Source organism: Serratia sp. LSHTC3, from assembly GCF_057197125.1.
The window spans coordinates 1471697-1520124 of the sequence record NZ_JBXUNP010000001.1; the positions used below are offsets into that span (position 1 = coordinate 1471697).

53 protein-coding genes and 1 riboswitch (1 of these 54 cut by a window edge) are annotated in these 48428 nt (G+C 59.2%); of the genes, 29 read left to right on the forward strand and 24 right to left on the reverse strand.

Annotation, left to right across the window (positions count from 1 at the left end; all coding sequences use genetic code 11):
* The 3 genes from AC2CGI_RS06935 to AC2CGI_RS06945 form a co-directional block, all read left to right on the forward strand.
* Positions 1–1739, forward strand: partial view of an ABC transporter ATP-binding protein gene (locus AC2CGI_RS06935; RefSeq protein WP_076741242.1) — the 3' portion only. It extends 16 nt beyond the left edge of the window; the window shows 1739 of its 1755 coding nt (coding positions 17–1755); its start codon lies beyond the left edge, outside the window; its stop codon occupies positions 1737–1739.
* Between the two features lie 47 nt (positions 1740–1786).
* Positions 1787–2104: an NAD(P)H-dependent oxidoreductase gene (locus AC2CGI_RS06940; RefSeq protein WP_226882980.1), complete on the forward strand. Its 318-nt coding sequence runs from the start codon at positions 1787–1789 to the stop codon at positions 2102–2104.
* A gap of 91 nt (positions 2105–2195) precedes the next feature.
* The gene (locus AC2CGI_RS06945; RefSeq protein WP_075201139.1) at positions 2196–2846 is read left to right on the forward strand and encodes a LysE family translocator; all 651 of its coding nucleotides are present in this window, start codon (positions 2196–2198) and stop codon (positions 2844–2846) included.
* A gap of 15 nt (positions 2847–2861) precedes the next feature.
* Here AC2CGI_RS06945 and AC2CGI_RS06950 read toward each other — a convergent pair whose 3' ends face one another.
* Positions 2862–3638, reverse strand: coding sequence for an NAD(P)H-dependent oxidoreductase (locus tag AC2CGI_RS06950; protein WP_021503708.1), 777 nt, complete (start codon positions 3636–3638; stop codon positions 2862–2864).
* An 84-nt stretch (positions 3639–3722) separates the two neighbouring features.
* Here AC2CGI_RS06950 and AC2CGI_RS06955 point away from each other — a divergent pair, with 84 nt between their 5' ends.
* Positions 3723–4616 (forward strand): LysR family transcriptional regulator, encoded by an 894-nt coding sequence (locus AC2CGI_RS06955; RefSeq protein ID WP_076741243.1) that lies wholly within the window; start codon positions 3723–3725, stop codon positions 4614–4616.
* A gap of 13 nt (positions 4617–4629) precedes the next feature.
* On the opposite strand, the gene AC2CGI_RS06960 is transcribed toward AC2CGI_RS06955, so the two are convergent.
* The 4 genes from AC2CGI_RS06960 to AC2CGI_RS06975 form a co-directional block, all read right to left on the reverse strand.
* Complete coding sequence (locus AC2CGI_RS06960; protein WP_019455372.1) at positions 4630–5109, reverse strand: GNAT family N-acetyltransferase; 480 nt, start codon at positions 5107–5109, stop codon at positions 4630–4632.
* A 126-nt stretch (positions 5110–5235) separates the two neighbouring features.
* Positions 5236–5397, reverse strand: coding sequence for a hypothetical protein (locus tag AC2CGI_RS06965; RefSeq protein ID WP_019455371.1), 162 nt, complete (start codon positions 5395–5397; stop codon positions 5236–5238).
* Positions 5398–5538: 141 nt separating this feature from the next.
* Positions 5539–7605 carry a TonB-dependent copper receptor gene (locus tag AC2CGI_RS06970; protein WP_076741244.1) on the reverse strand — a complete coding sequence of 689 codons (2067 nt, stop codon included), beginning with the start codon at positions 7603–7605 and terminating at the stop codon, positions 5539–5541.
* Positions 7606–7829: 224 nt separating this feature from the next.
* Complete coding sequence (locus AC2CGI_RS06975; protein ID WP_075201890.1) at positions 7830–8231, reverse strand: DUF2946 domain-containing protein; 402 nt, start codon at positions 8229–8231, stop codon at positions 7830–7832.
* A gap of 228 nt (positions 8232–8459) precedes the next feature.
* Between AC2CGI_RS06975 and AC2CGI_RS06980 the strand changes: the two genes are divergently transcribed.
* Positions 8460–9068 carry a class I SAM-dependent DNA methyltransferase gene (locus tag AC2CGI_RS06980; protein ID WP_004937922.1) on the forward strand — a complete coding sequence of 203 codons (609 nt, stop codon included), beginning with the start codon at positions 8460–8462 and terminating at the stop codon, positions 9066–9068.
* A 40-nt stretch (positions 9069–9108) separates the two neighbouring features.
* On the opposite strand, the gene AC2CGI_RS06985 is transcribed toward AC2CGI_RS06980, so the two are convergent.
* Entirely contained in the window at positions 9109–10410 is a 1302-nt protein-coding gene (locus tag AC2CGI_RS06985; protein WP_075684930.1) for a PQQ-dependent sugar dehydrogenase, read from the reverse strand.
* 10 nt (positions 10411–10420) lie between these two features.
* Positions 10421–10846 carry a DUF2231 domain-containing protein gene (locus AC2CGI_RS06990; RefSeq protein WP_021503704.1) on the reverse strand — a complete coding sequence of 142 codons (426 nt, stop codon included), beginning with the start codon at positions 10844–10846 and terminating at the stop codon, positions 10421–10423.
* Between the two features lie 168 nt (positions 10847–11014).
* Between AC2CGI_RS06990 and AC2CGI_RS06995 the strand changes: the two genes are divergently transcribed.
* The gene (locus AC2CGI_RS06995) at positions 11015–11473 is read left to right on the forward strand and encodes a YbaK/EbsC family protein (RefSeq protein ID WP_076741245.1); all 459 of its coding nucleotides are present in this window, start codon (positions 11015–11017) and stop codon (positions 11471–11473) included.
* An 85-nt stretch (positions 11474–11558) separates the two neighbouring features.
* Here AC2CGI_RS06995 and AC2CGI_RS07000 read toward each other — a convergent pair whose 3' ends face one another.
* The 5 genes from AC2CGI_RS07000 to AC2CGI_RS07020 form a co-directional block, all read right to left on the reverse strand.
* Positions 11559–11936 carry a VOC family protein gene (locus AC2CGI_RS07000; RefSeq protein ID WP_015377890.1) on the reverse strand — a complete coding sequence of 126 codons (378 nt, stop codon included), beginning with the start codon at positions 11934–11936 and terminating at the stop codon, positions 11559–11561.
* A 187-nt stretch (positions 11937–12123) separates the two neighbouring features.
* Positions 12124–12456: a hypothetical protein gene (locus AC2CGI_RS07005; protein ID WP_181409092.1), complete on the reverse strand. Its 333-nt coding sequence runs from the start codon at positions 12454–12456 to the stop codon at positions 12124–12126.
* Between the two features lie 325 nt (positions 12457–12781).
* A complete protein-coding gene (locus tag AC2CGI_RS07010; RefSeq protein WP_076741246.1) occupies positions 12782–13162 on the reverse strand; it encodes a nuclear transport factor 2 family protein in 381 nt (126 codons plus the stop codon).
* 92 nt (positions 13163–13254) lie between these two features.
* The gene (locus AC2CGI_RS07015) at positions 13255–13767 is read right to left on the reverse strand and encodes a hypothetical protein (RefSeq protein ID WP_015377889.1); all 513 of its coding nucleotides are present in this window, start codon (positions 13765–13767) and stop codon (positions 13255–13257) included.
* Positions 13768–13806: 39 nt separating this feature from the next.
* Positions 13807–14817 carry a LacI family DNA-binding transcriptional regulator gene (locus AC2CGI_RS07020; protein ID WP_076741247.1) on the reverse strand — a complete coding sequence of 337 codons (1011 nt, stop codon included), beginning with the start codon at positions 14815–14817 and terminating at the stop codon, positions 13807–13809.
* A gap of 317 nt (positions 14818–15134) precedes the next feature.
* Here AC2CGI_RS07020 and AC2CGI_RS07025 point away from each other — a divergent pair, with 317 nt between their 5' ends.
* The 3 genes from AC2CGI_RS07025 to AC2CGI_RS07035 all read left to right on the forward strand — a co-directional run bounded on the left by AC2CGI_RS07025 (position 15135) and on the right by AC2CGI_RS07035 (position 18252).
* The gene (locus tag AC2CGI_RS07025; protein ID WP_076741248.1) at positions 15135–16058 is read left to right on the forward strand and encodes a substrate-binding domain-containing protein; all 924 of its coding nucleotides are present in this window, start codon (positions 15135–15137) and stop codon (positions 16056–16058) included.
* 66 nt (positions 16059–16124) lie between these two features.
* Positions 16125–17300, forward strand: a complete 1176-nt coding sequence (locus AC2CGI_RS07030; protein WP_049241000.1) for a Gfo/Idh/MocA family protein — start codon at positions 16125–16127, stop codon at positions 17298–17300.
* A gap of 10 nt (positions 17301–17310) precedes the next feature.
* Positions 17311–18252, forward strand: coding sequence for a sugar phosphate isomerase/epimerase family protein (locus AC2CGI_RS07035; protein ID WP_076741249.1), 942 nt, complete (start codon positions 17311–17313; stop codon positions 18250–18252).
* A gap of 36 nt (positions 18253–18288) precedes the next feature.
* Here the strand turns inward: AC2CGI_RS07035 and AC2CGI_RS07040 are convergent, their stop codons facing one another.
* Positions 18289–18567: a helix-turn-helix transcriptional regulator gene (locus tag AC2CGI_RS07040; RefSeq protein ID WP_076741250.1), complete on the reverse strand. Its 279-nt coding sequence runs from the start codon at positions 18565–18567 to the stop codon at positions 18289–18291.
* Between the two features lie 269 nt (positions 18568–18836).
* Between AC2CGI_RS07040 and AC2CGI_RS07045 the strand changes: the two genes are divergently transcribed.
* The 4 genes from AC2CGI_RS07045 to AC2CGI_RS07060 are packed head-to-tail and all read left to right on the forward strand — an operon-like array spanning position 18837 to position 22335.
* Positions 18837–19301 (forward strand): MarR family winged helix-turn-helix transcriptional regulator, encoded by a 465-nt coding sequence (locus AC2CGI_RS07045; RefSeq protein WP_015377885.1) that lies wholly within the window; start codon positions 18837–18839, stop codon positions 19299–19301.
* Positions 19298–21235, forward strand: coding sequence for an FUSC family protein (locus tag AC2CGI_RS07050; RefSeq protein ID WP_076741251.1), 1938 nt, complete (start codon positions 19298–19300; stop codon positions 21233–21235). Before AC2CGI_RS07045 ends, AC2CGI_RS07050 begins: the two co-directional genes overlap by 4 nt.
* Before the next feature lies 1 nt (position 21236).
* Entirely contained in the window at positions 21237–21449 is a 213-nt protein-coding gene (locus AC2CGI_RS07055; RefSeq protein ID WP_015377883.1) for a DUF1656 domain-containing protein, read from the forward strand.
* Between the two features lie 7 nt (positions 21450–21456).
* Positions 21457–22335 carry an efflux RND transporter periplasmic adaptor subunit gene (locus AC2CGI_RS07060; RefSeq protein WP_021503694.1) on the forward strand — a complete coding sequence of 293 codons (879 nt, stop codon included), beginning with the start codon at positions 21457–21459 and terminating at the stop codon, positions 22333–22335.
* Between the two features lie 26 nt (positions 22336–22361).
* Here AC2CGI_RS07060 and AC2CGI_RS07065 read toward each other — a convergent pair whose 3' ends face one another.
* Positions 22362–23447, reverse strand: coding sequence for an NAD(P)-dependent alcohol dehydrogenase (locus tag AC2CGI_RS07065; RefSeq protein ID WP_015377881.1), 1086 nt, complete (start codon positions 23445–23447; stop codon positions 22362–22364).
* A gap of 315 nt (positions 23448–23762) precedes the next feature.
* Between AC2CGI_RS07065 and AC2CGI_RS07070 the strand changes: the two genes are divergently transcribed.
* The gene (locus AC2CGI_RS07070) at positions 23763–24176 is read left to right on the forward strand and encodes an energy transducer TonB (protein ID WP_076741252.1); all 414 of its coding nucleotides are present in this window, start codon (positions 23763–23765) and stop codon (positions 24174–24176) included.
* Positions 24177–24236: 60 nt separating this feature from the next.
* On the opposite strand, the gene AC2CGI_RS07075 is transcribed toward AC2CGI_RS07070, so the two are convergent.
* The 5 genes from AC2CGI_RS07075 to AC2CGI_RS07095 form a co-directional block, all read right to left on the reverse strand.
* Positions 24237–25772: a phospholipase D family protein gene (locus AC2CGI_RS07075; RefSeq protein WP_076741253.1), complete on the reverse strand. Its 1536-nt coding sequence runs from the start codon at positions 25770–25772 to the stop codon at positions 24237–24239.
* 86 nt (positions 25773–25858) lie between these two features.
* Positions 25859–26650: an AraC family transcriptional regulator gene (locus AC2CGI_RS07080; RefSeq protein ID WP_004937878.1), complete on the reverse strand. Its 792-nt coding sequence runs from the start codon at positions 26648–26650 to the stop codon at positions 25859–25861.
* Between the two features lie 356 nt (positions 26651–27006).
* A complete protein-coding gene (locus AC2CGI_RS07085; RefSeq protein ID WP_015377878.1) occupies positions 27007–27324 on the reverse strand; it encodes a cupin domain-containing protein in 318 nt (105 codons plus the stop codon).
* Between the two features lie 261 nt (positions 27325–27585).
* Positions 27586–28638 carry an NAD(P)/FAD-dependent oxidoreductase gene (locus tag AC2CGI_RS07090; protein WP_076741254.1) on the reverse strand — a complete coding sequence of 351 codons (1053 nt, stop codon included), beginning with the start codon at positions 28636–28638 and terminating at the stop codon, positions 27586–27588.
* 17 nt (positions 28639–28655) lie between these two features.
* Positions 28656–29828 carry an MFS transporter gene (locus tag AC2CGI_RS07095; protein WP_242517183.1) on the reverse strand — a complete coding sequence of 391 codons (1173 nt, stop codon included), beginning with the start codon at positions 29826–29828 and terminating at the stop codon, positions 28656–28658.
* Positions 29829–30008: 180 nt separating this feature from the next.
* Between AC2CGI_RS07095 and AC2CGI_RS07100 the strand changes: the two genes are divergently transcribed.
* Complete coding sequence (locus AC2CGI_RS07100; protein WP_049241006.1) at positions 30009–30878, forward strand: LysR substrate-binding domain-containing protein; 870 nt, start codon at positions 30009–30011, stop codon at positions 30876–30878.
* A 36-nt stretch (positions 30879–30914) separates the two neighbouring features.
* Here AC2CGI_RS07100 and AC2CGI_RS07105 read toward each other — a convergent pair whose 3' ends face one another.
* The 3 genes from AC2CGI_RS07105 to AC2CGI_RS07115 all read right to left on the reverse strand — a co-directional run bounded on the left by AC2CGI_RS07105 (position 30915) and on the right by AC2CGI_RS07115 (position 34176).
* Positions 30915–31322: a DUF2000 domain-containing protein gene (locus AC2CGI_RS07105; RefSeq protein WP_049241007.1), complete on the reverse strand. Its 408-nt coding sequence runs from the start codon at positions 31320–31322 to the stop codon at positions 30915–30917.
* A 53-nt stretch (positions 31323–31375) separates the two neighbouring features.
* Entirely contained in the window at positions 31376–32224 is an 849-nt protein-coding gene (locus AC2CGI_RS07110; protein WP_015377873.1) for an AraC family transcriptional regulator, read from the reverse strand.
* A 71-nt stretch (positions 32225–32295) separates the two neighbouring features.
* Positions 32296–34176 (reverse strand): diguanylate cyclase domain-containing protein, encoded by a 1881-nt coding sequence (locus AC2CGI_RS07115; protein ID WP_015377872.1) that lies wholly within the window; start codon positions 34174–34176, stop codon positions 32296–32298.
* A 176-nt stretch (positions 34177–34352) separates the two neighbouring features.
* A riboswitch (Fluoride riboswitch) is annotated at positions 34353–34428 on the forward strand.
* Between the two features lie 40 nt (positions 34429–34468).
* On the opposite strand from AC2CGI_RS07115, the gene AC2CGI_RS07120 reads away from it, so the two are divergent.
* The 3 genes from AC2CGI_RS07120 to eno are packed head-to-tail and all read left to right on the forward strand — an operon-like array spanning position 34469 to position 37166.
* Positions 34469–35434: a DHHA2 domain-containing protein gene (locus tag AC2CGI_RS07120; RefSeq protein WP_080497855.1), complete on the forward strand. Its 966-nt coding sequence runs from the start codon at positions 34469–34471 to the stop codon at positions 35432–35434.
* A gap of 3 nt (positions 35435–35437) precedes the next feature.
* Positions 35438–35866 (forward strand): adenine nucleotide alpha hydrolase family protein, encoded by a 429-nt coding sequence (locus AC2CGI_RS07125; RefSeq protein ID WP_004937850.1) that lies wholly within the window; start codon positions 35438–35440, stop codon positions 35864–35866.
* Positions 35867–35882: 16 nt separating this feature from the next.
* Positions 35883–37166: a phosphopyruvate hydratase gene (gene eno / locus AC2CGI_RS07130; RefSeq protein ID WP_076741256.1), complete on the forward strand. Its 1284-nt coding sequence runs from the start codon at positions 35883–35885 to the stop codon at positions 37164–37166.
* Here the strand turns inward: eno and AC2CGI_RS07135 are convergent.
* Entirely contained in the window at positions 37163–37570 is a 408-nt protein-coding gene (locus tag AC2CGI_RS07135) for a MerR family transcriptional regulator (protein WP_004937845.1), read from the reverse strand. The two genes, eno and AC2CGI_RS07135, sit on opposite strands and share 4 nt — an antisense overlap.
* Before the next feature lie 72 nt (positions 37571–37642).
* Between AC2CGI_RS07135 and AC2CGI_RS07140 the strand changes: the two genes are divergently transcribed.
* The 4 genes from AC2CGI_RS07140 (at position 37643) to AC2CGI_RS07155 (ending at position 43283) form a co-directional block, all read left to right on the forward strand.
* Positions 37643–38863, forward strand: a complete 1221-nt coding sequence (locus AC2CGI_RS07140) for an NADH:flavin oxidoreductase/NADH oxidase family protein (protein WP_015377869.1) — start codon at positions 37643–37645, stop codon at positions 38861–38863.
* A 505-nt stretch (positions 38864–39368) separates the two neighbouring features.
* Entirely contained in the window at positions 39369–40751 is a 1383-nt protein-coding gene (locus AC2CGI_RS07145) for a diaminobutyrate--2-oxoglutarate transaminase (RefSeq protein WP_004937838.1), read from the forward strand.
* An 18-nt stretch (positions 40752–40769) separates the two neighbouring features.
* Entirely contained in the window at positions 40770–42239 is a 1470-nt protein-coding gene (locus AC2CGI_RS07150) for a pyridoxal phosphate-dependent decarboxylase family protein (RefSeq protein ID WP_015377868.1), read from the forward strand.
* Between the two features lie 138 nt (positions 42240–42377).
* Positions 42378–43283, forward strand: coding sequence for a LysR family transcriptional regulator (locus tag AC2CGI_RS07155; RefSeq protein WP_076741257.1), 906 nt, complete (start codon positions 42378–42380; stop codon positions 43281–43283).
* Positions 43284–43323: 40 nt separating this feature from the next.
* Here AC2CGI_RS07155 and AC2CGI_RS07160 read toward each other — a convergent pair whose 3' ends face one another.
* A complete protein-coding gene (locus AC2CGI_RS07160) occupies positions 43324–43965 on the reverse strand; it encodes a TetR/AcrR family transcriptional regulator (RefSeq protein WP_076741258.1) in 642 nt (213 codons plus the stop codon).
* Positions 43966–44059: 94 nt separating this feature from the next.
* Between AC2CGI_RS07160 and AC2CGI_RS07165 the strand changes: the two genes are divergently transcribed.
* The 7 genes from AC2CGI_RS07165 to AC2CGI_RS07195 form a co-directional block, all read left to right on the forward strand.
* The gene (locus AC2CGI_RS07165) at positions 44060–44722 is read left to right on the forward strand and encodes an O-methyltransferase (RefSeq protein WP_076741259.1); all 663 of its coding nucleotides are present in this window, start codon (positions 44060–44062) and stop codon (positions 44720–44722) included.
* A gap of 81 nt (positions 44723–44803) precedes the next feature.
* Positions 44804–45853 (forward strand): dipeptidase, encoded by a 1050-nt coding sequence (locus AC2CGI_RS07170; protein WP_015377866.1) that lies wholly within the window; start codon positions 44804–44806, stop codon positions 45851–45853.
* A 117-nt stretch (positions 45854–45970) separates the two neighbouring features.
* Entirely contained in the window at positions 45971–46048 is a 78-nt protein-coding gene (gene pqqA, locus AC2CGI_RS07175; protein ID WP_004937827.1) for a pyrroloquinoline quinone precursor peptide PqqA, read from the forward strand.
* A 58-nt stretch (positions 46049–46106) separates the two neighbouring features.
* Positions 46107–47018 (forward strand): pyrroloquinoline quinone biosynthesis protein PqqB, encoded by a 912-nt coding sequence (pqqB, locus tag AC2CGI_RS07180; RefSeq protein WP_076741260.1) that lies wholly within the window; start codon positions 46107–46109, stop codon positions 47016–47018.
* A gap of 9 nt (positions 47019–47027) precedes the next feature.
* The gene (gene pqqC / locus AC2CGI_RS07185; protein ID WP_076741261.1) at positions 47028–47783 is read left to right on the forward strand and encodes a pyrroloquinoline-quinone synthase PqqC; all 756 of its coding nucleotides are present in this window, start codon (positions 47028–47030) and stop codon (positions 47781–47783) included.
* Positions 47783–48061 (forward strand): pyrroloquinoline quinone biosynthesis peptide chaperone PqqD, encoded by a 279-nt coding sequence (gene pqqD, locus AC2CGI_RS07190; protein WP_004929309.1) that lies wholly within the window; start codon positions 47783–47785, stop codon positions 48059–48061. The genes pqqC and pqqD overlap by 1 nt, the downstream gene beginning before the upstream one ends.
* Positions 48054–48428, forward strand: a 375-nt coding sequence (locus AC2CGI_RS07195) for a radical SAM protein (RefSeq protein ID WP_411295805.1), incomplete at its 3' end; no start/stop codon positions are given. The genes pqqD and AC2CGI_RS07195, both read left to right, overlap by 8 nt.

Below are 48428 nucleotides of genomic sequence, written 5' to 3' on the forward strand. Positions count from 1 at the left end.
TTTTGTTTAGGTACTTCAAAGCTTCATCAAGCCAAACGGTAAAATGGCAGTTTGTCTATGTTGTATTAATATCCGTTATCACCACGCTGATGTTCTCAGTGCAACCCGTAATTATGTCATATCTGGTCAATGCCATCGAAGTAAAAGCGTACAGTTTATCCGTTGCGGTGATTGGTCTTGCCATTAGCTATATTGCACTGATGAGCATAAAAAAGCTATCCTCGGCAGTTAACTTTATTTTGATAACGTCGTTGCGTAACAATGTTGTCATTAGTCTGACAGATAGTTATTTCAAAAGTTTGTTTACTTCAAATAAAATGACGACAAATGAGAATACCGGTGATGTCACACAGCGGTTGAATCAAGCAGTGGACGAACTGACAACGTTGCTGAGAAATATCTCGCATAATTTGTTACCTCCGCTCCTGCAGTTGTTTTTTAGTATTTCAATAATATTGATTTCTGGTGATGTGGTTGTCGCATTACTCTTCGTACTTTACTTTGTTATCTATCTGTGGACGAAGAGGAAATTTAACCCGAAAATTGTTACTTTGTATTCCGATTTTTATTCATCCTCGGTAAAAAAATACAGCATAATTACAGACAGTGTTAAGAATATAGATGCTGTTAGAGTTTGTGACTCTTATGATTTTTTGTTTTCTAGATATAAAAACTTACTCAACTCAATAGAAGAGAAACATGAGGCCTTGCTTAAGGCTGACTTCCGGTTCCTGCTGATTGAGTCTATTTTAAGCATTCTATTTTTTGGTGCCACTTTCTTACTCTCCTTTTATCGCGTCATGAGTCAAGATATCACGCTCGGTCACTTTGTTATGATATCTTCCTACATTATGCTATTGGCTTCCCCCCTTGAGAATATCGGCTCCATGTATACCGCAATGCAAAAATCCACGGTATCACTGTATAAGTTTATTACTGATATGGGCACCCCTCCCCGAAATGATCATCCGGTGATGAACAATGTCCAAGGTGAAAGTGTCTCTGTGACGCTCTCAAAGGTCCTGTTTTCGTATGAAAAAAATGGAACGAATGCAATCCATAACATGGACTTAACGTTATCATCCCCAGGTTTCTATACCTTGACCGGTCCAAGCGGGGCTGGGAAAAGCACCCTGGCTAAACTGATTGCTGGGGAGCTCATGCCTGACTCAGGCGAGATATATGTTAATCAAATGCCAACAAATGGCATGTCTGACAAAGCACGAGCTAAGTTAATGTTCCATGTATCGCAAAATGACTATATTTTCATGGATACTCTTCGCTTTAATTTACAAATTTCGTGCCCACATGCATCGGATGAAAAACTACTCAAGGCGTTGCAGTTAGCTCAATTTAATGATATTCCGTATAACGATCCTGCCGAATTGTTAGATTTGCCGATAGGAGATAATGGTATGACCTTGTCAGGGGGGCAGCGACAACGCCTGTCATTGGCCAGGTTGTTTCTCAGGCAGCCACAGATCATTATTCTCGACGAAGTCACCTCGTCACTGGATATTGTAAATGAAAGAGAAGTGCTGAAAAACATAAAATCAGCCTATCCTTTCGCTATCGTCATCAATATCAGTCACCGGCGTTCAACATTTGATTACTCAGATGAGATCATAGTATTGGATCAGGATGGCATTGTTGACCGAGGTAATTTGCCCTCGCTTGCCTGCAAAAATACGTATATTCAATCCATCCTGAAAAAGGGCGACTTTGACATTGCGGGTTAACATTGGTGTTATTGTTTCGGTAACACGCCCATTTTAGGGAGGAATGGCTGGACGACGTGCTCACCTACGGCTGGGCCTACGGTTCCCGCAGCGGCTATAAGATGCAGAACAAGAAACTGGCGCTGGCGGTCACGGCGGGCGTGCGCGCAGAAGATTACGCGCGTGAAGGGCGTTATCGCTACTCGCTGGAGGAAATCTTCCGGCCGTTTGAAGTCACCGCCGGTTACGTGCGGGCCGACTATGCTTCGTTCTTTGCCTTTTACGGCAAGGAAGCCGCTTCGGACGGGGCGGCAGAGCAGGTTCAGCAGCACGAGCTGGACAGCAGCGCGCAGGGCTATCGGGCATTTCTCGCCGCCCTGAATTAACGATACGCCCCGGATGCGCCTGATAGTGCTGTTGCGAATGTCCGGGGAGGAATATGATTACCGTCTCCTATGATTAGCCGGTGATAACCCCATGCCTTCGGCCGAAACGTTTATTGCTTTTCTTGTTGCACTCACCCTCCTGGAACTGTCTCCCGGACCGGACATGATGCTCACGCTGGCCCGGGGTATCGGCCAAGGCCGCCGTATCGCGCTGCTCAATGTTTTCGGCATGGTTTTTGTCGCCGGCATGGTGCAGGTTTCCATGCTGGTGCTCGGTCTCGCCACCTTGCTGCATACTTATCCGCTGGCGTTGGACGTATTGCGTTGGGTTGGGGCCGCCTATCTGGTCTGGCTGGGGATAAAAATGCTGAAGGTAAGCCGGCAGCGTTCCGATGCCGTGCTGAAACCCCGGATGATGACCGGGTGGCAGGCGGTGAAAGAAGGGGCGATTAACAGCCTGACCAATCCTAAGTCGCTGCTGTTCATGTTTGCTTTTCTGCCGCAGTTTGTTAACCCAGAAAACGGGCCGGTTTGGTTGCAATTGCTCGTTTTAGGTTCCATTCAGAAGCTGGCCGGGATCCTTTCACTGGGCTCTGTCGCGATGGCCTCCGGCACCGTGGGGCAATGGCTCGCCCGCAATCCCCGTTTGTTGGTCTGGCAGCAGAGATTTACGGGCGTGGTCATGATGGGATTGGGCGCCAAACTCCTCCTTGGGGGCGGCGCTGTGTCAGCGCCGCGATAAGGGGAGCGGCTCGCGCTATTTCAGGTGAATGCTAAAGCCGTCTTGCCCCGGCGCCAGATGGGCTTTCAGCGTCAACTGCGGGATCAGGTAGTCACCGGCGTTTTGCCGCCGAAACGGAATCGGCTCGGTGCGCCACAGGTTATCGAGCCGCTGTCCGAGCTGCTCGCACAGTTCGGCAAAGCGCGTCTCGTCGGTCTTACCGGCGCGGTAGGTGACGAAAGGCGGCAGCACCTCGAAGCCTGGGTAATGCAGCATGCCGTGCTGGATAGGGAACAGAATATCGTCGATCGGCCCGTTGATGCCGCGCGGGGCGTAATGGGATCCCCACCCGCCGGCGCTGACGATCAGCATCGCCCGTTTGCCCGCCAACATACCCTCGCCGTAACGGTCGCCCCAATGGGTATCGGAATGTTCACCGACGCCGTAGGCAAAACCATAGGCATAGACGCGATCGACCCAGCCTTTCAGGATCGCCGGCATCGAGAACCACCACAGCGGGAACTGCAGCAGCACCGCGTCCGCCCAACGCAGCTTTTGCTGCTCCCGTTCAATATCGGCGCTTTGCACGCCGTTGGCGAATGCGCGCCGGGAATCCAGCGAAGGATCGAAACGGGGCCCTGATGCGCCTTCCAGGCTGTCGTCGGCGTCGATCGCCGCTTTCCACTTCATGGCGTACAGGTCTGACACCTGGACCTGATGGCCGGCCTGCGTCAGGCGCTCAACGGCGAAGTTTTTCAGTGAACCGGTCAGCGACAGTGGCTCTGGGTGGGCGTAAACAATCAATACATTCATAACAACACTCCTTGGGGTGAGAGCTGCAGGTTAGGGCGTCACAAGGTATATTAGAAATGAATTACTGTTACCCCAGGTATAACCATGAATAATTTAAGGCGGCTGGATCTCAATCTGCTGGTGACGCTCGACGCGCTGCTGGCGGAGAACAACGTCACGCGCGCGGCGCAGCGGCTCAATTTCTCTCAGCCGGCGGTCAGCGTGCATCTCGCCAAACTGCGGGCGATCTTTGACGATCCGCTGCTGCTGCCCGGCCCGCGCGGCATGCGTCCCACCGCCAGAGCGGAACAGCTGCGGGAACCGCTGAGTCAGGCGCTGGCGGCGCTTGAGTTGGCGGTGACGCCGGCCACGCCTTTCGATCCTGCCGTGGCGACCGATACCTGGCGCGTTGCCGCCTTCGACTATGGCGAATCCACCATCGTGCTGCCGGCGCTACAGGGTTTGCGAACCGCGGCGCCCGGCACCCGACTGGCGGTGCTGGAAATCGCGCCGGCACGTCTCGCCAAACTGGCGGAACAGGGAGAGATCGATCTGGCGTTTCACACCCGCGAAGGCGCGCCGCCCGGTCTGCGTCAGCGCACGCTGTTCAGTGAACGCTATGTGCTGGTGGGCAGAGTCGGCCACCCCAAGCTGCATGAAAACCTGACGCTGGCGCAATTTTGCGAACTGGAGCAGGTGATGGTCTCGCCGGACGGCGGCGGCTTCTACGGCATGACCGATCGGGCGCTGGCGGACGTGGGGCTGACGCGGCGCGTGGTGCTTTCGGTGCCGCATTTTCTGTTCGTCATCTCCGTGCTGACGCAATCCGATTTGGTGGCGATGTTGCCGGAGCGGCTGGTGCGCAACCAGCCTCTATTGCAGCAGATCACGCCGCCGCTGGCGGTGCCGGGCTTTGAAATGACCATGCTGTGGCACGAACGATCGCATAGAGATCCCGCTCACCGGTGGCTGCGGGATCATATCCTGCGTTCCGTGTGAGCGGCTTGACAGATTAAACGGAAAAGCGCTTTTTGATTCTGTCGACCGGCGTGCCATCGCTGAGCGGCACCTGCAGCAAACGATCGTAATCGCGAAAGCCCATTTTTTGATAATAGGCGAGGCCGCCGACGTTATCCGCCCGAATGGTGGCGTTGATGTGCTTGAAACCGTGCGACTTCGCCGCCGCTAACGTTGCGGGAAACAGCGCGCTGCCGACGCCACGAACCTTCGGCGACAGGCGAGAGAAGGTGGCAATATCTGCGGTATCGGACGGCAGGGCATCGTCAACGCTCAGCGACTGGAAGCCCACCAACAGTCCATCCACCTCCGCGACCTGGCAACTCAACGCATTGTCGCCGCTGATGAACCATTCGCTGAATTCGGCTGGGGTGAGGGGCGTTTCTATCGCGGTCGTGCCGCCGGCGCTGATCACCTCATTCAATAACTGCGTCAGCGCTTCAGCGTCTTGCGGGGTTATCGTTCTGATCTTCATTGCGTTGCTATCTCCTCCACAGGGGGTTCAGGCGTAATGAATCTGCTGGAACCATCGACAGAAGATAGACGCAGGCGTCCGGCAATGAAATACCGGAACGTGCGGGACAAAAAACAGCGCGGGAAATTACATGAACAGAAAGCGGTCGGCCAACGGAACGCCGCGCTCGAGGCGTGGTGGCAGCGCGTCGTCGCGATCGTCAGGCTGGGCAGCCTGTGGCGCGACATCTTCGGCTTTTTCAATCATCAGCTCGCCGAGCAGGGCCAGAAAACGAGTGAGCTTTTGCATATTCCCTCCGGATCGGTGATTAGGCTAAGCGTGATAGTAATCGCCGCTAAACCGGATGGGAAAAACTTAAAACTCATATCCTAAGAACCGGATCGCATATCGCGTGACCGGGCGACGGTTGCCCATCGCCCGGTGAATAGCTTAGAAGGTGACGTTAACCTTGGCCCACAGGGTGCGGCCCGGTTCATTCACCGCGCTGTTGGCCGAATAGCCGAAGGCGCTGTTGCCCGCCAGGTTGAGGTGCTCGCTGTAGGTCTTGTTCAGGATGTTATCCAGACCGGCGCTCAGCTTGACGTTTTTATTCACCTTGTAGGCGGCGTTGGCGGAGAGCACGCCGAAGCCGGCGCTTTCGGCAAAGTCTTTGCCCACCACGTTGCCTTCGTTGATCGCCACGCGGTTTTGGCTGCTGACCAGACGCCACAGGCCGGTGCCGCTCCAGTCGCCGTACTCGTAGGTCAGCCCCAGGCGCGCTTCCAGCGGCGGGATCTGCGGCAGCGGGCGGCCGTCGCGGGTGTTTTTACCCCAGGAGTAGGCCAGGCTGGCGTCGGTTTTCCAGTGTTCGCTCAGCTGGTAGCCCATGCCCATTTCGCCGCCCATGATGTTGGCGTTGACGTTGTCGGCCTGGCTGAGGCGCGCGTTGTGCGGATCGTATTTGAACAGGATGAAATCATCGACGCGGCCCAGGTAAGCGGAGACCCAACCGTTGAAACGCTTACCGTTATACTGCGCGCCGATATCAAGCTGCGTGGTTTTCTCGCTCTTGACGCTGGCGAACGGATCCTTGCTGCCGTTCGGGCCGAGCTTCGGCGAGAACAGCTCCCAGTAATCCGGGAAGCGCTCGGTATAACCGACGCCGGCATACAGCATCAGCGGCAGCTCGGCCAGCGTGTGCTCAAGGCGCATAAAGCCGCTCGGAAGGGTGTCGGAACGCTCCGCATCGCCGCCGTTGCGGAAGTTTTCCACCAGGGTGCGATCGAGACGCGCACCGCCGATCAGCTTATCCTGCTCGCTGGTGGACCACGTCAGCTCGCCGAAGGCGCCGTAGCTGTTGAACTGGGCGTCTTTTTCCCAGCTGCCGCGGCTCATGCTGCGGTGGGTGTTGGTTTGGGTGTCCAGGCCGCTTTCCAGCTTCACGTCCTGCCATTGCCAGGTGCCCATCACGCGGCCGCCGACGGTGCGGCGATCGAGCTGCATCGTCATGCCGGAGGACATCATATGCCCGCCATGGCCGCCCATGCTCATGCCGCCATGGCCGCCGTGCCCACCCATGCCGCCGCCGCCCGGCGAACGCAGGGTGACGTTGTCCATCACGTGGTTGGCGTAGTTGTAGTAGACCTGCGCTTCCAGCTTATCCAGCACCTCACCGATGTTGGATTTTTCCACCCGCATGCCCAGGCTTTCGCGCTTGAACTGCGAACCGTCCATGCTGCGGCCGGCATAGCGCGCTTCGCCGTTGCCGCGGCCCATGGTCACTTCCAGCAGCGTATCGTTGTCCGGCGTCCAACCGAGCGCCAGATCGCCGTTCCATTTGTCCCAGCGCGACGGCACGCGCGTATGGGTGCCGTCCTGATAGTCGTTGGAGCGGGATTTGTTGGCCATCACCCGCAGATAACCTTGTTCGGCGCCGAGGCTGGCGTCGATATTCTCGTCCCAGCGGCCGTTGGAACCGGTCAGCACGCTGGCGTTGCCTTTGACGCCCGGCTTGTCGAAGCGCGGGCGTTCACGTTCGAAACGCACGGTGCCCGCCGACGATCCCGGCCCCCACAGCACCGTCTGCGGCCCTTTGGTGATGGTCAGCAGATCGAAACTTTCCGGCGAGATGTAAGAGGTGGGCGCATCCATTCTCGATGGGCAGGCGCCCAGCATTTCCGAACCGTCGGTGAGGATCTTCAACCGCGAACCGAACATGCCGCGGAACACCGGATCGCCGTTGGTGCCGCCGTTGCGGATCTGAGAAAAGCCGGGAATGGTTTTCAGATAGTCCGAACCGTCACTGGCGGGCACCGGCTGGCGCGGAGTTTTCGGTGACGTCACGATGGTCAGCGGAGAGTAGAGTGGTGCGGTGACGGTGATCACGTCGCCATCATTAACCTGTGTGTCGGTAGGGTGCTGATGCGCCTGCGCCGCGTGGCCGGCCAGCAGGAACAGCGGCATGGCGGTGGTAATGGCGCGGGTGGCGGCGTTCTTTTTATAAACGGGTTTAAACATCATCTTTCCTTAAGCTAACTTTTTCCGTTCTTGGCCGAGGGATTATTCAGGCGTGGGGAGGCCTGGCGAAAATCACCATCGGTAAATACGGGGGTTAATTCCCTGAACGTGGAAATAACCGGGCTAATAATGTCGTCTCGATGATTAACCATTGGGCGAATTAATTCCGCCGGGTTGAAGCGATCAACGGCAATACAGAGAACGGCAATGGGCTTATTGTTAAATCAGAGGAAAGAGACGGGCGGTGCGCGCGGCTGTAATTCGGTGTGAACGACGTGGGCAAACAGGGGAACGAGATAGTGGATCGGCGGCGGGCGTGAAGCCAGCGGCAGGGACCAGAACAGCGGGGCGTGGCTCACGTCCAGCAGCGGCGCATGCAACAACAGCACGCAGTAGCCGCAGGCGCTGTCGTCCATCATCATCGCCATGTTGTGGTGGCCGCCCCCGTGCTGCATCAGCGGCTGCGCGGCTTTTTCAGGTTCAGGCGACGGCGAGTGCATCTCGTGATGTATCGGCATATCCATGCCGCAATCCGCCATGACGGTCGTTCCAGCACTTCCGGCGCGTACATGCTCCAGGGATCGCGAGATCACCGGCGCAATGAACAACATCAGAATGGCAAACATCCCTAACCAGGCGGCGGCCCGATTTCGCGATGCATGGGGCTGAATTAACGACACAATCAACCTAAAAAAGGGTTAACACAGGGTAGGGAATTGTACTGGTTTATGTCGAAATGTTAAAACCTTTTATTTCTGGTCAACGGCCTGTTGATGAATATATTATCGGACAAGCGCGTTAATTCTGACCAAAGGCTATTTTTTTGCGCTAATAACGTGACGGGGATAATATTAATGACGGAAAAACTGGCGAGCACGATTATTCCGCTTTATGACGAACATGCCGCCGCCTGGGAACGCCTCAGGCCCATCACGCTGTTTGAGCGGCCGTGGCTCGACCGCTTTTTACAGCTTACCCCGGCCAATGCGCGGCTGCTCGATCTCGGCTGCGGCAATGGCGCGCCGATCGCCGCCTATTTTATCGAACAAGGGTATCGAGTCACCGGCATCGACGGTGCGCAGGCGATGATCGCGCGCTGCCGGCAACGTTTTCCACAGCAGGAGTGGCGGCAGATGGATATGCGCCAGCTGAATCTGGCGACAAGATTCGACGGCCTGCTGGCCTGGGACAGCTTCTTCCATTTGGCGCGCGACGATCAGCGCCGCATGTTTCTACTGTTCAGACGGCACGCCAAGCCGAATGCCGCATTGATGTTCACCAGCGGCCCTGCAGACGGCGTGGCGATCGGCAATTTCGAAGGCCAGCCGCTGTTTCACGCCAGCCTGGCGCCGGAGGAGTATACGCGCTTGCTGCAGGAGAACGGCTTCCGCGTGGTCGATCATGTGGTGGAAGATCCCGCCTGCGGGGGAAGAACGGTCTGGTTGGCGCAAAGCATTGAATGACAATGTCACGTGCAGGTTCTTCGGAACCTGCACGTTAACGTTATTTAGCGCTGACGCGCCAAACGGTGTTGCCCACATCATCCGCAATCAGCAGGGCGCCAGCCTTATCGACCGCTAATCCAACCGGTGCGCCATAGAGTTCCTTCTCGTCGTCGGAGACAAAGCCAGTGACCACCGCTTTGAGTTTACCGACCGGCTTGCCTTGCTCAAACGCCACGTAGCTGACCCGGTAGCCGTTCAGCGGCGAGCGATCCCAGCTGCCGTGCTCGCTGACAAAAGCGCCGCCGCGATAGTCGGCCGGCAGAGCGCTCGCGGTGTAGAACAGCAGCCCCAGCGGCGCGACGTGCGAGCTGAGGGCGTAGTCCGGCTTGATAGCTTTCGCCACCAGATCCGGCCGCGCCGGCTGTACCCGACGATCGACGTGCTGGCCGAAATAGCTGTAAGGCCAGCCGTAGAAGCCGCCGTCCTGCACCGAGGTCAGGTAGTCCGGCACCAGATCGGCGCCGATCTCGTCACGCTCGTTGACGATGGCCCACAGCTTGCCGCTGTGCGGTTCCCACTGCAGCCCGGTCGGATTGCGCAGGCCGCTGGCGAAGATGCGGCTGGCGCCGGAGGCGGTGTCCACTTCCAACACGGCGGCGCGCCGGTACTCTACGGCCAGGCCGTTTTCGGTGATGTTGCTGTTGGAGCCGACGCCGACATACAGCTTTTTACCGTCCGGGCTGGCCAGCAGGGCCTTGGTCCAATGATGATTGATGGTGTCCGGCAGATCGGCCAGCTCTTTACCCGGATCGCTGATGCGCGTTTCGCCCGGCTGATAGGCGTACTGCATGATATTGCCGGTGTTGGCCACATACAGGGTGTTGCCAATCAGCTGAACGCCGAACGGAGAATCGAGCCCCTCGAGGAAGACATGCTTTTCCCAATTGCCGCCGGCGGTTGGGCGCAGCAGGGTGATGCGGTTACCGCCTTTTCCCCCTTTACCTGACTTGCCCTTAACCAACCCGGCGATCAGCTGCTTGGGCGTGCTGACCGCTTCCGTGCCCGGCCCGTTGGCCTCCACCACCAAAACATCGCCGTTGGGCAGGGTAAGCAACTGACGCGGGTGCAGCAAACCGTCTGCCACCTTGTCAATTTTCAAGCCTTCGGCGACTTTTGGCATCTGGTTTTGCTGCCAGCCCACGCCCTTTGGCACCTGCATCGGCGGCATCAGGAAGTCTTGCGCCGCCGGCAACGCCGGATCCGGCCCCATTTGTTGTTCCGGCGAAATGACGGCGCTGTTATCGCAGCCGGCCAGCGCCAACACGGCCGAAAGCGCAATCGCAATGGATGATAGCTTCATGAAAACCTCCTTATTTTGCGCGGGCGCTCACGGCCAGCAGAATGTTGGCGAAGCTCAGCAGCGCGACCACGATCGCAGACAGCACCAGGCCTTGCGGCACCACGGCATACGCATCCCGGCTATGCACGAAAGCGTTGATAATGGCAAGAACGATGGCCAACAGATTCAGCCAGAAATGGAGCTTGACCGATGAGCCCTGTAGCCGGCCGCTGCCGAACCACACCTGCACCAGGTTAATCAGCCGGGGAATAATGGCAAAAATCAGGCCGATGGCGATCAGCCAACTGGCACCATTGACCCATTGAATATTCGCCGTGCAGGCATAGATGATGTCGAAAATGAGCGCCGCGGTAAAAAATCCGTAGGGTATCGGATTGAGCCATTCATAGACGGCCACCGCGGCCGCTGAAGGCCTTGCTGTCGTTTGCGTGGTCATACGGTTATCTCCATGAAAAATGATAGATAAAAAAGGCGTTGGCCCCTTAAAGCTTTGTTCAGATTCACCGATTTGAACAATTTTGATTCTCATTTTTAGCATGCGATGTTAAAACCGAAACCGTCACTACGGCATTATCAATGGCTTAGCCACATCTGGAGGAAGGGCATGAGTGTAGAGCGCGTTCAGCGATTTCTGGCCGAGCACGCACCGGAGACGACGGTGACGGTGCTGGCAAAGAACACCGCAACGGTGGCGCTGGCGGCGGAAGCCTTTGGCGTGGAGGGCGGGCAGATCGCCAAGACGCTTTCGTTTCGTGTAAACGACGGCGTGGTGCTGCTGGTGATGGCGGGAACCGCCAGAATCGACAACAAGAAGTACAAGCAATTCTTTGGCGTAAAGGCACGCATGCTGCCGACGGAGGAGGTGGAGGCGCTGACCGGCTATCCGCCCGGCGGCGTTTGCCCCTTTGCCGCACCGGCAACGGTGAGAGTTTACTGCGATCGCAGCCTGTGCAGCTACAGTGAAGTGCTTCCGGCAGGCGGCAGCGATAACTCAGGCGTGAGAATTGCGCCGCAGCGGCTGGCCAGCATCACCGGAGCAGAATGGATTGACGTGACGGGGTAACTTTAAGTGACGATGTCACAATTGCGTTATGTTAAATCCAATGCATTACCTCGTGATTAATATGCTGTTTTAACTGGAAAAATCACTAGTCCATCGAATTGTGGCAAACTGCCTCGATATTATGGCCATCCGGGGCGATCACAAATGCCGCATAGTAGTGGGCATGGTAATTGGGCCGTAAACCGGGCGCGCCATTGTCTTTGCCGCCGGCTTTTAGCGCGGCGTGGTAGAACGCATCGACCTGCTCACGGCTGCTTGCGACAAATGCCAGGTGTAGGTGCGCCGGCTTTTCGTCGGTTTGAAACAGGCACAATGACACATTACCCCGATCGGGACAAAGTTCGACGCCATAGCCGGGCTCGCCTTCAGCAACGATTTTTACGCCCAGCGGCGCCAGCGCATTGAGGAAAAACGCTTTGCTTAGGGCAAAGTCGCTGACGCCAAATTTCACATGATCAAACATGGAGAGGCTCCTGGAGCGAGGAAGAATGTTTCCATTCAGTATAGCCAACGCCGTGGTGGGCGCCGAAAGCAATGAAACGCGCGCCAATGCGCATTTGGCGTGCAAATACTGCCCGCTTAAATGACGCGTTTGGGAGAAATCTGCAGTATCGTAGCCGCCACGTTTTATCAGATTTCACGTAGCGCGATCAAAAAAGCAGGGGGTTTTTTGGCCAATACCGGCAGGTATGCGCCATTGGAAACCATGCCCGGTCATCATTATTGGAGTGGAAAATATCAGCGCGCATCATCACGATCCCAACGATTGATATATTGCTGGAGGTTGAAAGTCTGCCGGCGTTGGATAGCTTGAATGACAGGATGCGTGACATGGGATATACGCCGCGAGCGAGAACGGCATTGCCTGCAGGCGTTACGACATCAAGGGAAACGGCAAACGCACGCATCACGTGCATGCATTTATTGCTGGAAGTGAACAGGCGATCTGACATTTGGCGTTCAGAGATTATCTGCGCAAGCATTATGCTGTTCTCAGCAATACAGGGCAATCAAATACCAGGCAGCAGAAGACTGCCGGCAAAATCCAGTGGCTTATGGCCGGTTGAAAAACGAATTGATTCAACGGCACGAGCAGTTGGCGCTGGCCTGGTTGGCTACAGGAGAAACCCCATGAATCAGGCCTGGACGGTATAATCCACATACCTGCATATAGGTACGCATAATGTATATTATGTTAAATTGAATTACTGGATACGCACCGGGGTTATCCTGCCCGTCCTTTCTCACCTCACCTTCAAGGCTTTATCAGGCGGATATCCTTTTTTATGTTTAAGCCCCCATCTCAGTTTAACCCTTAGTCGGCGTACCTTGATGAAACCGCATCTGCCAACCTGCCTTGGCTGTCAGAAGCCAAATCGATGAACGTTCGGTGCAACGAACGGCGTGGCCCTGCGCATCACGCTGAAAACTTTTATACGTCAGCAACACGACGCCTTCGCTGATTTGCGCCAGCTTAAAACCTTCGGCAAAAATCTGCGGATGTTCAGTTTCCATTTCCAGCGCCGCAACGGTTTGGCGTTTGTCATAACGCAGCCCTGAACGACCAATCTCTTCAAAGTTTTCATGCAGCAATGCCGCGACGCGCCGCGGATCGCGCCGCACCGGCGGCTGATGCAGTTCAACCTCAAGCGCCTGGATTTGGCTGTGCCACTCTGCAAAATGGGTCAAAATACCCTCCTTTTTGATCGCGCTACGTGAAATCTGGCAAACTCCGGCAGTCAATCTGCACCAGAATGACACTCGTGAGACGTGAGACCTGATTATTCCCAGGACTCCTTCTCATAAGGCTTTTGCCAGTTCTTTTCCGTGACGGGCACGAGTTCCCCGTTGAACGTGTAGGTGCAACAACGGCATCTCACCGGCACATCTTCTGCGGTAAATGCCGGGTTCACTTTCTGCAGTATCCCGCGTTCATCGACACACAGTCCGCTGTAATAGCTAGATTCACCACAGCAGACATAGCTCCGCCAGTTTTTACGGTGCAGCGCCACCAGGTAAAAAATGGGTGCTGGTTTGTCCAATCGACTAACCGCTTCGCTATGTACTTCATTCCAGGGTTGGCCCACTTTACTGAGCAGAAATTGAAATAGCGGCGTGTAATCCATGCCATGTTGTATCCGCCCATGCATGCTTTCACGCAACGGCAACTGCTCATCGTCCGCCTGTTTGCCATGGCGTCCCCAACGGTATTCACCACCGCTGGCGATGGACCCTTTGGATGTAACACTTTCTCTTCTATAGAGTTTTTTCTTTGTATCGCGATGAGCTCTCATCAAGTCTCCAAAGTGACGCTGTCACCAAAAGAAAAAGCCTCACGCCTGTTTATCTCCCAAATGCGACCGCCGAACCCGCAATTCCCCGTGCCGCCAGGCGCCGTCTGCCGTGGCGCGATTGTCGATCAGGCGATTCAAGGCTTCTTCAACCAGCCGGTCGATGCGTTGGCTATAGCTGGTCAGCGCCCAATTGGCTGAGCCGGCCTCATCGATATCGTCGAAGCCCACCACGGCCATCGCGGACGACGGCGCCGTTTGCCTGAGCGCTTCGAGTGCCCCCAGCGCCAGCACGTCATTCTCGCAGAACAGCGCCTCAACCCGCTCGCTTTCCTGCGTTGCCTGCAGGTATTCGCTCATCAGCTGGAAACCGCGTTGGCGATCGTAGTGGCCGGCGGTGAGCACCCGATCCAGCCGAAAGCCGGCGGCCATCAGTCTGTCGCGGTAGCCTTCCATGCGCAGTAAATGGCTGCTTTGCGTGTCCGGCCCCTTCATGTAACCAAAGCGCCGATGCCCTTGTTCTATCAGCAGCGCAGCGATCTCTTCGCCGGCGCGGTAGCCGTCGATATTGACCACATCAATGTGTTCGCTTTCCGTATTGCGACATACCTGCACCAGCGGGATCTGATGCAGATCTTGCGCGATCGCCGCCCACTCTTTGGTTAACACCGTCGCCAGGAACAGAATGCCGTCGACCTGCAGCTGATCGGCCATCGCCATCACCGCCCGGTAGTTTTCCCCCGCGGTGATGTTCAGCAGCAGCGCCATATAACCGCGAGTTTGCAGCTGTTTGGTGACCATATCGAGCATCATCATCGAATGCGGGTTCTTCATCTCGTCGATGGCCACGCCAATGATGTGCGTGCGTTTTTGCGACAGGCTGCGCGCCAGCAGGTTTGGCCGATAGCCCAGCTCGGCCGCCGCCGCCAACACGCTATCACGCGCGCTGTCCGAGATCGACGCGCCGGGCGTAAAGGCGCGCGATACCGTCCATTTAGAGACGCCAGCCTTTTCGGCGACGTCGCTGGCGGTGGCTTTGTGGTGTTTTTTCATGGTTGCGTCGATCCCTGCTTCGGTGAAGTTAAACTATACCCTGCTCGCTCAGATCCCCTAAGCGCCTGCCGGCATATCTGCTGCAATTATGTATCGTTTTTGCACCCGATTGCAATTTGCTGTGCAACCGGGTGCAAAACGTAAAGAGTTTGTGATCGTCCGCGCTATTTTTACCTTCCCCCTGTTGACCAAATTTTATCCATGGCCGACATTCACGGTGGCATTCAGAGACTCATCGCCGTTTTTTCTTCTGATTTGCACCCGGTTGCAAAAACGCTGTTTTTACATAACACCTCTCTTCTCAACAGGATACCGTAATGAAAAAAACCAGACTGCTGTTGATGTTAGCCTGCTCGCTGTTTGTCGTGACCGCTCAGGCCAAGAGCTATCAGGTCGGCGTGGCGCTGGCCAATTTCGATCTCAACTTCGTCTCCATCCTGCGCAGCCAAATGGCGCGAGAACTGGCTGCGCAACAGCTGCAAGGCCAGTTCGTCGATGCCAAAGGCGATGTCGCCCTGCAGGTGCAGCAGGTAGACGATCTGATTAATCAGGGCGTGGACGCCATTATCCTCAACCCGGTTGATACGCAAGGCGTCCAGCCGATGATAGCAGCCGCCAAACGCGCCGCTATCCCCCTTATCTTCGTCAACCGTAAACCCGAAGTGCCGCTGAGCGGCGCGACGGCCTACGTCGGCTCCGATTCGGTGCTCAGCGGCCGCCTGCAGATGGAGGCCCTGGCGAAAAAAATGAATTACCGCGGCAACGTGGCGATCCTGATGGGCGCCCTCTCCAACGAAGAAACCCGTGAACGCACCCGCGCGGTGGAAGCGGTGATCGCCAAACACAAAGACCTGAAGGTGGTAGAGAAACAGACCGCCAAATGGCAGCGCAATGAAGCGGTCGACGTGGTCTCCGGCTGGTTGCTGAACGGCGTCCCGATCGATGCGATCGCCGCCAACAACGATGAGATGGCCATCGGCGCGATCATGGCGCTGAAGCAGGCCAAAAAGAACGGCGTACTGGTTGCCGGTATCGACGGCACGCCCGACGGCCTGCAATTTATCAAAAATGGCGACCTGGCGGTGACCATTTTCCAGGATGCCAAAGCCCAGGCGATCGGCGCGGTGCAAGTGACCCGAGCGATGTTGGATCGCGCCAAAACCGAGTCTTACAACTGGGTGCCTTATGCCACCGTGACGCGAGAAAACTACCCGCAATTTGCACAGATGAACCAGAAATAAACCGTTGCCACTCTCTTTTAAACCCGTTTTGCACCCGAGTGCAATACCACAATATCAGGAGTCAGCATGTTAAATGGTGAAAGAAGCATCCCTCGCCCGCTGCGTTGGGCGATGATCGGCGGCGGCCGCCTCAGCCAGGTGGGCTACAAGCATCGTTCCGGCGCACTGCGCGACAATACCGCCTATCGGCTGGTTGCCGGCGCTTTTGATATCGACGCGGCGCGCGGACGTGAGTTTGGCGTCAATCTCGGTGTGCCCGCCGAACGCTGCTATGACGACTATCAACAGCTGCTGAAACAAGAGGCCAACCGCGAAGATGGCGTTGAGGTGGTGACCATCGCCACCCCTAACGGCACCCACTATGAAATTACGCGCGCCGCGCTGAATGCCGGCCTGCATGTCATCTGCGAAAAGCCGCTGTTCTTTACCACGGCGGAGGCAAGAGAAATCAAGGCGCTGGCGGCGGAGAAAGGCCTGATCGTCGGGGTGACCTACGGCTTCTCCGGGCATCCGCTGCTGATGCAGATGCGCGCCATGATCGCGAACGGCGACATCGGCGAAATACGCATGGTCGAATTGCAGTACACCCATGGCTTCAACGCCAATGAAAGCGCGGACACGTTCGAGGCGCAAAAGTGGCGCGTCGATCCGAAAATCGCCGGCCCCTCCTTTGTGCTGGGCGACATCTCTACCCACACCTTCTACATCTCACAGCTGGTCATGCCCAACATGAAAATTGCCTCCCTGCTGTGCGATCGTCAGAGCTTTATCCCTTCCCGCGCCCCGCTGGAAGACAATGCCATGGTGCTGATGCACTACGAAAACGGCGCCGTCGGGCGCATGTGGGCCTCCGCCATCAACGCGGGCGCAATGGACAGCCAAAGCATCCGCGTGGTGGGCTCACGCGCCAGCCTCCAATGGAGTGATTCCACACCCGGCGAATTACGCTATGAGATCCAGGGGCGGCCCAGCCAGACGCTGCACCACGGCATGCCCTATCTGGACGACAGCGCCCTGGCGGAAGAGCGGCTCGGCGCATTGCATACCGAAGGGCTGGCCGAATCCTGGGCCAATATTTACCTCAAGTTCGCCATCGCCATCAGCGCCAGTCAGCGCGGCGATCGGCAGACGCTGGCCGCGCTGATCTATCCGGATATCGATGCCGGATTGGAAGGCGTGCGCTGGATTGAGAACTGTGTTCGTTCCGCCGACAACGGCGCCACCTGGGTTAATTACCAATAAGGAAAGCACCATGAAACTTTCGTTCTGTACCGACAGCCTGGGCCATTTACCCTTCGAGCCGATGCTGGATCGGCTGCTGGAGCTAGGGGTGCGCGGTGTGGAGATGACCACCGGCGGTTGGTCCCCGGCGCCCCATCTGGATACCGAGGAACTGCTGGCCAACCCCGCCAAACGCCGGCGGCTGCAGCAAGCGCTGGCCAGCCGCGGCATGGAGATCGCCGCGCTCAATGTCTCCGGCAATCCGCTCGATCCGGGCGAGCTGGGGCAGCGTCATCTGCGCCAAACCGACAATACGCTGGAGCTGGCCGGCCTGCTGGGGGTGAAGAAGATCGTGATGATGAGCGGCCTGCCGCCGGCCAGCCCGCATGACACCATCCCCAACTGGATCACCTATACCGTCAGTTGGCCGCCTACGGTGAAAAACTGTCTGGACTATCAATGGAATGAGGTGGCGATCCCCTATTGGCAGGCGCTGGTCGCCCGAGCCAAAGCGTGCGGCGTCGAGCGCTTTGCGCTGGAAAACTTCAGCGCCATGCTGGTGTGGAACCCGGAAACGCTGTTCCGGCTGCGCGAGGCCGTTGGCCCAATGGTGGGCTTGAACCTCGATCCCAGCCACTTGATCTGGATGGGCGCGGATCCCATCGCGGTGGCCCGCGCCCTCGGCCCCGCCATTCACCATGTACACGGCAAGGACGTGCGCCTGGAGCGCGGCGTCGTCGAGATCAACGGGCTGCTGGAGACCAAACCGATCGACGAGGTAGCTGGCCGGGCCTGGAACTATGTCGCCGTCGGCTGCGGCCGGGATCTGCAGTGGTGGAAGGAATTCTTCTCGGTGGTACGCATGATGGGTTACAACGACTGGGTGTCGCTGGAAATGGAAGACTTGACCATGTCGGTCGATGCCGGCATCGACTCTTCCGTTCAGGCGCTGCAGCAGACGATCAGCCAGTAGCCTCAGGTGCGGCGGCTACGGTCGCTGCGCCCCCTTTCACGCCGGTTCACTCGCCCCGGCCGGCATTTGCCGCTGATACTGCGACGGCGACTGCGCCATCACCCGTTTGAAAGCGGTGCTGAACGCGCTTTCCGAGCCATACCCCAACGAGTAGGCGATCGACGCGACGTTTTCTTTACCGGCCCGCAGGCGATCTGCCGCCTGCAGCATACGCCAATGCGAGAGGTATTCCATGGCGGTGCTACCAACCAGCCCTTTGAAACGTTGAGCGAATAGCCGGCGATGCGGGCCAGCTCTTCCTGCGTCGAGTTGCACGCCGGTTCGGCGTGCATGGCGGCGATCGACAGGCTAATCTGGCGCAGTGGCGTGAACGCGGTGAGGATACTGCCTTCCCCGGCGCTGCGATGAACCCCGTTCAGGCGCTGTAATACCCACCTTTCAAACGGGCTGCCTATGTAGCCCTTCTGTTTTATGTGACGACGTCACATATGTCTTGCCTTCTGTCTCTGAGTCGGTCGTTTAAAATTAATTGCCAAAGCAACTGTTGCCATTTAACCTATATGCACTGTTTGCCGAGGTATCCCATGTCATCGAAAGAAAAATCCCTCTATGCCCTCACCAACGCCCTGCAACCGGTTCGCCGGGTGTGGAAACAGGCTGCGACGCTGGCGATCGCCAAATCCGGCATCTCCATGTCGTTGGCTACCGTCGTGGTTCTGGTGCATCGCAATCCGCAGGGCATCAATCAGCGCGATCTGGCGGAAGAAGTCGGCGTCAATCCCGGTGCGCTGGTGCGTCTGTTGGATCAGGCCGCCGCGTTAGGCTTCCTCGAGCGGCAGGAGTCGGCCGGCGATCGTCGGTTTAAAACCCTGCGCATTCTGCCCGCCGGCGCCGAGCTGGCCAAAAAGGTCGAAACCGCGGCCGATAAGCTGCGAGTCGAGCTGATGCACGACGTGCCGTTGGAAGATATTGAAACCGCCACGCGCATTCTGCGCCTGTTTGAAGAGCGCGCAGGCCACTATCTGCAACAGGCCGGCAATGAGCCATGAGAATCGGTAAACCGCAGCTGCTGTATGCCGTGAAACTGTTTATTTCCGCCATGCTGGCCTTCGCGCTGGCGGAAAGCATCGGCCTGCAAAATCCCTATTGGGCAATGGTGACCTGCTGCGTGCTGAGCAATCCGGTCAGCGGCGCCGTACGCGCCCGCGCCACCTACCGTTTTTGCGGCACGCTGTTCGCCGGCGTGCTGACGCTGGGCCTTTCGGCCTGGCTTAGCAACACGCCGGTGCTGTTGATCGTCGCCGCTGGGCTGTCATCGTCACTGATGCTGGGCCTCTCTTATCTCGATCGCACGCCGCGCGCTTACTTTTTCCAGCTGGGCGCCATCACCATGATGCTGGTCGCTATCGCCTACATCAATCACCCGGACACGATGTTCACCATGGTCGTCACGCGGGTGACGGAGATATGCCTGGGTATTTTGGCGGTGACGCTGGTAGACAGCGTGTTGTTCCCATCGTCGCTGGAGCCGGTGCTGCGCACGCGGCTGAAAGCCTGGCTGTCTGACCTAGCGCGTTGGCAGGAGGACAGCCTCGACGGTAAGGGCGGCGACGCCCAGACCGACGCGGACCGTATCCGTTTGCTGGGCGACATCGCCTCGTTCAATCAGATGATGACCACCCTTGGCTATGACAGTTCGGTCGATAAGCCCACCCGTCAGGCGGCGATTTCGATACAGCAACGCGTACTGCAAATCGTGCCGCTGCTCTCGGCCATCGGCAGCAGCATCGCCGCACTGCCGGTCGGCCTGCGCCCCCGCCTACAGCCGTGGCTGAATGAGGTTCGGCGGCAGGCCGTTGAACCCGCACCGCACGCTGCGCCCTCGGTGAGCTTGTTGCCCCCCGCAGCATCGCTGTCGCCGTGGGAAACGCTGATCGTCGACGAGCTGGCTGAACAGGTTGAGCAGTGGTTAACGCTGTGGGCCGAGGTACAGCAGTTGAACGCATTCCTGGACGGTGAGCCGCTGCCCGCGGCGCTGCAGGCGCAGATGATGCGCAGCCGCGTCTTCTCGCCGCCGCCGGATACCGGCATGGCGGTGCGCATGTTCGCCGGAATTTTGACGACCTACGCCCTGCTGTGCGGTCTCTGGTATTTCACCGGCTGGGAACAGGGCGCCAACATGGTGCTGATGGGGATCGTGGCTATCGCCTTCTTCGGCGCCGGCGACAATCCCGGCGCCACCATCGCCACTTTTGGCCGCTTCGCCACTATCGCTATGGTCCTCGGCGCCCTGCTCAGCTATGTGCTGCTGCCGCTGGCCGGGGATTACGGCAGTTTCCTGATCGTGATGGGGCTGTTTTTGCTGCCGCTCGGCGTGTGGGCGGCGAGCAACCCGTTGGCGACGTTGGCGATCGCCCTGTCGCTCAGCAACGTCAACTTTCAGGGGCACTATGCGCCGAACAATATGGGGTTGTATCTGGAAAGCACCACCGGCACGCTGATCGGCGTCTATTTCGCATTCCTGTGCGCCGCGCTGTTCCGGCGCTGGGGCACTGATCAAGTAGTAGCGCGGCTGATGCGGCAGGATGCGCAAGAGATGCTGCACCTCAATCGCCACATCACGGAGCGCGACTTACAGCGCTATCAGACCCGCGCGTTGGATCGCATCACCGCGCTGGGTAGCCGCCTGGCCGTCGTTGGGCAAGCCGATCGCAGCCCACAGCTGTTGATGCGCTTAAAAACCGGTATCGACCTGATTCGTCTGCAGCAGGCCGGCGGGCTCACTCCTGGCGCTTCGCCGAACGCCGGTCTGCCGGCGGCGTTCCGCCAACTTTCTCTGCACGCCGAGGCACCCTCCGAGCTGCTGGGCCAGATCGACGCCGGTCTGCAACAGGCCTGGCGGCAGAACGATCGGCGCGCGCTGCGGCCACTTACCCGGCTACGGCTGCTGCACTTCCCCACGGCTTTGCACTGGAATCCCTGACATGATCGGTGAAATCAACATTGACGGCGTATTCATCTCGCCCTTGCTGCTGTGCCTGGTGTGCGCGTTCTTCTCGCGCATGGCGCTTTCCTGGACGCTCAACGCGGTGGGCATCTATCGCTGGGTCGCGCAGCGCCCGCTGTTCGACACCGCCCTGTTTCTTATTCTGGCCGGGCTGTTTTTCCACGGCCTGAAATGGCTTACCACCCCCTGAGGCCCCCATGTTTCGTGAACGTACCCTTGCTCTGCTACGCCCCGCGCTGACCCTGATTGCCGTTTTGATCGCGGCAGGTGTGCTGTGGCAGCTTTATCTTTATTACACCTACGCCCCGCAAACGCGCGACGGCAAGATCCGCGCCGACGTGGTGCCGCTGGCCACGGACGTTTCCGGCAAGGTGGAGGCCGTGCACATTCACGACAACCAGATGGTGCATAAAGGGCAGCTGCTGCTCAGCCTGGACAAAGTACGGCTGCGCAACGCGCTGGATCAGGCCGAGGCCGCCGTGGAGCGCGCCAACGTCCAGTTGGCGTCATCCCAGCGCGAAAACCGGCGTTATCAGGCGTTGCAGTCGGCTATTTCACAACAGGAACGCGACAATCGCCGCGATGCCCAATCGCTGGCGAAGGCCAATCTGGATCAGGCCCTGGCGGATCGGGCGCTGGCGCGCATCAACCTGCAGCGCGCCGATCTCTATGCGCCGGTGGATGGCGTGATCACCAACTTCTCCCTGCGCCCCGGCGCTTACGCGAGCGCTGGTCAGCCGATCATGGCGTTGGTGGATTCCAACAGTTTCTACATCGCCGGATACTTCGAAGAGACCAAGCTGGGCCGCATCCAGAACGGTGACAAGGTGGTGATCCGCATCATGGGGGAACGGCAGCCGCTGTACGGCCACGTCGACGGGCTTTCCGCCGGCATCAACGACAGCGAGCGCACCACCGCCGCCGGCACTCTGCTCGCCAACGTCAACCCGACATTCAGCTGGATCCGTCTGGCGCAGCGCATCCCGGTGCGCATCGCGATCGACACCGTTCCCCACGGCGTCGAGCTGATCGCCGGCCGCACGGCGACGGTCAGTCTCAAGGATAACGGGGAATAATCCGCCGCTAACCGTATCGATGGGCTTTATGGCGTGATGGCCAACTTAATCACGCCATCGCGTTTCTCCGCGAACAACGCGTAGGCCTCTGCGATATTCTCCAGCCGAAAGCGATGCGTCACGAACGGCCGGAGATCCAAACCGCCATGCTGGATGACGTTCATCATTCTGCGCATCCGCTCCTTGCCGCCCGGGCACAATGCCGTGCGAATAGTATGATCGCCCAACCCATAGGCAAGTGCACTCACCGGCAGATGGAGGTCTTCGCTATAAACGCCAAGGCTGGATAAGGTGCCGCCGGGTTTTAACACCCGCAGCGCTTGATTGAAGGTGGCTTGCGTCCCCAAACACTCGATGCTGGCGTCCACACCACGCCCCGCCGTAATCTTGAATATTTCATCAATCACATCGGTTTCCTTGTAATTCAGCAAGACGTTTGCCCCCATCTTTCCCGCCATCATCAGCTTTTCGGGAGAGCTGCTGATGGCAATAATCAGGCTGGCGCCCTGCAGACGAGCGCCCGCAGTGGCGCATAAACCAATCGGCCCCTGGGCGAAGATGGCCACCGTGTCACCAATTTTAATGTTGGCATTTTCCGCGCCTTTAAAACCGGTAGACATCACATCCGGGCACATCAGCACCTGTTCATCCGTCAGACCGTCCGGTATGAGCGCCAGATTGGCTTCAGCATCAGGCACCAGTACATATTCAGCCTGGGTACCATCGATAACATTGCCGAAGCGCCAACCCGCCGTGGCTTTATATCCGTGGCAACGGCATTCCGGCAAATAGGCTCCGTCTTGGGCAGGAAATCCATCCTGGCAGGCATAGGATGTAAAAGAGGGGCAAATGGCGCCGGCCAACGCCCGCTGCCCTTCATTAAAGCCTTTAACATTGCTCCCGAGCTTTTCTATAATCCCAACCGGCTCATGACCCACGGTCAATCCGTGAGGCACGGCATATTCGCCCTTAAGAATATGAATATCGGTACCGCAGATTGTCGTCGTGGTTATTTTGAGCAAAGCATCGTTGGGGCCAGGAGAAGGAATCGGCTTTTCAATGAGTTCTATTCTCCCCCTGTCGATAAAGGCGGCGGCTTTCATCATGCGCATGGTGGAAGATCCTTTGGTTTCTGTCGAGGTAATTACAAGAAAGAATAATCAAAACGGTTATTTTTTCTATTTTAATTTCTTGTGAAGTAATCACTTTCATCAATAGTTCCAATAGCGAAGTAAAATAATAAATATAATTAACCGAAGAATTAACCCCACCCCGACAAACTATTTACCTTCATATTTTCGAGTAGAGCATCGCTTAAGAAAAGAATGGTTAACACCCTAGCGAAAGCCGCATAATTTCTCTTTCTAAATACCCTGCGCTAAGCGAAAATATGCGTTATCTGATTGATAGAACATGCAGGAAACGCCATGTCACGATTCATCCTCATCCCGCTGAGCCTGGCACTTGCCGGCTGCGCGCCATTGCAACCTGATGGCTGTGAAAAAGCCGGTGCGGTGAACGATTGTGTCTATGCCTGGCGTGCAGGCAGCAATGTTCCAGCGGCAAAGCAACCACCTAATCTGGGATGCGACGGCCAAGTCTTTTATGAGCGGCCATACTATTCCGCCTCTGCGAAGGCTGAAAAACGTGAAGGCGAAGTGAGCGCAACGTTTGATGTTGATGATAAGGGTAAAGCCAGAAATATCGTACTAACGGGCACCCCGGAGTTCTATCGCGACACCAAAAGCGCTATCGTACGCAGCTGCTGGATACCAGGCAGCGTTAATGAAACAGCGTTGTTTACTTTTAAACTCTCTGGTGATGCTGAAGCCAACCGATAAGCGCAGGATTGGTTCCCTTGCAACGGTTGACTTAACGGGTGTCGGCGGCATTCGCCGCCATTACAACATCCACTCGATCGGCAGCCAGCCGGCCACGGTGAGAACGATGCGTTTTACCCAGCCGGCGCCGGGTTCTTGCTGGTGCACCTCGGTGTGGCCGTCTTCGAAGGCTTCGTTCCACACCATTTTACCCTTGGGCGTCAATGTCGGCCGATAGGCAGCGTACTCGAGCGGGCCATCAAACAGTTGGCGGGTGTCGGCCGCCAGCGTCGGGCTGTCGATCAAAAAGCCCATTTCGCAGTTCAGGTGCGCCGAGCGCGGATCGAAATTGAACGAACCGATAAACACCCGCTTATCGTCGATGGCGAAGGTTTTCGCGTGCAGCGCCGCGCCGGACAGCCCCAGCGGTTTGAGCTCCTTGCGCCCCGTCGGTTGGCCGGCGCGCAATTTCAGCTCGAACAGCTCGACGCCCGCCAGCAGCAGCTCACGTCGGTATTTGGCGTAGCCGGCATGGACCACCAGCACGTCGGTGGTGTTCATCGCGTTGGTCAGCACACGGATGGATTTCCCCTGTTTGGCAAGCGATTCAAAAAAGCTCGCCCCTTCCCGGCCCGGCACGAAATAGGCGGAGACCAGCTCCAACTGCTGGTTGACGCCGCCGATGATCTTGCTGAGCTGCGTCACCATCAAACGATCGCGCGACGCTTTGCCCAATCCCTTCGCCGGATCGTCGGCCACCAGCTCGACCTGGGTGAATTCCGGCTGCACGGCACCATCGCGAAAGCGCACCGCACTGGTTTCCAGCTGCACCGCCAGTTTGCGGGCCCGGTCACTGCTTTCGGTCGCGGTGGCCTGCGTCAGGAAAGCAGAAAGATTGCCTTTGCCTCGGATAATTTGCTCAACGCCAAACACCGAAGCGCTGTTCCAGTAGCGATCGAAGACCTCGGCGGTTTCCGCCACCACGTTACCGACGCTCAACACGTCGAGATCGAGGAAATAGTTTTCGTCGCCGACCTGGAAATACTCGTCGCCGATGTTGCGGCCACCGATGATCGCCACAGCGCCATCGACGATATAAGACTTGTTATGCATTCGCCGGTTCATGCGCATAAAGTCAAAGGCGTAGCCGGCCAACTTCGGCGTGCGCACGGTTGATGGGTTGAACAGACGGATCTCGACGTTTTCCTGGGCGTTCAGCGCCGCCAGGGTCTCGTCCATGGCGACGCCGTTATCGTCCAAGAGCAGCCGCACGCGCACGCCGCGCTGGGCGGCGTCATACAGGGTTTTCAGCAGGATCTGCCCGGAGGTATCGTTATGCCAGATGTAATACTGGGCGTCGATCGACCTTTCCGCCATTCGCGCCAGCGCCAGGCGGCTGGCGAATGCATCGTGGCCGCTGACCAGCGGCACCACGCCGCTCAGGCCGGGATGCGCCGCCATCAGTTCGGCGGCTCGCGCCGGCAATAGCGCGGCAGGATCCGCCGGCAACGCCGCCTGCGGCAGACGCTGCGAAATATCCGGCAAACGAAAGAGGACTCTTGCCGCAATAATGGCGACCGTCACGGCGAGAATCAGATACACGACAATTTTTATCACGGGACGCGGCCTCGGAAGTTGACTGCTTTGCTTTATACGTCATTAGGTTGCTTCAATCTATAGGAGAAGCGCGCTATGCCATAAGGCTATAGCGTAAAGCGCGAAGGCGAAACGCCAAACAGTTTTTTGAACGCCACCGAATAGGCGCTGTGACTCTCGTAACCGCTTTCGAAGGCGGCGTGGATGATCGAGTTGCCGGCCAGCAGCAGCGGAATGGACGACAGCAGCCGCAGGCGTTGTTTCCACTGGCCGAAGGTGATGCCGGTTTGTTGGCTGAAATGGCGTTGAAAGGTCTTTACGCTGATCGACAGTGAATCGGCCCAGGCCTCAATACCGCGTTCGTCGGCCGGCGTGATGACCAACTGCCGGCAAATTTCGGCCATTCTCGCCTCTACCGGCCAAGGCAGATGCAGCGCCAGCTGCGGCTGCAGGCTCAGCTCCTCCAGGAACAACGCTCTGAGCAGCGCATTGCGTTTGGTCTCCGCCCCTTCAGGCGCCAGCGTCGCCAACTGGGCGATCAGTTCTCGCAACAGCGGTGAAACCTGTAATACGCCGTCGCGCAGCGGCAAACGCGCGGCGGTGATTTCATCGACCAAAATCCCGTAAACGCAGATGTTGCTCTGCATGACGATCTGATGTTCTACCCCCGGCCGCAACCAAACCGCGGTGGTGGGCGGCACGATCCAGCGACCGCTGCTCGCCTCGACCGCCATAACGCCCTGTTGCGAATAGAGCAAATGACAGCGTTTATGCGAGTGGTAAGGAATGACGAAGCCCGCCGGATAGTGTTTCACCAGCCCCGTCACCTCGAACGAGGAATTTTCGTGGCTGCTGAGGTCAATGCGTTTCGTTTCGGCGTTGTCGACTTCGAATCCCATGATCGTTTGTCCCTTTTGATAACGCGAATGTCTTTTATTTGATAGAGGGAGCGCATGATCCTCCATATAGTGACGTTCTCGCAAGCCACACCAGGGGCCTTATGCGAAGAAACTCACTATTTACACCAAAATTTCATCGTTCTGCGTAAAACGGAGGCGATGACGTTGCGCATGCGCTGCGCGATGGCGGCTCGTTGCGGGGGCGACGCGGCCGAAAGTGATGGAGAGGGAAAGCGCGGTGGCATAATCAGGAGGTGTACGCATCAATCAGCAGGTAGCTCGGCCTGGGGGACGGCTTACTGCTGAAGGGATAGGGAGAGCGCCTAGGCTCTCCTCCATCCAACGTTGTTATCTCATCAACGGGCCAACTCGGCGCCGTCCAGCTCGGAAATCGCCAGACAAATCACTTCCGTGATGGCCTGTACCGTATAAGCGGTATTGGCAGGAATGATCAACATCTCATGGGGTTGCAACGTCTGATCGTCAACCTTCAGTTCACCGCTCAGCACCATCAGTTTCACCCAGCCCGGATGAAAACGCGCCGGTTGCCGGCTGCCCGCATCCAGCTTCAGCAACGCCGTATGGCCAGGCGTCTCCCGTTTCAAAATGTGAAAGTGTACCCCATCGTAAGGCATGTTTTCGTAATGCAGTGACGCCAGTGTTCTCTTATGCATGGTAAGTGTCCTCGTGACCGGTGAGTAGCTGCTCCGCCTTCGGTCGCCGTAGAAACGATTGGCGGCTGTCCCTACCGAAAGCACAGGCTCGCAGCCTCTTGGCGAACGGATTAACTGTCGTACTTGCAGCGGCCCGATCGACCGCCGTTTCATGCCTAACCTGCCTCAGGCATGCTAATAAATATATAAGAGCCTCGCCGACGGCGCAAAAAACCGCTGCAACGTTGAGCGCATTACGGTGTGAATCCGTAGCCGGAAAGATTATCCAGCAGCCCGATCAGTGAATCGCGCCGGGCGGTAGCCGCGAGGAATGGCGGGATTAACGCCGTGCAGCAGCTCGTCGCTGACCAGCCGACCCAGCGTCGGAGCGCACATCACGGCCGGATGCATCACCGCCACATAGAGACAGGTGGCGCCCAGCGGCCCGAGGATGGGATAACCGTCGCGCGGCCTGGGGCGCAGCCCCACCGAACACGTCTGCAGCTGCAATGGCGCCGAGCCGTGCAGGCGGTTTTGAATCGCCGATCGCGCGTCCTCTTCCACGTGTTTGACATCGCCGCCAGCGGGATAATCCTCCGCCGCGAGCAGATCGCCATTTTGTGCATGACGCACTTCGATGTCGTCGCCCGCAATCAGCGTGTTCACCGCCTGCGCCGCCGCGTGATAGCGCAACAAAATTGCCGGCGACGCCTCGATCGGCAACGAGAATTCGCTGCCGTCCAGCAGCGCCGAGATCCCCGTGCCGCAGGCGAGCACGACCCGTTCGGCGGCTATCGCGCCCTCATCGGTAACGATGCCGGTTATCTGCCCACCGGCGTCGCGCAGAAATCCGCTGACCGCACGTCCCAGAAGCAACTCGCCGCCCAACGCGCCTACTCGTTCGAGCAGCCGCTGTGTCACCTCTTGCGGATCGACCGCGCCATCGCGCGCTGCAAAATAGGCCTGGCTATCGGGCCGCCCGAGCGCCGGCTCCAGCGCCATCACCTCGACTAAGGACAGACGCCGATTGTCGGGGTTTTGCGTAGCCGGTGCCTGACCATAGCTGAGCGCGCCGGACCAATTCACCCACAATTCCGGGATCTCCTGCGTCAGGCGCATCCAGTCAGCCACGATCTCGCGTCGCAGAAACGCATCGGGAGCGCCCTCTGGCACGCCTTCGCTGATCCAGCCGAACGAGCTGCCTGTGGCCCCCGCCGCAGGATACGCCTGCTCAACGACGATAACGCGCTGCCCCTGACGCGCAAGATGATAGGCGATCGATGCCCCGACAATCCCGGCGCCCACGATAACAATGCGTGATGATGTTCCATTCATTTAATGATGCCCGTGCCTCATTTCAAATGTTGTCGCCAAAGCAGCCATGCCGCCAGACAGGCTAGCCCGCCGCCGCAGGCCAGCACGGCGTAAGACGCGCCCCAACTGTGGGTGGTATCCATCACCACGCCAAAGGATAACGGGGCGAACGAACCAATACCGAACCCCAGCAACGATCGCCAGCCCATCACGCTGCCCAGCTGTTGCGGCGGCACGTTGTCCGCCATCGCAGCCGACAGCACGCCGGAGTCGCCGAGGATGAAGAAACTGCCGATGCTGACGAGCAGCAGCGTCCAGCCCGGCCCCCAGTTCGCCGACCACCCCATCAACAGCGAACCCAATGCGCCGGCGGCGCCCATAAACATCAGCACCGACGCGCGATTGAAATAGTCCGAAACGGTGCCGACAATCAATGTAGCCACCATGCCGGCCAGGTGGATCACCGCCGCGACGATCAATCCGGCGCTGAGCGGATCCAGAGAGAAGCCGCTCAACGCCTCGCTGACCAGGCTGGGCGCCCAGGCCCAGTTGCCGAGCAGCTCCCAGCTGTGGGCGATATACCCGATCAGCAACAGCAGGGTCGCGTAGGTGATAGCATAGCTTTCACGTTTCGTCTTCCTCCCCAGCGTGCGCGGTTGCGGTTCCCGATAACCGACCAGGGCCAACGATCCCGCCAGCGCTCCCAGTAACGCACCGGCGGCACACAGCGAAAACGCCACGCCGGCGCCCCAGCGCGTGGCGCTCCAACCGGCGATGAAAACCGACAGAAAATACCCCAGCGAACTGGCCGCCAGCACCATGCCGATGGCATAACCGCGCCGCGCCGGGCCGTTCATCCCCATCGCCAACAGCAGCGCCGGCGTATAAGCCCCGCCCTGCGTCAAACCGACGAAGGCCATCAACACCAACGCGCCGAGATAAGAATGGGCAAATACGGCGAACAGCATCAACGCAGCGGCGCCCAGCCACGAGAACAGCAGATAAACCCGGCGGGCGCCCAACGAATCACACCACCAGGAGGCCACCAGCAGCGCCAGGGCGTTGGTCAGGCTGAACACCGTCTGCACCGTGCCGGCCGAAGCGGCGTCGAGCTGCCACTCGCTCCTGATGGTCGGCAGCGCGCCAGCGAACATCATGGTGCCCAGGCAGAGGCCTGCCCGGCTTACGCAAAGCAGAAAGAAAGCTCGCATCTCAGCGCCGCCTCACTGTCCATCGATGGGTGAGGATGACTCGACTAACACGGGCGACAGGCGGGGAAAACGTCAGCATGACACACTCACAGACAAGGGAGAATGCGCCATAATAATGAGCAAAATCAATGGCCGACAAACGATCTTTTCTCCCTCATTTGGTTGAGCTAAACTCAACCTATGAAGCGACTTTATTCCCTGCCGCACCTGCCCGCTTTCGAAGCCGCCGCCCGTCTTGGCAGCTTCAGCGCCGCTGCGGATGAGCTGTTTCTCACCACCGGCGCGGTCAGCCGCCATATTCGCAGCCTGGAAGCACAGCTGGGGATCACGCTGTTTTATCGCGCACACAAGTCCGTGCGGCTGACGCCGGCCGGTGAGAATTTTTCGCGCACCGCGTCTCGGGTGATAAGCGAATTGTTTGCGGCGGAAAGCGCGCTGAAAGCGAGCGCCGGCCGGCAGCGGCTGGTAGTGCACAGCCTGCCGACGTTTACCATGCACTGGCTGATGCCAAAGCTGGCGGCATTCAATGAGATACATCCGGGGATCGCGGTTGATATCACCACCAGCACCGGCGCCGTCGATCGCAATACGCCGTTTGACGTGGCGATCCGGCGCGATCCCGCGCACTTCTCCGGGCTGAAGGCGATCCCTTTCCTGCAGGAAGACAGCTTGCTGGTCTGCAGCCAGAGCTATTTGCGCGCCATGCCGGTCAGTGCGCCGGACAAGCTTGGCGAGCATACCGCCATCCGCATTCGCGCCCGGGAAGATTTATGGCACAGCTGGCTGAATACCTACCCGACGGCGCTGGACGCCTCACCGCCGCCGCTCACGCTCGACCATACCTTCGCCGCCATTCAGGCGGCCGAAGACGGCCTGGGGCTGGCCGTCGTACCTTACCTGTTCTGCGCCAAACATCTGTCGTCCGGTCGGCTGGTGTCGCCTTTCCCGGCGTTGACTATCCGAACCGGCGTTTACTCCCTGCTGCTGCGCGATCGGGACGATGAGATCGTGAGAAAATTCGCCGCCTGGCTGCAGACGTTCCAGGCCTAAGCGCCGTATTGGAAGCGCACCGCGTTAACGGTATTCTCAGGCGTGGAGCGTCAGCCCTTTTATCGCCTTATCCACCGCTTTCTTCGGCCCGCGCAGCGCCAGGCCGACCAAGTCCAAGTTGTCCGCGTTTTCAGCGAGAAAAACCTGCCGGTTGGCTTCATCGTGCCCGGTCGAGAACATGGCGTGCACATAGGGGATCAGCGTCAATTCCCGTTCCAGCCCTTTACGATGCGCATTTTGCAGGCCCGGCAGATCCGCGGCGAAAATCAGCATCGGCTGCCCGGAAATGCCGCCGTAGCGTCTGCCTTCCGCATCCACGTAACATTCGCCGATGATCTCCGGGGCCGCAGCGGCGATGCCCGTCGCCAGAAAGGCCACCACGTTCAGCCGCTGCCAGGTTTGCAGATCGTCACGCACGATAAACGCTATCTTGGTATCAAACATGTTTCGCTTTACTCCGTTGTGCTGTTAAAAGCACATCATCGGCGATGAGCGAGTCAGCGGTATAGAACGTTTGTGCACTGGCGTTGATAGGCCGCCGGCGATAAACGGTAGGCGCGCCGGAACCAGCGGCCCAAATGACTCTGGTCGGCAAAGCCGACCTGCATGGCGACCTGCGCCGGCTCTTCCCCCTGCGCCAGTAACAGTCGCGCGGCACGCAGCCTCAGCCGGATCAGGTAAGCATGCGGCGACTGGCCGAAAGCGCGGGTGAATTGGCGAGTCAGACGGAAACGATCCAGGCCGCACTGAAGCGCAAGTTCCTCCAGACTGGGATTATCCGCCATGTGCTCGTGCAAGTAGTCCCGTAAACGATTCATCTCAATCAAAGCGTCATCGCTTTGGGACGTTGGCCTGACGCGTATATGCCGCGCCAAAAGCGTCAGCAGTTGGTCCAGGCTTTGATCGCGCGCCAGCCGGCCTTCCCTCTGATGCAACGCAAAAAAAGCCTGTTGTATCGCGGTCGCCAGCATCGGATCGTCGGTCAACGTGCTGTGAAAGGCGCCTTCCAGCACTGAGGCGTCCCCCAATCCGCGGCGCTGCATCGCGTCGGAGACCCAGCGCTGCGGCAGATAAAGCATCGCATAGGTAAACCCTTCGGCCTGCGGCGCATGGCCATCGTGCACCGCGCCCGGCTCGATCAGCATGGCGCGCCCCGGCCGGCTGGTATGCAGCGAGCGGTGACAATTGAAACGCTGCAAGCCCTGCTGCGTGACGCCCACCAGCATTTCATCATGATCGTGAGGATCGTAGGCATGCCCCTGAAAGTGGGCGTTGACGCTCTCAATACCGGTTTCGTCATCGCGCCGCAGTTCGAGCCAGTCGGTATGTTGATGATTTGACGCCATGCAATAAATCCGGAGTTCTGCTCACAGGAAAAGAAAAAACAGCTTACCCTGAGACCGCCACCGTTGCACGCTCACAGCTCGCAGATGGCATAAGTGCCCTTTCCGGCCGATTTCGCCTGATACATTGCGCCGTCGGCGCGGGTCAGCAGCATCTCCTCCGTCACATCGCCGCATGGGGAAATGGCCGCGCCGATGCTGGCGGAAAGCCGTACCTTCTGCGGCCCGATCTGCGTAATTTTGGCCAGTTGCGCCAACACGTTTTCGCAAAATTCGCTGACTTCGCGCCGCGGATCCGTCAACGGCCACAGGATCACCGTGAACTCGTCACCGGCCAGGCGCGAGACGCTGTGGTGCTCGCCGGCGCAGGCGCTGAGCAATGTGGCGAATGTCTTCAAGATCGCGTCGCCGAAGTCATGACCATAGCTGTCGTTAAGGGTTTTGAACCCGTCGAGATCGATAAACAACAGCGCCATCTGCCGCTGATGGCAACAGGCCTGCAGCGTGCCCGACAACCGGCGCAGAAACGCGCGGCGATTGGTCAATCCGGTCAGCATGTCGTGGGTTGCGTCATATTCCAGCCGCTGCTGCAGCCGCTTCAACTCGGTAATGTCCATCGACAGAATGTAAAACCCCTGCGCTTCACACGGCACCAGCGTGGTGTGGATCATCAGCAACCCCTTCTGGGTCTGGAGCTCATTCTCGAAACTCACCATTTCGCCCGCGAGGGCCCGTTCGATCATCGGTTTTGCTATCCGATAAACGCTTTCCCCCATGAAATCGCGCACCGTCATTTCTCTGAGACTGGACTCCTCCAGCCCGAACCAGGTTTTGTAGGCGCTGTTGGCGAACAGGTAGCGTTCATTGCCGTCGATCTGGCTGATTAAGGCCGGCATGTTGTCGGTAATGGCGCGCAAACGCTCCTTCTCCGCACTGAGCTGACATTCGGCGAGCACCCGGGTTTCAATCTCTTCGTTGAGTTTCTTGACGACCACGTTCAGCTCTCGCGTGCGGATTTCGACGCGTTGTTCCAGCTCGTGTTGCAGAGCGAACAGATCGGCCTCCGCCGCCTTGCGCTCGCTGATATCGACGATAACCGAGATGAAATGGTCCGGCTTGCCGTTAGGCAGCCGGTTTAACGCCACCGTCAGCTGCACCCAGATGATCGAGCCGTCGGCGCGGAAATAACGTTTCTCCAGCGAGTAAGTGCTGATCTCGTTTCTCAGCAGCTGCTGCAGTTTTTCCAGATCGGTGTTGAGATCGAGCGGATAGGTAATGTCCTGAAAGGTGCGATCCATCAGCTCGCGCTCGGAATAGCGCAACATTTCGCAGATGCGCGGATTGACCCGCAGCCAATACCCCTGCAGCGACACCAGCGCCATCCCTACCGCCGCCTGGGCGAAGGTCTGTTCGAACAGGGCTTCCGAGCGTTGCAGATTGGACTTCAGGTTTTCGGTATAGACGTGGCGTTCAATGCTCTGCAAATACTCCTCCACCACGGCAGCGAAATCGTGCAGGTCAGCCAGTTGTTCCGGGGAAAACGGCTGCGGCTGGCTGTCGATAATGCACAGGGTACCGAGCGGCAACCCGTCGAGCGACAGCAGTGGCTGCCCGACGTAAAAACCGATCCGCGGCCCGCCAATCACCAGCGGATTATCGAAAAAGCGCGGGTCTTTGGCGGTATCGGGCACCACCAGCGCTTCGCGTTGCAAGATAGCATGGCCGCAAAACGAGATATTGCGCGGCGTTTCCCGGGCATCCAGACCGTAACGCGATAAAAACCATTGGCGATCCCGGTCGATCAGCGACACCAGCGCGATGGTCACGCCGAAGTATTTCGCCGCCAACCGCGTGATGCGATCCAGTTTTTCCACCGAGTTTGAATCCAGCACGTTCAGCGAATGCAATACCGACAGGCGTTCGGCTTCGTTTTCGGGGAAGCAGGGTTCGAGCATGTTGTCTCCCATTGTGTCACCGACGGACCCGGCATAGCCGGCGTGAGTCCGTTCAGCGTTTCCGTCGATTAGCGGCAAATATCCTTGTCCATCATAGACTCACTCAGTATCAATCCGATTGCGCATTCTCGCCAGCTTTGCCAGGCGTTGCGTTTGTCACCGCGCTGCGCTACAGTCGTTCACAAGGTGATGGTGTTCCACCTTTCCCAACCGCCGCGTTCGCTCGAACCGGATGATGACGCCTGATATACAACTTCGCTTTATTTTTTAGGCAGGTATGTCAGGAGTCGCTATGAATGAAATCTCACGCTTTACCCCTTTTCCACTCCAGCCCGATGCCGACGCGCGGGAAATGCCGCTTTACGTTTTCGGCCATAAAAATCCCGACAGCGACAGCATCTGCAGCGCGCTGGTGATCGCGGACTGGCTCAATCACCTCGGCAAACCGGCCGTCGCTTTCCGCCTTGGCGAACTGACGCCGGAAACCCGCTACATACTGGCCGCCGCCGGCGTACAAGCGCCTGCGCTGCTGACAGAAGATCTCCGTGACCGTAAAGTCTGGCTGGTCGATTTTACCGACGTCGAACAAGGGCCGGCCTCATTGCCCGACAGCGATGTGGTCGGCGTTATCGACCATCACCGGCTGGGCACGTTAGTCACTCGCAACCCGCCCGATGTCTGGGTTCGCGCCGTCGGCTGTTGCGCCACCGTGATCCTGCAGATCCTGGCGGCGGAAAGGCCGATGCCGCTTTCTTCCGCCCAGGCCACGCTGCTGCTGGGCGCCATTTTGAGCGATACCGTCGCGCTGAGCGCGCCGACCGCCACCGAACAGGATCGGCTGGCGGTCTCGCGGTTGCGCGCAATTGCTCATGTCGACTATGACGCCTTCACCGCCGGGCTGCTCGCCGCCAAAACCGATCTCTCGGGGCAATCCGCCGCGCAGTTGCTGCACCGCGACGCCAAGAATTACCGCATCCATAGCGTCTCGCTGCTGCTGTCGCAGATAGAAGTGCGGACCATGAGCGACATCGATCCGCTGTTGCCCGCACTGCAACAGGCGCTTGAACATGCGAAGCAGGAAGCCGGGCTGGAGATGGCCGCGCTATTGGTCACCGATATCACCTGCCGTCGCTCCACCCTGTATTTCTCGCCGAACCGGGTGCTCGACATTCGTCAGGTGTCTCTGCCCGGCATGACGAGCCGGAAAAAAGAGGTTTTACCGTGGTTAACCCGCCAGATCGCTAACGCAGGGAGATAAGTCATGCCGCTCTACCAACATGCTTTACTGCTGGTGCAGGATGAACGCGACGGCCGGCTGCTGTTGCATCATGCCGAACGCCTCAATCAGCAGATGAATACGCGCATTACCGTGGCGCACATCAGCGCCGACTATGCCGAGCTGGACTACCTCAGCGATTCGCTGACCAAAGATCGCCAGTCCAGCGAGGTGATCGCCGCCAAGGCCATGCTCAGCCGTCTGGTGGAAGACTGCTCAATCCCCCTGGAGGTGCGCGCAATTGTCAGTATCCATCGCTTCAAAGACGTCGAAGCCCTGATTGCCCGCGAAGGCGTCGATCTGTTGCTGTTAGGCCATCAGAACCGTCCGTTCGGCGTCTTTTCCTCCTTCGGCTTCGAGTTCATTAACCATTTGTCCATCGACGTGCTGATAAAGCATGTGCCAACTCCCTAGAATGAGGTGACTACCCATGAGCTATGAGATTGAAAGCGTAACCGCCAGAGAAATCCTGGATTCGCGCGGCAACCCGACCGTCGAAGTCGAAATGAGCGCGGCGGGCGTCGTGGCCCGGGCTTCGGTCCCCTCCGGCGCCAGCACCGGGTCGCGCGAGGCGGTGGAGCACCGCGACGGCGATCCGCACCGTTTCGGCGGCAAAGGCGTACTGGAGGCGGTGCACAGCATCAAAACGGCGATCAATGAGGCGCTGCGCGGGGTGGATGTGCGCCAACAACAGGAGATTGACCGCCGACTGATCGCGCTGGACGGCAGCGAGAACAAGAGCCGATTGGGGGCCAACGCCCTGCTCGGCGTTTCTCTGGCCGCCGCCCGCCTCGCGGCGCAATTGTCGCAGTTGCCGCTGTATCGTTATCTGGGCGGCATCGGCGCCAACCTGCTGCCGGTGCCCTGCATGAATATCATCAACGGCGGCGTGCACGCCCGTTGGCAAGGGGCGGACTTTCAGGAGTTTATGATAGCCCCTCTGGGCGCGCCGTCGCTGCGCGAGGCCGTGCGCTGGGGCAGTGAAGTCTATCAGGCGCTGCGCCAAATCCTGTTGGAACAAGGCCTGTCGGTTGGCGTCGGCGACGAAGGCGGTTTCGCGCCGGCGGTCGCCTCAAACCGCCAGCCGCTGGAGCTGATCGTGCAGGCGATAGAGAAAGCCGGCTACCGACCGGGAGAAGATATCGCTATCTGCATGGATCCGGCCTCGAGTGAATTCTACGCCGACGGCAAATACCGCCTGCGCAGCGAGAACCTCGAGTTGGACGCAACCCAGATGACGGCCTATTACCAGCGGCTGGTGCAGGATTTCCCCATTGTGCTGATTGAAGATGGCTTGGCCGAGGACGATTGGGCCGGCTGGCGTATTCTGAGCGACGCCCTGGGCGATCAGGTGGAGCTGGTCGGTGACGATCTGTTCGTCACCAACGTGAAATATATCCAGCGCGGGATTGATGAACGGTTGGCTAATGCCGCGCTGATCAAGCTGAACCAGATCGGCACCCTGAGCGAAACCTTCGCCGCCGTGCAGCTTTGTCAGGCGAACGGCTGGGGCGCCTTTATCTCGCACCGCAGCGGCGAAACCGTCGACAGCTTTATCGCCGATATGACGGTTGCGATGCGAGCCGGCCATGTGAAAACCGGCGCGCCGTGCCGCGGTGAGCGCATCGAAAAATACAATCAGCTGATGCGCATTGAGGACCAATTGGGCACCGCGGCGGTATATGCCGGGCGCTCCGCCTTTAAACGCCGCTAATCTGTGCAGGCCGGCCACGCACCGGCCAACTTTTCATTTTTGACCTGGCATAACCCCGCCACGCCGGATTCCAGCAAGGTAAGTCGGGTCGCCAGCAATGCTTCTCGCTGCTCATTCAGCGTGACCAACATCCGCTCGATTTCCGCCAGACGGGTCTCGACGCCCTGTATCAACCCATCCTCATAAGCGCTGCCCTGCAGCGCCAGCACGCGTTGGATCGCCTGCAGCGAAAAGCCCAGATTCTGGCCAATTTGAATCAGATGCAGCCGTTCCAGCGCGCTTTCGCTATACACCCGATAACCGTTGACGCCGCGCACCGCTTTGGGCAGCAGACCCTGCTGCTCGTAGTAGCGTATCGCCGAGGCGGCCACGCCGGCCCGTTCCGCCAATTCTCCGATCTTCATGCCCTATTGACCTTAAAGTTAACTTTAAACCTAGTATAGCGCCATTCCCCCTGCGACAGGAGCGCAAACCCGATGTTTACCCCACTGACACTGCCCAACGGCAGCCGCCTGACCAACCGTTTGGCCAAAGCCGCGTTGGAAGAAAATTTGGCCGATGAAGGCCAACTGCCCGGCCCCGCGCTATGGCGCTTGTATCGCCACTGGGGTATCGGCGGCGCCGGTCTTATCATCACCGGCAACGTGATGATCGACGGCCGCGCCATGACCGGACCCGGCGGCGTGGTGCTGGAACAGGATACGCCGCTCGCCTCGTTCGAAACCTGGGCCAAGGCCGCGCGCCAGGAAGGCGCGCAGGTTTGGATGCAGCTCAGCCACCCGGGCCGCCAGGTAATGGCCGACATGGGTGGCAACGCCTGGGCGCCCTCCGCCATTCCGATGGCCATGGGTAAGTACAGTAAAGCGTTCGCGCAGCCGGAAGCCATGAGCGAAGCGCAGATTGCCGAGGTGATCGCCCGCTTTGCCGCCAGCGCGCACGCCGCCGAACGGGCCGGGTTTACCGGCGTGCAGATCCACGCGGCGCATGGCTACCTGATCTCTCAGTTTTTGTCGCCGTTGGCCAACCAGCGCAGCGATCGTTGGGGGGGCGAACTGGCAAATCGCGCCCGCCTGCTGCTGGAGGTGGTGCGCGCGGTGCGCAAGCGGGTCTCGCCAGGTTTTTGCGTGGCGGTAAAGCTCAATTCCGCCGATTTTCAGCGCGGCGGCTTTTCGCCGGACGAAGCCCGGCAGGTGTTGCTGATGCTCAACGAACTGCCGGTCGATCTGGTGGAGTTATCGGGCGGGAGCTATGAAAGCCCGGCGATGCAGGGCGAAACGGCAGACGACAGTACCCTGGCGCGTGAAGCCTATTTCCTGACCTTTGCCCGCGATCTCGCCGCAGTAGCCCGCATGCCGGTGATGACCACCGGCGGCATCACCCGCCCGACGGTGGCGCAACGGGTGCTGAACAGCGGCGTCGCGGTGGTCGGCATCGCCACCGCCATGGCGGAAATTCCCGATCTGCCGCGCCGTTGGCAAACCGGCGAAGCCCCTCATGCGCTGCCCGCGCCGGTAAAATGGCGCGACAAAACGCTGACGCTGCTCGCCCGCATGGCGCTGATCAAGCGCCGCATGCACGCTCTGAGCCGCAATCGGACGCGCAACGTGCGTTACTCCCCGCTGTGGTCGCTGCTCATCGATCGGTGGCGCACCCGCCGCACTCTGCGGCGCTATCATGCCTGGTTACGGCAACGTTAATGACCGCGGCGCCGGCAGACATGCCGGCACCGCACAAAAATCCCGCTGTTTTGATCGCGCTACGTAAAATCTGCAAGAAATCACCACTCTGGATACTGCGCTTTTAACGCTCGACCGCTTATATTCATCACAAATTTTGTGTATATAACCGCGATAGGACTTAAGGTGGTGAATAGATGAAAATAAGCCGCTATTTTCTATTTATGTTATTAATCGGAAATTCACCTTAATAATAAATGCATTAAAGAAGCAGCCAAAGGAAAGCAGAAAAGGATTTTTACGCAATGTTAAAGAAATGTTGTTTTCTGCCGGCAAAACCAACGGTCAACAAATCAACAACATATTGATGAGCCTAAGAAAAAACTAAACAATTCAAAACAAAATCGGCTATTGAGTCCCAGGCGAAAAAGCCATATATTGGTCGCGCTTTTCACAAGGCAGTTACTTTTCTAATTCATTAATTCAATCGTTGCGTCTTGAGACCTTCGGTTGTAGGAGAGATATGATGACGGATAAAGTCCGTATTGATACTTTAGTTGCAAACTCATTAAACGGAAACAATGAAACCTATTTGGCGCGTCAAGCCGAATTTGAGTCGAATGTTAGGAGTTATCCGCGCAAATTGCCGTTGGCAATTGCGAAAGCCCAGGGCGTTTGGATCACTGATGTTGAGAATAATCAATATCTTGATTGCCTGGCCGGGGCGGGAACGTTGGCTCTTGGACATAATCACCCCGACGTCCTGCAAAGCATCCAAAATGTCATTACCAGCGGCTTGCCGTTACATACTCTCGATCTCACGACCCCGTTGAAAGATCGTTTCTCCGATTACCTGCTCTCTCTGTTGCCTGGCGAAGGCAAAGAGTATTGCCTGCAGTTCTGCGGCCCGTCCGGCGCCGATGCGGTGGAAGCCGCGCTGAAGCTGGCGAAAAAGCACACCGGCCGTTCCGGCGTGATCAGCTTCTCCGGCGGCTACCACGGCATGACCCACGGCGCGCTGTCGGTCACCGGCAACCTGTCGCCGAAGGCGGCGATCAACGGCATGATGCCGGAAGTGCAGTTCATGCCTTATCCGCATGAATACCGCTGCCCGCTGGGCATCGGCGGTGAAGCCGGCGTCAAGGCGCTGACCTACTACTTCGACAACCTGATCAACGACGTGGAAAGCGGCGTGCGTAAACCGGCTGCGGTGATCCTGGAAGCCGTTCAGGGCGAAGGCGGGGTTAACCCGGCGCCGGCCGAGTGGCTGCAGCGCATCCGCAAAGTGACCCAGGAACACGGCATTCTGCTGATCATCGACGAAGTTCAGGCCGGTTTCGCCCGTACGGGCAAGCTGTTCGCCTTCGAACACGCGGGCATCGAGCCGGACATCATCGTGATGTCGAAAGCGGTCGGCGGCGGCTTGCCGCTCGCGGTGCTGGGCATCAAAAAAGAGTTCGACGCCTGGGAACCGGGCCACCACACCGGCACCTTCCGCGGCAACCAGCTGGCGATGGCCACCGGCCTGACCACCCTGCAGTACCTGAAAGAGCATAAGGTCGCCGACAAAGTGGCCGCTCAGGGTGAGTGGCTGAAAGGCAAGCTGGCCGAGCTGCAGAAACGTTATCCGGTGATCGGTCACGTCCGCGGTCTGGGCCTGATGATCGGCATCGAGATCGTCAAGCCGAACGAAGCGCAGGATCACATGGGCTGCTACCCGGCCGATGGCGAGCTGTCCGCGCTGCTGCAGAAGAAATGCTTCGAATCCGGTCTGATCCTGGAGCGCGGTGGGCGCAACGGCTGCGTGCTGCGTCTGCTGCCTTCGCTGCTGATCACCAACGATGAGCTGGGTATTTTCCTGGATAAATTTGAGCAGGCGCTGTTGGCCGCCGGCGTCAAGCCAGTCTGAGTGGAGCGAATAACCGCGATGTCCAAGTTAAACCCGATTCTGGCTTCCTCGGCGCACAGCGCCGAGGCTTACCGCCAGGCGATCGCGCAGAGCAGTGAAGCCGTCGTGCAGTGGCTGCAACAGCCCGAGATGTATCAGGGCAAAAGCGTTGCCGAACTGCGCGAGCGCATCCAGCTCGACTTCACCCCGCAAGGCCTGGGCAACCAGGCGGCGATCGAGCGCGCCATCGAGTACTTTTTGAAAGACAGCCTGTCGGTGCACCACCCGCAATGCGTGGCGCACCTGCACTGCCCGAGCCTGGTGATTAGCCAGGCCGCCGAAGTGCTGATCAACGCCACCAACCAGAGCATGGACTCCTGGGATCAGAGCCCGTCGGCCACGCTGATCGAAATGAAATTGATCGAGTGGCTGCGCGCCCAGGTCGGTTACCAGCCCGGCGACGCCGGGGTGTTCACCAGCGGCGGCACCCAGAGCAACCTGATGGGGCTGATGCTGGCGCGCGATGCGTTCTTCGCGCGTCAGGGCCACTCCGTGCAGCAGGACGGTCTGGTGGGCGATCTGCGCAAGCTGAAAGTGTTCTGTTCTGAAAACGCCCACTTCTCGGTGCAGAAGAACATGGCGCTGATGGGCCTCGGCTACCAGTCCGTCACCCTGGTGAAAACCGATCGCTTCGCCCGCATGGACGTGAACGATCTGGCGGAAAAACTGGCGCAGGCCAAGGCCAACGGCGAGCAGGTGATGGCGATCGTCGCCACCGCCGGCACCACCGACGCCGGCGCGATCGACCCGCTGCGCGATATCGCGCGGCTGGCGGCGGAGCAGAAAATTTGGGTGCACGTGGATGCGGCCTGGGGCGGCGCGCTGCTGCTCTCCGAGCAGTACCGCGACTACCTGGACGGCCTGGAGTTGGTGGACTCTATCACCCTGGACTTCCACAAGCAGTTCTTCCAGACCATCAGCTGCGGCGCCTTCCTGCTGAAAGACGCGCGCCATTATGAGCTGATGCGCTATCAGGCGGCCTACCTGAACTCCGAGTTCGACGAGGCGCAAGGCGTGCCGAACCTGGTCTCCAAATCGCTGCAGACCACCCGCCGCTTCGATGCGTTGAAGCTGTGGATGGGGCTGGAAGCGCTGGGGCAGAAGCAATACGCCGAGATCATCGATCACGGCGTCACGCTGGCGCAACAGGTGGCGCGTTACATCGCCGACCAGGAATCACTGGAACTGGTGATGCAGCCGCAGCTGGCCAGCGTGCTGTTCCGTTACCGTCCGGCGCAGCTGGCGGCGAAAGGCGACGCGGCGGTCGCCCTGTTCAACCAGCGCATTGGTGACGCCTTGCTGGAATCGGGCCGCGCCAACGTCGGCGTGACCGAGTTCGATGGCGTGACCTGCCTGAAAATGACGCTGCTGAACCCGATCGTGACGCTGGAAGACATCAAGCTGTTGCTGGCGCTGGTCGAGAAAACCGCGCAGCAGCTGCCGGCGTAACGTCGTCCCCCTGCCTGTAAAGCCGATAACGTTTGTTATCGGCTTTTTTATTGCCATCAGAGAACAAGTGGCGCAGCGCTTACGCTGATATACTGCAGCAAACGCTTTCCCTTATTTCCAGCGCCACAGGATAAACGCATGACCGACCCGGATTTCAACCTGTTGATCGCGCTCGACGCGCTGCTGACGGCGGGCAGCGTTGCCGGCGCGGCGCGCCGTCTCGGTTTAAGCCCCTCGGCGATGAGCCGTACCCTCAGCCGACTGCGCGCGGCCACCGGCGATCCGCTGTTGGTGCGCGCCGGCCGTCATATGGTGCTGACGCCCTATGCCGAAACGCTGTGCGAGCGGGCGCGGCACGCGACGTTCGAAGCGCGCGCTGTGTTGCGCCCGGCGCAGGGAGCATTGGATCCCGCCGCGCTGGATCGTACCTTCACGCTGCGCGCCAACGACGGCTTCGTCGAGGCCTTCGGCCCGACGCTGATCGCCGCCGCTGCCGAACAGGCGCCGCGGGTACGGTTGCGCTTTGCGCCCAAGCCGGAGAAAAGCGACCGCCCCCTGCGTGAAGGGCTGGTCGATCTGGAGATCGGCGTGCTGGGTGACATGGGCCCGGAAATCCGCCTGCAGGCGCTGTTCCGCGATCGCTTCGTCGGCGTGATGAGAACCGCACATCCGCTAGCGCAGCAGCGCGAGATCGGCGCCGCCGACTACGCCGCCTGCGGCCACGTGGTGGCCTCGCGCAGCGGGCGCATCCTCGGGCCGGTAGACGCCGCGCTGGCGGAGCTGGGGCTGGCACGCCATATCGCCGCCGTGGTGCCGAGCTTTCCCGCCGCGCTGGCGGTGGCGCAAGCCTCGAACCTGTTGGCGTTGCTGCCCGCCTCTTTCCTGCAGGCTCAACCTGCCGATGGCCCGCTGCGCGTCTTCGAGCTGCCGGTAAGAACGCCGCCCATCACCGTCTCGCAGATGTGGCATCCGCGTCTGGACGCCGAGGCGGATCACCGCTGGCTGCGGCAGTTGGTGTTGGCCGTCTGCCGCCAGCGGGCGTAGGCACCGCGCACCTCAAGTGACAACGTCACCAAACATTCCCTTACGGCGCCGCTCGCCCGTTTAAATCGGCCAGATAGGCGCAAAACATGTCCGCCATCGCGTCGGCATAAGCCACAATTTCCGCATCGCTGCGCGGCGTTTCGGAGAATTGCTTGCCCGCCGCCCCAAGCGTGCCGACGATCAGCTCGCCTGCCAACGTACGGACACCTTCCGCCGCATCGGGCAGCGCTTCGCCCATAAACACCTGCACGATACCCTTGCCTGTGGCCTTCGCCACCTGCGCCTCCGGCGCATCGCGGTACAACGGCGCCGCATCGTTCAGCGCCACGCGCATCTGCGCCTCTTCACATTCCGAACGGATAAATGTCTGCACCAGCAACCGTAAACGCTCGAACGGCGCAGTCTCTCTATCGGCCAGAATGCCGCTCAGCATGGCGGTGGTCTGCCGCCATTCGTCGCTTTGCAAACGAAACAGGATCGCCGCTTTATTGGGAAAATACTGATAAAGCGAACCGATACTGACGCCGGCGCGTTCAGCCACTCTAGCGGTAGTGAAACGCGCGGCGCCCTCCTGCGCCAAAACCTGAATAGCGGCGGTCAAAATGGCGGAGACCAATTCGGCGGATCGCGCCTGTTGCGGTTGTTTTCTCGAGGAAATTTGCTTACTGCGGCGTTCAGTCATAGCGGGCGGCCAATGCGAATAGTGAAATGCGAATAGTTCGTCATATTATAGCGGCACGCGCTTTCGCGCTCACTTTTTCTACGGGAGTTTTGCCATGAGTATCCTGACCACCGTGCCGTTGGCGCCGCTGCTAAGCACCCTGTTCCAGCAGGCCGCCGGCCGTTCACCGGCGCTCGCCGCCCTGTTCCGCGACGTGCCTGACGAAGAGCAAAATCGACTGATGCAGAGCAAAACCGACTATCGTGAACTCTACCATCGCCTGAAGGATTTCCCCCTGGCGGTGTCGCCGGAAACCGGCGCATTGCTGTACATGCTGGCGCGCGGTTGTCGGGCGCAAAACATCGTCGAATTCGGCACGTCGTTCGGTATTTCAACGCTGCACCTGGCCGCCGCGCTGCGCGACAACGGCGGCGGCCGGTTGATCACCTGCGAATTTGAACCGAGCAAAGCGGCGCAGGCGCGCCACAACCTGACCGAAGGCGGCGTCGTCGATCTGGTGGAGATCCGCGTGGGCGATGCCCTGGAAACGCTGCGCGACGATCTGCCGGCCACTGTCGACCTGCTGTTGCTGGACGGCGCCAAGGGGCTTTACCCCGATATCCTCGTGCTGCTGGAAAATCGTCTGCGCCCCGGCGCGCTGATCGTCGCCGACAACGCCGATTACAGCCCGGAATATCTGGCGCGCGTGCGTTCTCCGGCGTCGGGTTATCTCTCCACGCCGTTCGCGGATGACGTCGAGCTGTCGATACGCCTTTAAATCCCTCATCGCGCGGGGGTTGTTCCCCCTCGCGCGATGGGAGAACATAGCATTCACGATGCCTGACTCAGTGAAATGCCCATGACGCTTCCCCCTCTCTGGCCGGTGTTCGACGGCCATAACGATCTGCTGCTCAACCTGTGGCTACAGCATGACGACGATCCGGTCGCCGCCTTTTATTCCCGCGTCACGCCGGGCCACCTCGATTTCTCCCGCATGCAGCGCGGCGGATTCTGCGGCGGGCTGTTCGCGGTATTTATTCCCCCGGTCAGCTATATCGCCCAGATGCGTAATCAAACGCCGGAGGAGGCGCAGGCCGCCTTCGATCCGCTGGCGATCGCCGAACGGCAGATCGCTATCCTTTATCAGCTGGAACAGGCTTCCCAGGGGCGGCTGCGCATCTGCCGCACCGCCGCCGAGATAGAACAGTGCCGCCTCAACCGGCAAATGGCCGCGGTGCTGCATATCGAAGGCGCCGGCATGATCGATGCGGAGCTGACGCAGTTGGAGGCCTTCTACCGGCTGGGCGTGCGCAGCATCGGGCCATTCTGGAATCTGCCGAACGCCTTCGGCACCGGCGTCAGCGGGCCGTTCCCCGGCTCCCCCGATACCGGCCCCGGCCTGACGCCGGCCGGCGAGGCGCTGATCCGCGCCTGCAACCAGCGCCGCATCATGATCGACGTCTCGCACATGAACGAGAAAACCTTCTGGCAAACCGCCGCGCTGAGCCGAGCACCGCTGGTCGCCACCCACTCCAACGTCCACGCCCTCTGCCCGCAGCCGCGCAACCTGACCGACGCACAGCTGGAGGCCATCTCCCAGAGCGGCGGGATAGTCGGCGTCAATTTCGGCACCGCCTTCCTGCGCGCTGACGGTAAACGTGACAGTGCAACGACCGACCTAACAGAAATTGTTAAACACGTTGAGTATTTGATCGCTAAACTTGGTGAAGATCGCGTGGGATTTGGCTCTGATTTTGACGGGGTCAACGTACCGCAACCGTTGGAGGACGCCGCCGGCCTGCCGCGCCTGACGCAAGCGCTGGCGCAGGCCGGGTTCGATAACCGGCTGCTGGAGAAGCTGACCTGGCGCAACTGGCTGAACGCGCTCGCCGCCACCTGGGGTGAATAACCCGGTTACGCTTTAAAGGTTGCGATCTTCGTCACATTTCGCCAACATTGGGCCGGCCTAATGCGAAAATTTCTCATTGGGCTCGAACTATCACGATGCATGTAAAGGAGCACCGCTATGACTACCTGGACTAAACCTGAGTTTGTTGACCTGCGTCTGGGGCTGGAAGTGACGCTGTACATTTCCAACCGTTAATCGCCCGTCTGCCCGCCTTTCGCGCGGGCATTTCTTTCCTTCTTTTTCTGGTTCAGACATGCAGATAAAAGTTCTCGGCTCGGCAGCGGGCGGCGGCTTTCCCCAGTGGAATTGCAACTGCGACAACTGCCGGGGCGTTCGCAGCCACAGCATCAACGCCACGCGCCGCACGCAGTCTTCCATCGCCGTCAGCGACGACGGTAAAAACTGGGTACTGTGCAACGTTTCACCGGACATTTGCCATCAGCTGCTGGCCTCGCCCGAATTGAACAATCCCGACGTGCTGCGCGGTACCGGCATCGGCGCGATCGTGCTGACCGACAGCCAGATCGATCACTGCGCGGGCTTGCTCAATTTGCGTGAGGGCTGCCCGCACCACGTCTGGTGCACCCCTGAAGTGCATGACGATCTCAGCACCGGCTTCCCGCTGTTTCCCATGCTCTCCCACTGGAACGGCGGGTTGATTCACCACCCGGTAACGCCCGGTGAACCTTTTCACACGGCGGTCTGCCCAAACGTGCGCTTCACCGCCATTCCATTGCTCAGCAACGCGCCCCCCTATTCGCCGTACCGCGATCGTCCGCTGCCGGGCCACAACGTGGCGCTGTTCATCGAAGATACCGCGCGCGGAGCCGGGCTGCTGTACGCACCGGGCCTCGGCGAGCCGGACGAGAACTTGATGCCCTGGCTGCGCCGGGCGGATTGCCTGCTGATCGACGGCACGCTGTGGCGCGACAACGAGCTGGCCAACGCCGGCGTGGGGCGCAATACCGGCAAGGACATGGGGCACCTGGCGCTGGCGGAAGAGCACGGGCTGGCGGCCCTGCTCAGCGCCTTGCCCGCCAAACGCAAGATCCTGATCCACATTAACAATACCAACCCGATCCTCAATGAAGACTCCGCGGAACGGCAGAGCCTGACCGCCGCCGGCATCGAAGTGAGCTGGGACGGCATGAACATCGAACTGTAGGGAATCGCCATGACGCACCCACGCCCCCTGACGCCGCAGGCATTTGAAGCGGCGCTGCGCGCCAAAGGCGCTTATTACCACATCCACCACCCGTATCACATCGCAATGCACAACGGCGAAGCGACGCGTGAGCAGATCCAGGGCTGGGTGGCCAACCGCTTCTACTACCAGACCAGCATTCCGATAAAGGATGCGGCGATCATGGCCAACTGCCCGCAGCCGGACACCCGCCGCAAATGGGTGCAGCGCATTCTGGATCACGACGGCTACGGCGGCAGCGAAGGCGGCATCGAGGCCTGGCTGCGCCTCGGCGAGGCCGTCGGCCTGCAGCGCGACGCCCTGCTTTCTGAACAGCTGGTGCTGCCCGGCGTGCGCTTTGCGGTGGATGCCTACGTCAACTTCGCGCGCCGCGCCTGCTGGCAGGAAGCCGCCTGCAGCTCGCTGACCGAACTGTTCGCGCCGCAGATCCACCAGTCGCGCCTCGACAGCTGGCCGCAACACTACCCGTGGATCGACGCCGCCGGTTACGACTATTTCCGCAGTCGCCTCGGCCAGGCCAACCGCGACGTGGAGCACGGCCTGGCGCTGGCGCTGGACTATTGCGATACCGTTGAAAAACAGCAGCGCATGCTGGAAATCCTGCAGTTCAAGCTGGACATTCTGTGGAGCATGCTGGACGCCATGAGCATGGCCTATACCCTGAACCGCCCGCCTTACCACAGCGTGACCACCGCGCGGGTATGGCACAATCAGAGGCTGGTGTAATGACGCTGAACCCTGAACACACCCCCGTCTTCCGCCGCGGCTACCGCCTGCAATGGGAGCCGGTGCAAAACAGCCACGTGATCCTCTACCCGGAGGGCATGGCCAAACTGAACGACAGCGCCGCCGCCATCTTGCAACTGGTCGACGGCCACACCACGCTGAACGGCATCATCGCGCAGCTGAACGCCCGCTTCCCCGGCGCCGAAGGCTTGGCGGACGACGTGCTGGAATTTTTCCAGCGCGCCTACGAACAAAAATGGGTGACCTTCCGTGACTGAACCACGTGCGCCGGCGGTGAATCCGCCCCTCTGGCTGCTGGCGGAGCTGACCTACCGCTGCCCGCTGCAGTGTCCGTACTGCTCCAACCCGCTCGATTTTGCCGCGCAGGAAAAAGAGCTGACCACCGCGCAGTGGATCGAGGTGTTTCGCCAGGCGCGGGCGATGGGCAGCGTGCAGCTCGGCTTCTCCGGCGGCGAGCCGCTGGTGCGTAAAGACCTGCCCGAGCTGATCGCCGCCGCGCGCGATCTCGGGTTTTACACCAACCTGATCACCTCCGGCATCGGCCTGACCGAGAAGAAACTGCAAACCTTCGCCGACGCCGGGCTGGATCATATTCAGATCAGTTTTCAGGCCAGCGACGAAACG

Coding starts and splice junctions, on each gene's coding strand:
- AC2CGI_RS06945 (WP_075201139.1), top strand. CDS start 2,196: ATGCCTTCGGCCGAAACGTTTATTGCTTTTCTTGTTGCACTCACCCTC.
- AC2CGI_RS06950 (WP_021503708.1), bottom strand. CDS start 3,638: ATGAATGTATTGATTGTTTACGCCCACCCAGAGCCACTGTCGCTGACC.
- AC2CGI_RS06955 (WP_076741243.1), top strand. CDS start 3,723: ATGAATAATTTAAGGCGGCTGGATCTCAATCTGCTGGTGACGCTCGAC.
- AC2CGI_RS06960 (WP_019455372.1), bottom strand. CDS start 5,109: ATGAAGATCAGAACGATAACCCCGCAAGACGCTGAAGCGCTGACGCAG.
- AC2CGI_RS06965 (WP_019455371.1), bottom strand. CDS start 5,397: ATGCAAAAGCTCACTCGTTTTCTGGCCCTGCTCGGCGAGCTGATGATT.
- AC2CGI_RS06970 (WP_076741244.1), bottom strand. CDS start 7,605: ATGTTTAAACCCGTTTATAAAAAGAACGCCGCCACCCGCGCCATTACC.
- AC2CGI_RS06975 (WP_075201890.1), bottom strand. CDS start 8,231: ATGTTTGCCATTCTGATGTTGTTCATTGCGCCGGTGATCTCGCGATCC.
- AC2CGI_RS06980 (WP_004937922.1), top strand. CDS start 8,460: ATGACGGAAAAACTGGCGAGCACGATTATTCCGCTTTATGACGAACAT.
- AC2CGI_RS06985 (WP_075684930.1), bottom strand. CDS start 10,410: ATGAAGCTATCATCCATTGCGATTGCGCTTTCGGCCGTGTTGGCGCTG.
- AC2CGI_RS06990 (WP_021503704.1), bottom strand. CDS start 10,846: ATGACCACGCAAACGACAGCAAGGCCTTCAGCGGCCGCGGTGGCCGTC.
- AC2CGI_RS06995 (WP_076741245.1), top strand. CDS start 11,015: ATGAGTGTAGAGCGCGTTCAGCGATTTCTGGCCGAGCACGCACCGGAG.
- AC2CGI_RS07000 (WP_015377890.1), bottom strand. CDS start 11,936: ATGTTTGATCATGTGAAATTTGGCGTCAGCGACTTTGCCCTAAGCAAA.
- AC2CGI_RS07005 (WP_181409092.1), bottom strand. CDS start 12,456: ATGCTTGCGCAGATAATCTCTGAACGCCAAATGTCAGATCGCCTGTTC.
- AC2CGI_RS07015 (WP_015377889.1), bottom strand. CDS start 13,767: ATGAGAGCTCATCGCGATACAAAGAAAAAACTCTATAGAAGAGAAAGT.
- AC2CGI_RS07020 (WP_076741247.1), bottom strand. CDS start 14,817: ATGAAAAAACACCACAAAGCCACCGCCAGCGACGTCGCCGAAAAGGCT.
- AC2CGI_RS07025 (WP_076741248.1), top strand. CDS start 15,135: ATGAAAAAAACCAGACTGCTGTTGATGTTAGCCTGCTCGCTGTTTGTC.
- AC2CGI_RS07030 (WP_049241000.1), top strand. CDS start 16,125: ATGTTAAATGGTGAAAGAAGCATCCCTCGCCCGCTGCGTTGGGCGATG.
- AC2CGI_RS07035 (WP_076741249.1), top strand. CDS start 17,311: ATGAAACTTTCGTTCTGTACCGACAGCCTGGGCCATTTACCCTTCGAG.
- AC2CGI_RS07045 (WP_015377885.1), top strand. CDS start 18,837: ATGTCATCGAAAGAAAAATCCCTCTATGCCCTCACCAACGCCCTGCAA.
- AC2CGI_RS07050 (WP_076741251.1), top strand. CDS start 19,298: ATGAGAATCGGTAAACCGCAGCTGCTGTATGCCGTGAAACTGTTTATT.
- AC2CGI_RS07055 (WP_015377883.1), top strand. CDS start 21,237: ATGATCGGTGAAATCAACATTGACGGCGTATTCATCTCGCCCTTGCTG.
- AC2CGI_RS07060 (WP_021503694.1), top strand. CDS start 21,457: ATGTTTCGTGAACGTACCCTTGCTCTGCTACGCCCCGCGCTGACCCTG.
- AC2CGI_RS07065 (WP_015377881.1), bottom strand. CDS start 23,447: ATGCGCATGATGAAAGCCGCCGCCTTTATCGACAGGGGGAGAATAGAA.
- AC2CGI_RS07070 (WP_076741252.1), top strand. CDS start 23,763: ATGTCACGATTCATCCTCATCCCGCTGAGCCTGGCACTTGCCGGCTGC.
- AC2CGI_RS07080 (WP_004937878.1), bottom strand. CDS start 26,650: ATGGGATTCGAAGTCGACAACGCCGAAACGAAACGCATTGACCTCAGC.
- AC2CGI_RS07085 (WP_015377878.1), bottom strand. CDS start 27,324: ATGCATAAGAGAACACTGGCGTCACTGCATTACGAAAACATGCCTTAC.
- AC2CGI_RS07090 (WP_076741254.1), bottom strand. CDS start 28,638: ATGAATGGAACATCATCACGCATTGTTATCGTGGGCGCCGGGATTGTC.
- AC2CGI_RS07095 (WP_242517183.1), bottom strand. CDS start 29,828: ATGCGAGCTTTCTTTCTGCTTTGCGTAAGCCGGGCAGGCCTCTGCCTG.
- AC2CGI_RS07100 (WP_049241006.1), top strand. CDS start 30,009: ATGAAGCGACTTTATTCCCTGCCGCACCTGCCCGCTTTCGAAGCCGCC.
- AC2CGI_RS07105 (WP_049241007.1), bottom strand. CDS start 31,322: ATGTTTGATACCAAGATAGCGTTTATCGTGCGTGACGATCTGCAAACC.
- AC2CGI_RS07110 (WP_015377873.1), bottom strand. CDS start 32,224: ATGGCGTCAAATCATCAACATACCGACTGGCTCGAACTGCGGCGCGAT.
- AC2CGI_RS07115 (WP_015377872.1), bottom strand. CDS start 34,176: ATGCTCGAACCCTGCTTCCCCGAAAACGAAGCCGAACGCCTGTCGGTA.
- AC2CGI_RS07120 (WP_080497855.1), top strand. CDS start 34,469: ATGAATGAAATCTCACGCTTTACCCCTTTTCCACTCCAGCCCGATGCC.
- AC2CGI_RS07125 (WP_004937850.1), top strand. CDS start 35,438: ATGCCGCTCTACCAACATGCTTTACTGCTGGTGCAGGATGAACGCGAC.
- eno (WP_076741256.1), top strand. CDS start 35,883: ATGAGCTATGAGATTGAAAGCGTAACCGCCAGAGAAATCCTGGATTCG.
- AC2CGI_RS07135 (WP_004937845.1), bottom strand. CDS start 37,570: ATGAAGATCGGAGAATTGGCGGAACGGGCCGGCGTGGCCGCCTCGGCG.
- AC2CGI_RS07140 (WP_015377869.1), top strand. CDS start 37,643: ATGTTTACCCCACTGACACTGCCCAACGGCAGCCGCCTGACCAACCGT.
- AC2CGI_RS07145 (WP_004937838.1), top strand. CDS start 39,369: ATGACGGATAAAGTCCGTATTGATACTTTAGTTGCAAACTCATTAAAC.
- AC2CGI_RS07150 (WP_015377868.1), top strand. CDS start 40,770: ATGTCCAAGTTAAACCCGATTCTGGCTTCCTCGGCGCACAGCGCCGAG.
- AC2CGI_RS07155 (WP_076741257.1), top strand. CDS start 42,378: ATGACCGACCCGGATTTCAACCTGTTGATCGCGCTCGACGCGCTGCTG.
- AC2CGI_RS07160 (WP_076741258.1), bottom strand. CDS start 43,965: ATGACTGAACGCCGCAGTAAGCAAATTTCCTCGAGAAAACAACCGCAA.
- AC2CGI_RS07165 (WP_076741259.1), top strand. CDS start 44,060: ATGAGTATCCTGACCACCGTGCCGTTGGCGCCGCTGCTAAGCACCCTG.
- AC2CGI_RS07170 (WP_015377866.1), top strand. CDS start 44,804: ATGACGCTTCCCCCTCTCTGGCCGGTGTTCGACGGCCATAACGATCTG.
- pqqA (WP_004937827.1), top strand. CDS start 45,971: ATGACTACCTGGACTAAACCTGAGTTTGTTGACCTGCGTCTGGGGCTG.
- pqqB (WP_076741260.1), top strand. CDS start 46,107: ATGCAGATAAAAGTTCTCGGCTCGGCAGCGGGCGGCGGCTTTCCCCAG.
- pqqC (WP_076741261.1), top strand. CDS start 47,028: ATGACGCACCCACGCCCCCTGACGCCGCAGGCATTTGAAGCGGCGCTG.
- pqqD (WP_004929309.1), top strand. CDS start 47,783: ATGACGCTGAACCCTGAACACACCCCCGTCTTCCGCCGCGGCTACCGC.